General features: G+C 71.2%; 53 protein-coding genes and 1 tRNA gene (2 of these 54 running past the window's edge). 32 read left to right on the plus strand and 22 right to left on the minus strand.

Annotated features, from left to right (window positions below):
- From ACFQU3_RS18750 to ACFQU3_RS18780, 7 genes are all read right to left on the minus strand, one after another.
- Window positions 1-862, minus strand: the 5' portion of a protein-coding gene (locus ACFQU3_RS18750) for an ABC transporter substrate-binding protein (protein ID WP_385912544.1). 464 nt of this gene lie to the left of the window's left edge; only the first 862 of its 1326 coding nucleotides appear in the window; it begins with the start codon at window positions 860-862; its stop codon lies beyond the left edge, outside the window.
- A 63-nt stretch (window positions 863-925) separates the two neighbouring features.
- The gene (locus ACFQU3_RS18755; RefSeq protein ID WP_385912546.1) at window positions 926-1846 is read right to left on the minus strand and encodes an N-acetylmuramic acid 6-phosphate etherase; all 921 of its coding nucleotides are present in this window, start codon (window positions 1844-1846) and stop codon (window positions 926-928) included.
- A 390-nt stretch (window positions 1847-2236) separates the two neighbouring features.
- Window positions 2237-3136: a MurR/RpiR family transcriptional regulator gene (locus ACFQU3_RS18760; RefSeq protein WP_385912548.1), complete on the minus strand. Its 900-nt coding sequence runs from the start codon at window positions 3134-3136 to the stop codon at window positions 2237-2239.
- A 4-nt stretch (window positions 3137-3140) separates the two neighbouring features.
- The gene (locus ACFQU3_RS18765) at window positions 3141-4874 is read right to left on the minus strand and encodes a serine hydrolase (RefSeq protein ID WP_385912550.1); all 1734 of its coding nucleotides are present in this window, start codon (window positions 4872-4874) and stop codon (window positions 3141-3143) included.
- A gap of 36 nt (window positions 4875-4910) precedes the next feature.
- Window positions 4911-6233, minus strand: a complete 1323-nt coding sequence (locus tag ACFQU3_RS18770) for an exo-beta-N-acetylmuramidase NamZ domain-containing protein (RefSeq protein ID WP_385912552.1) — start codon at window positions 6231-6233, stop codon at window positions 4911-4913.
- Window positions 6234-6252: 19 nt separating this feature from the next.
- Window positions 6253-8070, minus strand: coding sequence for a glycoside hydrolase family 3 protein (locus ACFQU3_RS18775; protein WP_385912554.1), 1818 nt, complete (start codon window positions 8068-8070; stop codon window positions 6253-6255).
- 126 nt (window positions 8071-8196) lie between these two features.
- Window positions 8197-9744: an ATP-dependent DNA ligase gene (locus ACFQU3_RS18780; protein WP_385912556.1), complete on the minus strand. Its 1548-nt coding sequence runs from the start codon at window positions 9742-9744 to the stop codon at window positions 8197-8199.
- 230 nt (window positions 9745-9974) lie between these two features.
- Here ACFQU3_RS18780 and ACFQU3_RS18785 point away from each other — a divergent pair, with 230 nt between their 5' ends.
- From ACFQU3_RS18785 to ACFQU3_RS18820, 8 genes are all read left to right on the plus strand, one after another.
- Entirely contained in the window at window positions 9975-10760 is a 786-nt protein-coding gene (locus ACFQU3_RS18785; RefSeq protein WP_385912558.1) for an SDR family oxidoreductase, read from the plus strand.
- Window positions 10757-11536 carry a 3-oxoacyl-ACP reductase FabG gene (gene fabG, locus ACFQU3_RS18790; protein WP_385912560.1) on the plus strand — a complete coding sequence of 260 codons (780 nt, stop codon included), beginning with the start codon at window positions 10757-10759 and terminating at the stop codon, window positions 11534-11536. Before ACFQU3_RS18785 ends, fabG begins: the two co-directional genes overlap by 4 nt.
- 1 nt (window position 11537) lies before the next feature.
- Entirely contained in the window at window positions 11538-12581 is a 1044-nt protein-coding gene (locus tag ACFQU3_RS18795) for a phosphotransferase family protein (protein WP_385912562.1), read from the plus strand.
- Window position 12582: 1 nt separating this feature from the next.
- Entirely contained in the window at window positions 12583-13803 is a 1221-nt protein-coding gene (locus ACFQU3_RS18800) for an acyl-CoA dehydrogenase family protein (RefSeq protein ID WP_385912564.1), read from the plus strand.
- A gap of 84 nt (window positions 13804-13887) precedes the next feature.
- A complete protein-coding gene (locus ACFQU3_RS18805; protein ID WP_385912566.1) occupies window positions 13888-15057 on the plus strand; it encodes an acyl-CoA dehydrogenase family protein in 1170 nt (389 codons plus the stop codon).
- A gap of 94 nt (window positions 15058-15151) precedes the next feature.
- Entirely contained in the window at window positions 15152-15565 is a 414-nt protein-coding gene (locus ACFQU3_RS18810; protein WP_385912568.1) for a nitroreductase family deazaflavin-dependent oxidoreductase, read from the plus strand.
- A gap of 141 nt (window positions 15566-15706) precedes the next feature.
- Complete coding sequence (locus ACFQU3_RS18815) at window positions 15707-18181, plus strand: ATP-binding protein (protein WP_385912570.1); 2475 nt, start codon at window positions 15707-15709, stop codon at window positions 18179-18181.
- Window positions 18182-18225: 44 nt separating this feature from the next.
- Entirely contained in the window at window positions 18226-20034 is a 1809-nt protein-coding gene (locus tag ACFQU3_RS18820; RefSeq protein WP_385912572.1) for a sensor histidine kinase, read from the plus strand.
- Window positions 20035-20050: 16 nt separating this feature from the next.
- Here ACFQU3_RS18820 and ACFQU3_RS18825 read toward each other — a convergent pair whose 3' ends face one another.
- Window positions 20051-20827, minus strand: a complete 777-nt coding sequence (locus ACFQU3_RS18825; protein ID WP_385912574.1) for an endonuclease/exonuclease/phosphatase family protein — start codon at window positions 20825-20827, stop codon at window positions 20051-20053.
- Between the two features lie 77 nt (window positions 20828-20904).
- On the opposite strand from ACFQU3_RS18825, the gene ACFQU3_RS18830 reads away from it, so the two are divergent.
- Window positions 20905-21459, plus strand: a complete 555-nt coding sequence (locus tag ACFQU3_RS18830) for a hypothetical protein (RefSeq protein WP_385912576.1) — start codon at window positions 20905-20907, stop codon at window positions 21457-21459.
- Between the two features lie 21 nt (window positions 21460-21480).
- Here the strand turns inward: ACFQU3_RS18830 and ACFQU3_RS18835 are convergent, their stop codons facing one another.
- From ACFQU3_RS18835 to ACFQU3_RS18845, 3 genes are all read right to left on the minus strand, one after another.
- The gene (locus ACFQU3_RS18835; protein ID WP_385912578.1) at window positions 21481-21870 is read right to left on the minus strand and encodes a hypothetical protein; all 390 of its coding nucleotides are present in this window, start codon (window positions 21868-21870) and stop codon (window positions 21481-21483) included.
- Window positions 21871-21966: 96 nt separating this feature from the next.
- Window positions 21967-23616 (minus strand): CDP-alcohol phosphatidyltransferase, encoded by a 1650-nt coding sequence (locus ACFQU3_RS18840; protein ID WP_385912580.1) that lies wholly within the window; start codon window positions 23614-23616, stop codon window positions 21967-21969.
- The gene (locus tag ACFQU3_RS18845; protein WP_385912582.1) at window positions 23613-24431 is read right to left on the minus strand and encodes a CDP-alcohol phosphatidyltransferase family protein; all 819 of its coding nucleotides are present in this window, start codon (window positions 24429-24431) and stop codon (window positions 23613-23615) included. The genes ACFQU3_RS18840 and ACFQU3_RS18845 overlap by 4 nt, the downstream gene beginning before the upstream one ends.
- A gap of 66 nt (window positions 24432-24497) precedes the next feature.
- On the opposite strand from ACFQU3_RS18845, the gene ACFQU3_RS18850 reads away from it, so the two are divergent.
- From ACFQU3_RS18850 to ribA, 6 genes are all read left to right on the plus strand, one after another.
- Complete coding sequence (locus ACFQU3_RS18850) at window positions 24498-25487, plus strand: zinc-binding alcohol dehydrogenase (RefSeq protein WP_385912584.1); 990 nt, start codon at window positions 24498-24500, stop codon at window positions 25485-25487.
- 12 nt (window positions 25488-25499) lie between these two features.
- The gene (locus tag ACFQU3_RS18855; protein WP_385912586.1) at window positions 25500-25898 is read left to right on the plus strand and encodes a 6-pyruvoyl tetrahydropterin synthase family protein; all 399 of its coding nucleotides are present in this window, start codon (window positions 25500-25502) and stop codon (window positions 25896-25898) included.
- Window positions 25895-26974 carry a glycosyltransferase family 4 protein gene (locus ACFQU3_RS18860; protein ID WP_385912588.1) on the plus strand — a complete coding sequence of 360 codons (1080 nt, stop codon included), beginning with the start codon at window positions 25895-25897 and terminating at the stop codon, window positions 26972-26974. Before ACFQU3_RS18855 ends, ACFQU3_RS18860 begins: the two co-directional genes overlap by 4 nt.
- A 62-nt stretch (window positions 26975-27036) precedes the next feature.
- Window positions 27037-28065 carry a lysylphosphatidylglycerol synthase domain-containing protein gene (locus ACFQU3_RS18865; RefSeq protein ID WP_385912590.1) on the plus strand — a complete coding sequence of 343 codons (1029 nt, stop codon included), beginning with the start codon at window positions 27037-27039 and terminating at the stop codon, window positions 28063-28065.
- Window positions 28058-28756, plus strand: a complete 699-nt coding sequence (locus ACFQU3_RS18870) for a RibD family protein (RefSeq protein WP_385912592.1) — start codon at window positions 28058-28060, stop codon at window positions 28754-28756. Before ACFQU3_RS18865 ends, ACFQU3_RS18870 begins: the two co-directional genes overlap by 8 nt.
- A gap of 47 nt (window positions 28757-28803) precedes the next feature.
- Window positions 28804-29430 carry a GTP cyclohydrolase II gene (gene ribA / locus ACFQU3_RS18875; RefSeq protein ID WP_385912594.1) on the plus strand — a complete coding sequence of 209 codons (627 nt, stop codon included), beginning with the start codon at window positions 28804-28806 and terminating at the stop codon, window positions 29428-29430.
- A gap of 65 nt (window positions 29431-29495) precedes the next feature.
- Here the strand turns inward: ribA and ACFQU3_RS18880 are convergent, their stop codons facing one another.
- On the minus strand, window positions 29496-30074 hold the full coding sequence (locus ACFQU3_RS18880; protein WP_385912596.1) for a M23 family metallopeptidase: 579 nt from the start codon (window positions 30072-30074) through the stop codon (window positions 29496-29498).
- Between the two features lie 532 nt (window positions 30075-30606).
- Between ACFQU3_RS18880 and ACFQU3_RS18885 the strand changes: the two genes are divergently transcribed.
- Complete coding sequence (locus ACFQU3_RS18885; RefSeq protein ID WP_385912598.1) at window positions 30607-30822, plus strand: hypothetical protein; 216 nt, start codon at window positions 30607-30609, stop codon at window positions 30820-30822.
- A 78-nt stretch (window positions 30823-30900) separates the two neighbouring features.
- Entirely contained in the window at window positions 30901-31143 is a 243-nt protein-coding gene (locus ACFQU3_RS18890) for a hypothetical protein (protein WP_385912599.1), read from the plus strand.
- A 2-nt stretch (window positions 31144-31145) separates the two neighbouring features.
- On the opposite strand, the gene ACFQU3_RS18895 is transcribed toward ACFQU3_RS18890, so the two are convergent.
- The 3 genes from ACFQU3_RS18895 to ACFQU3_RS18905 form a co-directional block, all read right to left on the minus strand.
- Window positions 31146-31793 carry a GntR family transcriptional regulator gene (locus ACFQU3_RS18895; RefSeq protein WP_385912601.1) on the minus strand — a complete coding sequence of 216 codons (648 nt, stop codon included), beginning with the start codon at window positions 31791-31793 and terminating at the stop codon, window positions 31146-31148.
- 87 nt (window positions 31794-31880) lie between these two features.
- The gene (locus ACFQU3_RS18900; RefSeq protein WP_385912603.1) at window positions 31881-32633 is read right to left on the minus strand and encodes an aspartate/glutamate racemase family protein; all 753 of its coding nucleotides are present in this window, start codon (window positions 32631-32633) and stop codon (window positions 31881-31883) included.
- Window positions 32630-34120 (minus strand): dicarboxylate/amino acid:cation symporter, encoded by a 1491-nt coding sequence (locus ACFQU3_RS18905; RefSeq protein WP_385912605.1) that lies wholly within the window; start codon window positions 34118-34120, stop codon window positions 32630-32632. The genes ACFQU3_RS18900 and ACFQU3_RS18905 overlap by 4 nt, the downstream gene beginning before the upstream one ends.
- 135 nt (window positions 34121-34255) lie before the next feature.
- On the opposite strand from ACFQU3_RS18905, the gene ACFQU3_RS18910 reads away from it, so the two are divergent.
- Window positions 34256-35140 (plus strand): SDR family NAD(P)-dependent oxidoreductase, encoded by an 885-nt coding sequence (locus ACFQU3_RS18910; protein WP_385912607.1) that lies wholly within the window; start codon window positions 34256-34258, stop codon window positions 35138-35140.
- Between the two features lie 44 nt (window positions 35141-35184).
- Window positions 35185-36582: an NAD-dependent succinate-semialdehyde dehydrogenase gene (locus ACFQU3_RS18915; RefSeq protein ID WP_385912609.1), complete on the plus strand. Its 1398-nt coding sequence runs from the start codon at window positions 35185-35187 to the stop codon at window positions 36580-36582.
- A 58-nt stretch (window positions 36583-36640) separates the two neighbouring features.
- Here the strand turns inward: ACFQU3_RS18915 and solA are convergent, their stop codons facing one another.
- A complete protein-coding gene (gene solA / locus ACFQU3_RS18920) occupies window positions 36641-37795 on the minus strand; it encodes an N-methyl-L-tryptophan oxidase (protein ID WP_385912611.1) in 1155 nt (384 codons plus the stop codon).
- Window positions 37792-38874 (minus strand): tartrate dehydrogenase, encoded by a 1083-nt coding sequence (locus tag ACFQU3_RS18925; protein ID WP_385912613.1) that lies wholly within the window; start codon window positions 38872-38874, stop codon window positions 37792-37794. The genes solA and ACFQU3_RS18925 overlap by 4 nt, the downstream gene beginning before the upstream one ends.
- Window positions 38875-39164: 290 nt before the next feature.
- Between ACFQU3_RS18925 and ACFQU3_RS18930 the strand changes: the two genes are divergently transcribed.
- Window positions 39165-39839, plus strand: coding sequence for a haloacid dehalogenase type II (locus tag ACFQU3_RS18930; RefSeq protein ID WP_385912615.1), 675 nt, complete (start codon window positions 39165-39167; stop codon window positions 39837-39839).
- A gap of 132 nt (window positions 39840-39971) precedes the next feature.
- Window positions 39972-40334, plus strand: a complete 363-nt coding sequence (locus ACFQU3_RS18935) for a cupin domain-containing protein (protein ID WP_385912617.1) — start codon at window positions 39972-39974, stop codon at window positions 40332-40334.
- A gap of 154 nt (window positions 40335-40488) precedes the next feature.
- Here the strand turns inward: ACFQU3_RS18935 and ACFQU3_RS18940 are convergent, their stop codons facing one another.
- Window positions 40489-41022: a LysR family transcriptional regulator substrate-binding protein gene (locus ACFQU3_RS18940; protein WP_385912741.1), complete on the minus strand. Its 534-nt coding sequence runs from the start codon at window positions 41020-41022 to the stop codon at window positions 40489-40491.
- A gap of 316 nt (window positions 41023-41338) precedes the next feature.
- Window positions 41339-41412, minus strand: a tRNA-Phe gene (locus ACFQU3_RS18945).
- Between the two features lie 232 nt (window positions 41413-41644).
- Between ACFQU3_RS18945 and ACFQU3_RS18950 the strand changes: the two genes are divergently transcribed.
- From ACFQU3_RS18950 to ACFQU3_RS19000, 11 genes are all read left to right on the plus strand, one after another.
- On the plus strand, window positions 41645-42235 hold the full coding sequence (locus ACFQU3_RS18950) for a YceI family protein (protein ID WP_385912619.1): 591 nt from the start codon (window positions 41645-41647) through the stop codon (window positions 42233-42235).
- A 216-nt stretch (window positions 42236-42451) separates the two neighbouring features.
- Window positions 42452-43501 carry a LacI family DNA-binding transcriptional regulator gene (locus ACFQU3_RS18955; RefSeq protein ID WP_385912621.1) on the plus strand — a complete coding sequence of 350 codons (1050 nt, stop codon included), beginning with the start codon at window positions 42452-42454 and terminating at the stop codon, window positions 43499-43501.
- Complete coding sequence (locus tag ACFQU3_RS18960; protein WP_385912622.1) at window positions 43498-44445, plus strand: carbohydrate ABC transporter permease; 948 nt, start codon at window positions 43498-43500, stop codon at window positions 44443-44445. Before ACFQU3_RS18955 ends, ACFQU3_RS18960 begins: the two co-directional genes overlap by 4 nt.
- The gene (locus tag ACFQU3_RS18965) at window positions 44442-45278 is read left to right on the plus strand and encodes a carbohydrate ABC transporter permease (protein WP_385912624.1); all 837 of its coding nucleotides are present in this window, start codon (window positions 44442-44444) and stop codon (window positions 45276-45278) included. The genes ACFQU3_RS18960 and ACFQU3_RS18965 overlap by 4 nt, the downstream gene beginning before the upstream one ends.
- 72 nt (window positions 45279-45350) lie before the next feature.
- Window positions 45351-46652 (plus strand): ABC transporter substrate-binding protein, encoded by a 1302-nt coding sequence (locus ACFQU3_RS18970; protein WP_385912626.1) that lies wholly within the window; start codon window positions 45351-45353, stop codon window positions 46650-46652.
- 73 nt (window positions 46653-46725) lie between these two features.
- A complete protein-coding gene (locus tag ACFQU3_RS18975) occupies window positions 46726-47877 on the plus strand; it encodes an ADP-ribosylglycohydrolase family protein (RefSeq protein ID WP_385912628.1) in 1152 nt (383 codons plus the stop codon).
- Window positions 47874-49217, plus strand: coding sequence for an ADP-ribosylglycohydrolase family protein (locus tag ACFQU3_RS18980; RefSeq protein WP_385912630.1), 1344 nt, complete (start codon window positions 47874-47876; stop codon window positions 49215-49217). Before ACFQU3_RS18975 ends, ACFQU3_RS18980 begins: the two co-directional genes overlap by 4 nt.
- On the plus strand, window positions 49214-50140 hold the full coding sequence (locus ACFQU3_RS18985) for a ribokinase (protein ID WP_385912632.1): 927 nt from the start codon (window positions 49214-49216) through the stop codon (window positions 50138-50140). The genes ACFQU3_RS18980 and ACFQU3_RS18985 overlap by 4 nt, the downstream gene beginning before the upstream one ends.
- Window positions 50133-52127 (plus strand): SUMF1/EgtB/PvdO family nonheme iron enzyme, encoded by a 1995-nt coding sequence (locus ACFQU3_RS18990; protein ID WP_385912634.1) that lies wholly within the window; start codon window positions 50133-50135, stop codon window positions 52125-52127. The genes ACFQU3_RS18985 and ACFQU3_RS18990 overlap by 8 nt, the downstream gene beginning before the upstream one ends.
- Window positions 52124-53374 (plus strand): CaiB/BaiF CoA transferase family protein, encoded by a 1251-nt coding sequence (locus ACFQU3_RS18995; RefSeq protein ID WP_385912636.1) that lies wholly within the window; start codon window positions 52124-52126, stop codon window positions 53372-53374. The genes ACFQU3_RS18990 and ACFQU3_RS18995 overlap by 4 nt, the downstream gene beginning before the upstream one ends.
- Complete coding sequence (locus ACFQU3_RS19000) at window positions 53371-54228, plus strand: HpcH/HpaI aldolase/citrate lyase family protein (RefSeq protein WP_385912638.1); 858 nt, start codon at window positions 53371-53373, stop codon at window positions 54226-54228. Before ACFQU3_RS18995 ends, ACFQU3_RS19000 begins: the two co-directional genes overlap by 4 nt.
- Before the next feature lie 32 nt (window positions 54229-54260).
- Here the strand turns inward: ACFQU3_RS19000 and ACFQU3_RS19005 are convergent, their stop codons facing one another.
- The 3 genes from ACFQU3_RS19005 to ACFQU3_RS19015 form a co-directional block, all read right to left on the minus strand.
- Entirely contained in the window at window positions 54261-54782 is a 522-nt protein-coding gene (locus tag ACFQU3_RS19005) for a hypothetical protein (protein WP_385912640.1), read from the minus strand.
- Between the two features lie 180 nt (window positions 54783-54962).
- Window positions 54963-55985, minus strand: a complete 1023-nt coding sequence (locus ACFQU3_RS19010) for a M12 family metallopeptidase (RefSeq protein WP_385912641.1) — start codon at window positions 55983-55985, stop codon at window positions 54963-54965.
- 199 nt (window positions 55986-56184) lie between these two features.
- Window positions 56185-56709 carry the final stretch of an MMPL family transporter gene (locus ACFQU3_RS19015; protein ID WP_385912643.1) on the minus strand. Its footprint extends 1563 nt past the window's final position, so only the last 525 of its 2088 coding nucleotides appear in the window; its start codon lies beyond the right edge, outside the window; the stop codon is at window positions 56185-56187.

A 56709-nucleotide genomic window follows, 5' to 3' on the forward strand; every position in this document is an offset into this window, starting at 1 on the left:
ACGAGCCGCCGGGGATCATCGCGGCCTTCTCGGCCGAGAAGAGTGTCTGGGCGTCGGTCTGCGCGACCCCTGTGGCGTTCTTCGGCATGTACTTCGCGAGGTCGCCGACGACCTTGACCGATCCGACCCAGTCGGGGTCGGTGAAGGTCTTCCTGCCCGAGAGCACCTCTCCCTGGAAGGCCTTGCCGCCGAAGCGCGGTGCCGCGAGCACCTCGTGCACGATCGGCAGCGTCCAGTCGTCCTTGGCGCCCACGGCGATCGGCGTGACGCCAGCAGCCATCAGCGTGTCGTTGGCAGCGATGAACTCGGCCCACGTCGTCGGGGCCTTGAGGCCGCTCTTCTCGAAGAGGCCCTGGTTGTAGAACATCTGGACCGTCTGACGGGCGAGTGGCACGGAGTAGGTCTTGCCGTCCTCCTTGCCCTTGGCGCTCGCGACGACGTTGTCGTCCCAGCCGGAGAGGTCGACCTTGCCGTCGAGCGGCAGCAGCGACTTGCTCGCGACCGTGCCCTGGAGCTGGCCGTAGGAGCGGACCTGCGGCACGTCGGGGCCGTTCGCCCCGGCGAGGCCGGTCGCGAGGATCTTGTTGTACTCCGTCGCCTTGAACGCCTTGAAGTCGACGGTGACGTCGGGGTGGGCCTTCTCGTATGCGTCGAAGATCTTGGTGTACGCCGCCTGGTCCTCGACGCGCCATGACCACACCGTCAGGGTGACCTTGCCGTCGCCGGCTCCGCCCGAACCGGTCGAGCCCGAGGTGGAGGGCGAGCAGGCGGTCACGGCGAGGGCGCCGGAGAGGGCGGCGATCGTCAGGGCCGTGCGGCGGGCCGGCCGGGACGAGCCGGTGGGGCGGGGGGTGAACGTCATGGTCGTGCTCCTGTCGGGTTCTGTCGGTGCCGAGACGCTCGGCACGTTGCCTGCTGGGGGGGCTCAGCGTTCGGTGGCGGGACCACTGAGTGCGGCCAGGGCCTGGGCGACCGAGCCGTCGTGCTCGGCGAGGGCGCCTCGCGCCGTGGCAGCGTCGGTGCCCGCCAGCATCGCCAGCAGCGCGGGCTTGAGCTCTCCGTCGGCGTCGTCGAGGGCTCGGCGGGCCCGCTCGGCGTCGGCCCCGGTCGCCTCCTGGAGGATGCGGACCACGCGCCCGCGCAGCTTGGCGTTCGTCGCCACGACCTCGACCATGAAGTTGCTCCACGTGCGGCCGAGGCGGATCATCACGGCGGTCGAGAACGAGTTGAGGATGAGCTTCTGGGCGGTGCCCGCCTTGAGCCGCGTCGAGCCGGTCAACGCCTCGGGCCCGGTGCGCGCGGCGAGCAGGTGGTCGGCGTGGACCGCCAGCTCGGCGTCGGGGTTGGCGGTGACGAGGGCCGTCACGGCGCCGAGCTCGCGAGCGCGGGCGAGCGCGCCCGCGACGAACGGGGTGCGGCCCGAGGCGGTGAGGCCGATCGCGATGTCTCCGGCCACGAGCGCGTCGGCCTCTGACCGACCGAGCTCGGCGTCGTCCTCGACGTTCTCGACGGGCTCGACGAGCGCCGCGGGGCCACCGGCGTGGTGTGCGACGACCAGGTCGGCGGGGGCGTTGAACGTCGGTCGCAGCTCGGCTGCGTCGAGGACGGCCAGACGGCCTGACGTGCCGGCACCGAAGTAGTGGACGGTGCCGCCTGCTCGGAGCGACTCGACGGCTCGGTCGACGAGGCGGGCGAGCTCGGGGAGCACCTCGCTCACGGCCCCGGCGACCGTGGCGTCCTCGGCGTTGAGCGCCCGAAGGATGTCGAGGGAGGTCTGGGTGTCGATGGACGTCGTTCCCGGATGGCGCTTCTCGGTGGGGGCGTCCACGGTCACCTCGTTGCTCACCACTGCGAGGTTAGTTTCCTACGCACAAGCCGTCAATGCCGTAAATGAGTGACACACGCGTCACGAGCACAGACTCGCATCTCGGTGCAAAGTGCCCACTCGACCAGGGATTGGGAGCCTGCGTCTGGGTGCATAGTTCCCACTCGACCAGGGATTGGGAGCCTGCGTCTGGGTGCAAAGTGCCCACTCGACCAGGGAATGGGAGCTCGGGGGTCGGTGCAAAGTGCCCACTCGACCAGGAATGGGGTCTCGCGCCGCACGTCCAGTGGGCAGTTTCCATCCGGCCCGTCGGTGGCTTTCCGCACGTCGAGTGGGCAGTTTCCACCCGGCCCGTCGGTGGCTTCCGCACGTCGAGTGGGCAGTTTCCACCGGGCGACGTGCGGGGACGCCTCAGTCGGTGAGGTGGTGACCGGCGACGGCCTCGCGCGTGTCGACGACGGCCTTGCGCGCCTTGCGCAGGTTGCGCTGCGCGACCGCGATGTACAGGCAGTCGACGACGGTGAGAGCCGCGATGCGGCTTGCCGTCGCACCCGAGCGCAGGCTCGTCTCCCGGGCGGCCGTCGTGAGCAGGTAGTCGACACCGGACGCGAGCCGCGAGAGCGGGAAGTTCGTGATGGCAAGGGTTTTCGCCCCGGTCGAGCGGGCAGCGGCGAGCGCCTCGATCGTCTCGGTCGTCGTGCCGGAGTGGGAGATGCCGATGGCGATGTCGGCGCGGGTGAGCAGGGTGGCGCTCGTCAGGGCGAGGTGCGGGTCGTTCCAGGCGAAGGCGACGATGCCGATGCGGTGGAGCTTCTGCTGGAGGTCGGTGCCGACGACAGCGCTGGCGGCCACGCCGTAGATGTCGACGCGGCCAGCCTTCGCGATGAAGGCGGCTGCGGCCGCCAGCGCGTCGCGGTCGAGCTGCTGCGCGGTCTCCTCGACGGCGCTCGCGTCGGTGAACGCGACCTTGGCGACGATGTCGTCGATGGTGTCGCTCGCGCTGATGTCGGTGCCGCTGCGGAGCATCGTGCGCGGCTGCGCCGACTCCTCGGCCAGGGCGAGGCGCAGCTGCGGGTAGCCGGGCAGCCCGAGGCGGCGGCAGAAGCGCAGCACCGTCGTCTCGGACGTGCGCGCCGCGGTCGCGAGCTCGCTGATGGTCAGGCCGGCAGCGCGCCGCGCGTCGGCGAGCACGATGTCGGCAACGCGGTCCTCGGCCGGCGACAGCGAGGGCTTGATGCCCCGCAACCGGATGAGCAGCGACGTGCTGGCCACACCTGCGGGGGACGAGGCCCCGTCCTCGGTCCTGGGCATGGGCCTACGCTACGGCGTCTCGGCCCGCGAGCCGCCACCCATCGGCCGTGAACGCCCCAGGTGTCTTCTCGCCGTCGAGGAGGATGCCACCGGGGCCGCTGACGAGCATGTCGTCGACGGCGACGCCGCGGCCGAGGTAGCCGCCGTCGGTCGTGTGCCTCCAGCGCACCTGCTGGTCCCCAGGCTGGAGGTCGGCGCGCACCTGGACCCAGCGCCGCGTCCCGGAGCCCGCGATGACGCCGTCGGACGTCGCGGCCTGACCGCGGTCGACGACCTCGAACGGCACGGCCGTCCACGTCTTGCCCCCGTCGGTCGAGCGCTCGAGGTGCAGCAGGTCGGTCTCCTCGGTGTCGAGGAAGAGGTCGAAGCCGAGGCGGGCGCCGTCCGAGCCGACCGGGAGGGTCGGTGTCGTCAGGGTCGTCGTGGCGGCGTTCTCCGCTCCCGTGAACCAGGCAGTGTCGCCGTGACGCGGGCGGATGCCCATGGACGCGGCCAGGCCGTGGGCCCACTCGCGGCGCGCGATGTTGATGGAGCCCCAGCTGCGTGAGGGGTGCACGCGGTTGGTCAGCAGGATCGCGAACGACCGCGACGTGAAGTCGATGACGATCGAGGTGCCCGTGTAGCCGGTGTGGCCGGCCGTGCGCGGGCCGGACAGCGCATCCATGTACCACCGCTGGTCGAGCTCGAAGCCGAGGCCGTGGTCATCGCCCGGGAAGTCGCCGTTGACGTTGGTGACGAGGGCCTCGACGCTGCTGCGGCCGAGGATGCGGTGCCCCTCGTAGGTGCCGCCGTTGAGCAGCGCCTGCGACAGGACCGCGAGGTCGTCGGCCGTCGAGAAGACCCCGGCGTGCCCGGCCACGCCGCCGAGCGACCACGCGTTCTCGTCGTGCACCTCACCCCGCACCATGCCGCGCGGCGGTGTCGTCTGGTACTCCGTGGCAGCGGTCCGGCCCGTGTCGGTGGGGTTGTAGCCGGTGTCCGTCATGCCGAGCGGCGCCGTGATGCGGTCGTGGACGACGACGTCGAGCGGTGCGCCGCGCAGCCTCTCGACCAGGACCCCGAGGGTGATGAGGTTGAGGTCGCTGTAGAGATACGTGGAACCGGCCGGGTTGGTGAGCGGCTGGTCCATGACGGCCTTGATCCGCGAGGCCTTGTCGGGGTACCTGCTCCAGAGCGGCAGCCACGACGTGAAGCCGGACGTGTGGGCCAGCAGCTGGCTCACGGTGACGCCTGCCTTTCCGTTCGCCGCGAACTCCGGGAGGTATGCCGCCACCGGGCTCTCGAGCGAGACCTGGCCCTCCTCGACCAGCTGGACGACGGCGATCGACGTGAAGAGCTTGCTGACCGACGCCAGGTCGAAGATCGTGTCGGTCCGCATCGGCTCCCGCTGGTCGCGGGGCAGCTCCGTCGTCGCATCGGCGTAGCGCAGGGCCCAGCCGCTCGCGTCGCGCTCGACGACGTGGCCCTCGTGGCCCATCAGCGCGACCGCCCCCGCGAAGAGCGGGTGCCCGCCGGCGGGAGCCTCCTCGTGACCGTGGATCTGCGCGACGGACTCCGCGATCGGCGCGGGGTCGAGCCCGAGCGAGGTAGGACTCGCCTCGGTCAACACCGTGTTGGGCGGGGCGAAGCCGCGGTCGGGCTTGCTGAAGTCGTCGGCGCCCGCCGACCCGGCGGTCACAAGGCTGCCCGCCACGGCGAGACTGCAGAGGGCCGCCGGGACGAGGGTGCGCAGGCGCATGTCACTCCTTGATTGTCAGGGGGCAGGTCGGCGCGCTCAGGCCGCCGGGCCGGGATAGATGAGGTACGGCTGCCGCCGGGCGTCGAAGTCGACCAGCTCGTCGCGCCACGCGTCCACGACCTCGTCGGCGGAGGCGCCGGCTGAGATCTGCGTCCGCAGGCGCTGCGAACCGGTCAGCTTGTCGATCCAGTACGGCCGTGACGGGTCGTAGGAGTCGTAGCGCCAGGCGAAGTCGCTGTAGAGCGCGCGGGCAGCGACGAGCATCTCGACCGCGGACCGGACCGGGTCGAAGCGGGACGGGTCGGTCACGTGCAGCTGGACGCCGCCGCACACGACGCCGACGTGCTTGCTGAACGTCGGCGTGAAGTAGGCCTCCCGGAAGGCGACGCCCGGAAGGTCACGTGCCGCAAGGCGTTCAGCCCACTTGTAGTCGACGTACGGTGCGCCGATGAGCTCGAACGGGCGCGTGGTGCCCCGGCCCTCGGAGAGGTTCGTGCCCTCGAACATGCCCGTGCCCGGGTAGACGAGCGCGGTGTCGGGCGTCGGCATGTTGGGACTCGGCGTGACCCACGGCAGGCTGGTCACGGCATACGGGACATCCCGCCGCCAGCCCTTGACCTCCACGACGGAGAGCTCCCCCAGCCGCGCCCCTGCATCGGCCGCGAGGAACTCTCCGTCGAAGAAGCGGGCCAGCTCGCCGACGGTCATGCCGTGCGCCTGGACGATCTCCTTCGCGCCGACTCCGGAGGTCCACGGCGTCGTCATCATCGGGCCGATCGCCTTGCCGCCGATGGGGTTCGGCCGGTCGAGCACGACGAACCGCGCGCCCACCGCGACGGCCGCGCGCATGGCCGTGTACATCGTCCAGATGTAGGTGTAGAAGCGAGAGCCGACGTCCTGGATGTCGAAGACGACGGTCTCGACGCCGGCCGTGCGGAAGAGCGTCGTCATCCTGGTCGCGTTGGCGCCGTAGGCGTCGTAGACCGTGAGTCCGGTGCGCGGGTCGGTGTGCGTTCCCTCGGAGCCGCCGGCCTGGGCAGTTCCCCGGAAGCCGTGCTCGGGGCCGAAGACGCCGACGATGTCGACGGCGCCCGACTCGTGCATCTCGTCGACGATCGTGCGGAGGTCGGTGAGAATGCCGGTCGGGTTGGTGATGATGCCGACCTTCTGGCCCGAGAGCATCGACCAGCCCGCGGCCGCAGCGTTCTGGGCTCCGGTCGTCACCGGGTTGGTCGGGTAGCTGCTTGCGTATGCCGTCGGGCTGGCTTGCGCTGCAACGGAACCGGCCGCCGTGGCGGGGATGGCGACGGCGCCGAGCGCACCGGCGGTGAGCAGCTGCCTGCGGGTGGGGCTGGTCATTGGAGCTCTCCGATCCTGGTCAGTAGGTCAGCCCGTGCCCGAAGGGGTAGAGCACGGTTGCCGGGTCACCGGCCACCGGGATGTCGACCGGCAGCGTCGCCGTCGGTGCCACGTCTCCCGTGAGGACGCGGGCTGCCGCCCCGATGGCCACCGGGCTGAAGGAGTACGTCGCGACATAGGTCGGCGCGTCGGTGAAGTACGCGATGTCGTAGGGGTCACGCACCGCCACGACGACGACCGTCCGGCCCGTCGCGAGCAGCTGCTTCACGAGCTTCTGCTGGCCACCGCGGGGGTCGGTGACCTTGGTGTCCCACGCCTTCATGGTCGTGACGACGACGACGTCCTTGTCGGCGGCGGCAGCCACGGCCGCGGCGACCTGGGTGTCCGTCGGCGACGACCCGGTCTGGAGGTTCTGCACCGTCGCACCCTTCGCCGTCAGGGCCGTGGCGAGGGTCGCGGTCGTCGAGACGCCGTAGCCGGTGACGAGCACCGTCGTGCCGCTCGGGTCCATCGGCAGCGCCGTGGCGTCGTTCTTCACGAGAGTCGTCGTGCGGTCCGTGACGGCGTCTGCCGCGGCGAGGTGGGCGGGCACGCCCACGACCGACGAGACCCGGGCCGGGTCGGCGTAGGGCTGGGCGACGACTCCGCGGCGGTACTTGAGGCGCAGCACGCGCCGCACCTTCTCGTCGAGCTCGTGGGGTCGGATGCGGTGGCTGCGCACGGCGGCCAGCACGGCGGCATACGCCTCGTCCATGGCGGGGCTCATGAGCAGCTGGTCGACGCCGGCGAGGAGCGCGCGCACCGGCACCTCGGCGTCGCCGTACTTGTCACGCACGCCCTGCATGCCGAGGGAGTCCGTCACGATGACGCCGTCGTAGCCGAGCTCCTCGCGCAGGACCCCTGTGAGGATCGGGCGGCTCAGGGTGGCAGGGTCGCCGGAGTCGTCGAACGCCGGGAACGCGAGGTGCGCGGTCATGATCATGTCGATGCCCTCGCGGATCGCCGCCCTGAACGGCGGGGCGTCGATGCTCTCCCACTGCTCGCGGGTGTGCGTGATGACCGGGAACGCCACGTGGCTGTCGGTGGCGGTGTCACCGTGGCCGGGGAAGTGCTTCGCCGACGACGAGACGCCGCCGTCGCGCTGGTAGCCGGCGACCTGTGCCGCGACGAGCTCGGCGGCGACGTCGGGGTGAGACGAGAACGACCGCGTGCCGATGACGGGGTTGAGGGCGTTGACGTTGACGTCGCAGACGGGTGCGAAGTTCGTGTTGACGCCCATGGCGAGCAGCTCACGCCCCGTGATCGCGGCGGCGGTGCGCGCGTCGGGGGCGCTCCCGCCGGCTCCGAGGGCCATCGACCCGGGGAACTGCGTAGCCGGCGGGCCGATCCGGGTGACGACGCCCTGCTCCTGGTCGATCGCGACCTGCAGGGGGATCGGCGCATTGCTGCGCTGGCCCAGTGACGCGCGTTGCAGTCCGTTGGACAGCCGCACGATCTGGTCGGGGTCCTGGACGCTGTCGGTCCACGCGAAGTAGATGACCCCACCGAGGTGGTACTTCTGCACGACCTCGGCCGGGCTTGCCACACCGTAGAGCGGGAGGTTGCGGCTGTCGGGGGTCGTTGCGTCCCTGCCGTAGACGTTCTGGATGAAGAGCTGACCGACCTTCTCCTCCAAGGTCATCCGGCTCATCGTTGCGGTCACCCAGCCGTCCTCGCCGGCGAGGGCGGAGGGTGCCGTGGTGCCCGCTGCGCGCGCGCTGCCGGCTGCGACGCCCGCGGCAGCCGTGGCGAGCCCTCCGGCGAGCACGGACCGACGAGACAGGTCTGACCTGGACATGGCGCCTCCCTTGAATGTGAACAATTCACGCATTCTGCCGTCAGGCCGGAACTTACCTACGTACCGCGGCGTAGGCAACAGATAGCGGCGCGTCGGATCGCGACGCGCCCACCGCGGCTGCGCCGCTCACCAGCCCGCGAGCGACCTCACGGTCTGGACGGTGTCGATCTCGGACACCGGCTTGTCGTCGCGGTAGCGCAGCACCCGCGCGAACCGCAGCGCCATGCCGCCCGGGTAGCGGCTGGAGCGCTGCACGCCGTCGAACGCGATCTCGACGACCTGGTCCGGCCTCAGCGTGACGACCCAGTCACCCCGGTCGACGGCGAGCTGCTGGAACCGCTCGGTCTGCCAGGCGAGCATCTCGTCGGTCATGCCCTTGAACGTCTTGCCGAGCATGACGAGCTCGCCCGTCTCGGCGTCGCGAGCGCCGAGGTGGATGTTGGAGAGCCACCCCTTGCGCCGCCCGCTGCCCCACTCGACGGCGAGGACGACGAGGTCGAGGGTGTGCCGCGGCTTGACCTTGACCCACCCGGGGCCGCGGCGGCCGGCGGCATACGGCAGGGCGGGGTCCTTGACGACGACGCCCTCGTGGCCCGCGGCGACGAGATCGTCGAAGAACTGCTGCGCGCGCTCTGGGTCGTCGGTCAGCTCGCGTGGCACGAGCCACGCCGCCGGGACGGTCTGGGCGAGCCGCGCCCAGCGGGTCGCGGCCGGGTCGTCGAGGAGGTCCACGCCGTCGAGGTGGAGGACGTCGAAGAAGTACGGCGTGAGCGGCACCTGCTCGCGCAGCCGCTCGACGTCGGCGCTGCTCGCGGTGCGCGCTCCTGTGACCTGGAACGGCTGCGGCCGACCGCCGCGGTCGAGCGCGATGACCTCGCCGTCGAGCACGAGCGTCTCGACGTCGAGGCCCGCCAGGGCTTCCGTGATCTCGGGCATCCGGTCGGTCACCTCGTCGAGCGTGCGCGTGAAGAGACGGACGCTGCCCGGGTCGGTGCGGTTGTCGACGTGCGCCTGCAGCCGTATGCCGTCCAGCTTGGTCTCGACGACCACCTCGCCGCCCAGCGTGGTGAGCGCCGCCGCGACGTCGGGGGCCGACCCGGCGAGCATCGGCCGCAGGGGACGGCCGACCTCGAGCGTCAGGGCGTCGAGCGCCTCGGTGCCACCGGTGAGGGCGGCCCGGGAGACCGGCCCGGTGAAACCAGCGAGCATGACGGCACGCCGCACCGCGGCGTCGGGCACGCCGGCCGCCTTGGCGATGGCCTGGAGCATGACGCCGTCGCCCGCGCCCTGGCGCGTCTCGCCCGTGATGAGGCCGCGCAGCCAGACCTGCTCGTCCGACGTGGCCCGCGAGAAGAGGTCCTGCACGGCTGCAGACCGGCTCGCCCCGGAGCCGGCGCCGGAGATCGAGGCGAGGCGCGTCGCGGCGGCGTCGACCTCCTCGACCGTCAGGGTCGAGGTCTCCGCGGGCTCGGGGAGGGACTGCAGGCCCCGCCAGCTGACGCCGATGCGTCGCTGGGGGAGCACGCCGGACAGGTGCGACGTGACGACCTCGATGGTCTCCGGGCCGTCCTCCGCGGCGCGGGCGAGGCACGTCGCGAGCGCCTCGACCTTCGCCGTGCGCGAGGCGGTGGCGGCGACCGCGTGAGAGGTGGCGACGACGTCGGAGAGCTGCATGTCCCGATCCTGCCCCGCACCACCGACGCCCACCACCCACCGTCGAGTGCGCAGATGATGGCCACTCGACGGGTGGGAGGCCGCAGATCGTGGCCACTCGACGGGTGGGGGCCACAGATCGTGGCCACTCGACGGGTGAGGTGGGCGGGTGCGGCGGAACCCGTGTCACTTGACGTGGGCGGCCTGAGTCGTCAAGGTAAGCAAGCGCTTAGTCGTCCGTGAGGAGCACCATGCCCGACACCGCCGTCGTCACCGGGGCCGCCCGGGGGATCGGCCGTGCGATCGCCGCCCGCCTCGCGCGAGAGGGCTGGCAGGTCGTCGTCGCCGACCTCGACGCCGCCGGGCTCGCGGTGGTCGCCGACGAGAGCGGCGCACTCGCCGTCCCCGGCGACTCGTCGACCGACGCGGGCGTGCGGCATCTCGTCGACACGGCATACGAGCACCTGGGGCACGTCGACGTCTTCTTCGCCAACGCCGGCATCGGCACGCTCAAGGGACTCGACGCGTCCGACGCCGAGTGGGCGCGCGCCCTCGAGACGAACGTGCTCGCACACGTGCGCGCCTCCCGGCTCCTCGTGCCGCGCTGGCTCGAGGCCGGCGGCGGCCGCCTCGTCGTCACCGCCTCGGCCGCCGGGTTGCTCACGATGCTCGGAGACGCGCCCTACTCCGTGAGCAAGCACAGCGCGATCGCCTTCGCCGAGTGGCTGAGCGCCACCTACCGGCACCGCGGGATCGTCGTGCAGGCGATCTGCCCGCAGGGCGTGCAGACCCGGATGCTCGAGGAGTCCGGGCCGCTTCGCGACCTGCTGACCCGTGACGCCACCGTCAGTGCCGACGACGTCGCCGACGCGGCCTGGGAGGCGCTGGCCGGCGACGACTTCCTCGTGCTGCCGCACCCGGAGGTGCGCGACTACTACGCCGAGCGAGCCGCGCACCCCGACGCCTGGCTCGCGGGCATGAACCGCCTCCAGCAGAAGCTCGACCACCGCACCGCCGACCAGCAGGAGAACGCATGACCGACCAGCCCAGCCGCGACACGACCGCCCAGCGCACCGCCATCGTCACCGGGGCCGCGCGCGGGATCGGCGCCGCAGTGGCCCGGCGCCTCGCCGCAGACGGGTTTGCCGTCGCCGTGCTCGACCTCGACGAGTCCGCGTGCGCCGCAGTTGTCTCCGAGATCGAGGCGGCCGGCGGCAGGGGTCTCGCCGTGGCAGTCGACGTCTCCGACGAGGCCGGCGTGCAGGCCGCCGTCGACCGCGTCGCGGCCGATCTGGGCGCACCGACCGTGCTCGTCAACAACGCCGGCATCATCCGCGACAACATGCTCTTCAAGATGACGGCCGACGACTGGGACGCCGTCATGAACGTCCACCTGCGCGGCTCGTTCCTGATGACCCGCGCGACGCAGAAGCACATGATCGACGCGACGTGGGGCCGCATCGTCAACCTCAGCTCGACGTCGGCGCTCGGCAACCGCGGCCAGGCCAACTACTCCGCGGCCAAGGCCGGCCTGCAGGGCTTCACGAAGACCCTCGCCATCGAGCTGGGCAAGTTCGGCGTCACGGCCAACGCCATCGCGCCCGGCTTCATCGCGACCGACATGACGCGCCAGACGGCGGAGCGCATGGGCATCACGTTCGAGCAGTTCCTCGAAGGCGCCGCCAAGGAGATTCCCGTCGCCCGTGTGGGCCAGCCCGAGGACATCGCCGCGACGGCGTCGTTCCTCGTGCGCGACGAGGCCGGCTTCGTGTCGGGCCAGGTCATCTACGTCGCCGGCGGCCCGAAGGACTGACGTGACCGACGCCGTCCGCACCACTGACTACGACCCGCCCGGTCTCCCGCTCGACCGGCTCGGCGCCTTCATCGACGCCGCTGTGCCGGGTCTGCTCACCGGGCCGCTGAGGGCGCGGGTCGTCGCGGGAGGCAAGTCCAACCTCACGTACGAGGTCGGCGACGGCGCACGCACGGTCATCGTGCGCCGGCCCCCGCTCGGCCACGTGCTCGCGACCGCACACGACATGGCCCGCGAGCACCGCGTCATCACCGCCCTGCGCGACACGGTCGTGCCGGTGCCCCACACGTATGCCGTGTGCGAGGACCCCGACGTCGTCGGCGCGCCGTTCTACGTCATGGAGCGGGTCGAGGGCACGCCGTACCGCTTCGCGGTGCAGCTCGAACCCTTGGGCGCCCGGCGCGTCCGTGCGATCAGCGAGCGGATGGTCGACACGCTGGTGGCGCTCCACTCGGTCGACCCGTCGGCCGTCGGCCTCAGCGACTTCGGCCGTCCCGAGGGCTTCCTCGAGCGGCAGGTCCGCCGCTGGAAGCAGCAGCTCGACGCGTCCCGCAGCCGCGACCTGTCCGGCATCGACGAGCTGCACGAGCGCCTCGCGGGCTCGGTTCCGGCGCAATGCGATCCGACGATCGTCCACGGGGACTTCCGCCTCGACAACCTGCTCGTCACGAGCGACGACGAGGTCTCGGCCGTCCTCGACTGGGAGATGGCAACCCTCGGCGACCCGCTCACCGACGTCGCCCTCCTCGAGGCGTACCAGACGCTCCCGCTCATGATGGACAGCGTCGCGGTCTCCGACGTCTCTCGGACGCCCGGCTTCATCAGCGGCCCCGAGCTGCGCCAGCGGTATGCCGCGGCGAGCGGGCGCGACCTGGGCCACCTGTCGTTCCACCTCGGTCTCGCCTACTTCAAGCTCGCGGTGATCCTCGAGGGGATCCACTACCGGTACACGCAGGGCCAGACCGTGGGTCAGGGTTTCTCGACGATCGGCGAGGCCACGGGCCCCCTCGTCGCCGCGGGCCTCGCTGCCGTGAAGGAGAGCTGACATGGACTTCCGTTTCGACACCCGCAGCGAGGAGCTGCGTCAGGAGCTGCTCGGCTTCATGGACGAACGCATCACCCCCTCGCTGCCCGTCTTCGACGAGCAGGTCGCCGCCCTCGACGACCGCTGGGCGTGGAGCACCGTGCCGGTACTGCAGGACCTGCGCCGCGAGGCCCGGGACCTCGATCTCTGGAACGTCTTCCTCCCGGGCGAGCACGGGCCCGGCCTGACCAACCTGCAGTACGCACCGCTCGCCGAGATCACCGGCCGCTGCATCCGGCTCGCCCCCGCAGCGCTCAACTGCGCCGCCCCCGACACCGGCAACATGGAGGTGCTGGCACAGTTCGGCACCGACGCGCAGCAGGCGGAATGGCTGCGACCCTTGCTGCGCGGGGAGATCCGGTCCGCCTTCGCGATGACCGAGCCCGACGTGGCCAGCAGCGACGCGACGAACATCGAGCTCAGCATCCGTCGTGACGGCGACGACTACGTCATCAACGGCCGCAAGTGGTGGATCACGGGCGCGATGAACCCCGAGTGCCGCATCTTCATCGTCATGGGCAAGACCGACCCGTCGGCCGACCGGCACCGGCAGCAGTCCATGGTCCTCGTCCCGCGCGACACCCCGGGCCTGGAGGTCGTGCGCGGCATGGAGGTCTTCGGCTACGACGACCACGACCACGGCGGTCACGCCGAGCTGCGCTTCACCGACGTCCGTGTCCCCGTCACGAACCTCATCGGCGAGGAGGGCGGCGGCTTCGCGGTTGCCCAGGCCCGCCTCGGCCCGGGACGGATCCATCACTGCATGCGCTCGATCGGCCTCGCCGAGGTCGCCGTCGAGGCGATGTGCCGCCGCGCGTCCGAGCGGGTCGCCTTCGGCAGACCCATCGCCGATCAGGGCGTCGTACGCGACTGGATCGCCGAGTCGCGCGTGCGCATCGAGCAGCTGCGCCTGCTCGTCCTCAAGACCGCGTGGCTCATGGACACCGCCGGCAACAAGGGCGCCCACACCGAGATCCAGGCCATCAAGATCGCCACTCCGAAGACCGTCGAGTGGGTCCTCGACAAGGCCATCCAGGTGCACGGCGCCGCAGGCCTCAGCCAGGACACCGAGCTCGCCGCCGCCTTCGCCGGCATTCGTACCCTGCGCTTCGCCGACGGACCCGACGAGGTGCACAAGAACGCCCTCGCCAAGGCCGAGCTGCAGAGGTATGCCGCCCGCTGAGACCCCGGCACGAGCGGTCCACCGCGCGCCCCGCACACCAACAGCCACCCACCGCGCAGCCACCGCACGACGAAGGGACCGACGATGGACTTCGACCTCAGCGCCGAGGAGCGCGAGATCCGCGACTGGGTGCGCACCTTCGTGCGCCGGGAGGTCATGCCGCTCGAGCAGCAGGCTCTCGAGAGGGAGCGCCGGCACGAGCGCGGCATCACCCCGGACGAGCTGAAGGCCTTGCAGGACAAGGCGAGGACGGCCGGCTTCTTCGGCATCCAGACGCCCGAGAGCCACGGCGGCATGGGACAGGGTGCCGTCGTCGCAGCGCTCATCGAGATCGAGCTCGGGCGCTCGTTCGTGCCGTTCCGGTTCGCCGGCGAAGCCGACAACATCCTCTTCAGCGCCAACGAGGAGCAGCAGGAGCGCTACCTCGTGCCGACGATCGAGGGCACGCGCAGGTCCTGCTTCGCGATCACCGAGCCCGGTGCGGGCTCCGACGCGCGCGCCATCCGCACGAGCGCGCGGCGCGAGGGCGACGAGTGGGTCATCAACGGCGAGAAGACGTTCATCACCGGCGGCAACGAGGCCGACTTCGTGATGGTCTTCGCCGTCACGGACAAGGAGAAGGGCGCCGACGGGGGCGTCACGTGCTTCCTCGTCGACCGCGACCGCGGATGGCGCAGCGAGCCCATCGACACGATGGGCGAGTGGGGTCCGGCCGCGCTCGTCTTCGAGGACGTCCGCGTGCCGCACTCGGCGATCCTCGGCGAGGAGGGGAGGGGCTTCGAGCTCGCGATGCGCTGGATCGGGAAGGGCCGCTACATGCTCCCCGCGCGAGCGCTCGGTTCGTGCGAGCGGCTCGTGGAGATGGGCATGGAGCACGCGCGCAACCGCGTGACCTTCGGTCAGGCCATCGCCGAGCGCCAGGCGATCCAGTGGATGGTCGCCGACTCCGCCGTCGAGATCGAGGCACTGCGCTGGCTCGTCCTCACCGCGGCCTGGCAGGTCGACCGTGGCCTCGACTCACGTCAGTCGCAGTCGATCGCGAAGCTCTACGGAGGCATCAAGGCCAACGAGATCGTCGACCGCGTGCTGCAGATCCACGGCGGAATGGGTTACACGAGAGAGCTGCCCGTCGAGCGGTGGTACCGCGAGCTGCGCCTGCTGCGGATCTACGAGGGCACCGACGAGATCCAGCGCCGCACCATCGCGCGCAACCTGCTCAGGGGGCACGCCTCCGTCCGGGGGCACCTAGGCTGACCCGGCAGCGCGACCGGTGACACGGCATACAGCGGCATGTCGTCACGGTCGCGGGGTGCTTCACACCGCAGCAGACCGGGGGCATGCTGAGGGGATGGCTGGGCCTCCCGCATCCGCGAAGCAGTTCAACAAGGTCGCCGTCCGGCTCGCCGGGCACCGCGCCCTCCCACTGTGGGCGGTGCTGCGGCACACGGGTCGGTCGAGCGGCAAGGAGTACGCGACGCCGGTCGCCGTCATCCCGACGCCGACGTCGTTCCTCATCGCGCTGCCGTGGGGTCGGGGCACCGACTGGGTGCGCAACGTGAGGCGAGCGGGTGTGTGCACGATGCGGTGGAAGGGGCGTGACTTCACGTGCACCGAGCCCACCTTCGTCGAGAAGGACGTGGCGCTCGCGGCCGCCCGAGGGATCGTGCGCCGCGGCATCGAGCGGAGCGAGCCGCCGGGCGGGTTCCTCCAGCTGACCCGGACACCGGCGCCCGAGCGATCGGCGATGCAGTCCGGCTGGTGACGACACGCGCGAGTCGAACGCACCTTTTGCCCGATTGAGCGCATAACTGCGCCATCATGAGCCAATGAGGTCTGCGCAGGGGTTCGCAGCCGACGCCGCGCGTCGCCCGGTGGGGTGCCGCGCGCCGAGTGGTGCCACCCGGTGAGCCTGCCTCTGTTCGGTCGGACCCGCTGGTGGGTGGGGGCGCTCGTGGCGCTCGTGGGGATCTTCGTGCTGGGCGCGACCGCGGTGCGGTTCGCGCCGCCGGGATCGACGGTGGCCGTCTGGTGGCCGGCCGCGGGCCTCGCGGTCTCGTTCCTCCTCGCGACGGCTCGGGGGTGGCGGGCGTGGCTGTTCGTCCTCGGCGTGGTGGTCTTCAGCGGGGCCGCGAACGTCTACGGCGGGCGGCCGCCGCTCATCGGCCTGTGCTTCGGCATCTCCAACGCCTCCGAGGCCGCGGTCGTCTTCTGGCTGCTGACCCGCGGGGGCCGTCGCCCGCGGCTCGCCTCGATGGAGGACCTGTGGCGTCTGCTCGCCGCGACGCTCGCGGGCGCGCTGGTCTTCGGCCTGCTCGCCGGTCTCACGGTGCGCTACGGCCTCGGCGGCCCCTTCCTCGCCACGGTCACGGCGGTCACGGCCTCACACATCGCCGCGGTCCTCGTCATCGCGCCGCTCGGCATCGCGGCCGGCATCCGGCGCACGCGGCGGCCGGGTGTCGAGGACCTCGTCCAGTGGGCCGTCCTCGTCTGCCTCACGACGTGGGTCTTCAACACGGACCAGGTCCTGCCGCTCGCGTTCCTGCCCATCCCGGTGCTCGTCTGGGGCGCGCTGCGCCTGGGCCTGCGCACCGTCTCCGTGCAGCTGCTGGTCGTCGGCGCCCTGGCCGTCGCGCTGACGAGCCTCGGCGGCGGGCCCTTCACGGCGGCGGCGCAGGGCGGCGGCATCCGACCGGAGACCGTCGGCGCGCTCACCCAGGCCTTCCTCGTCACGTGCGCCGTCACCGCGCTGTCGCTGTCGGTGGCCGCGACCCAGCGTCGCGCGGCCCTTGCCGACCTCCGCAGCGAGGTGGAGCTGTCGGGGGTCGTCCTCGACACCGCCGCCAGCGCCATCGTCGTCGTCGACTCCTCCGGCGTCATCGCGCGGCTCAACGCGACGGCAGCCCGGCTGCTGGGCGGCCCCGAGGACGAGTTCGTGGGCCGGCTCGCCGCAGACGTCTTCCCCGTGGACGACCGCGAGCACGTCGCCACGCACGTGGCCGGCATCGCCGACGGCGCCGTGCCGCTCCATGAGGAGCAGGACTGGCGCGTCGAGGGGCTCGGCGTGCGGCACATCGTGTGGACCAACGCCTACCTCACCGACGACGACGGCAAGCGCACGCACCTCGTGAGGACGGGCGTCGACGTGACCGACGAGCGGGCTGCCCGGACCTTCGTCGAGGCGGTCCTCGAGGCGGCGACGGCGACCGTCATCGTCGGCACCGACCTCGAGGGCGTCATCACCCTCTTCAACCGCGGCGCCGAGAACGTCCTCGGCTGGCGCGCCTCCGAAGTCGTGAGCCGACGCGACTGGTCGCTTCTGCACGACTCCGGCGAGATCGCCCGCAGGGCAAGGGAGCTCGGGGTGCAGCCAGGTTTCGACGTCCTCGTGCACCGGGTCCGTGCCGGCGCGAGCACCGAGACTCGCGACTGGACCTACGTCCGCAAGGACGGCACGCGTCGCACGGTGTCGCTCACGATGAGCGGGATCCGCGACGAGGGGGGCCACCTGACCGGCTACCTCGGCGTCGCCGAGGACGTCACGCGGCGGCGCCAGGCGGAGGTCGCCCTCCAGGTGGCCCTCGACCGCGAGCGCCAGGCCGTCGACGAGCTGACCCAGATCGACCGCACGAAGTCCGAGTTCGCCTCGTCGGTCAGCCACGAGCTGCGGACGCCCCTCGCGAGCGTCCTCGGCTACACGGAGATGCTCGAGGACGGCGCGGCGGGCCCCCTCACCGACCGGCAGCTCGAGCTCGTCGCCCGCGTCGACCGCAACGGGCGTCGGCTGCTCTCGCTCATCGAGGACCTGCTCCTCAACTCGCGCATCGAGGCCGGGCGGCTCGAGCTGCACCCCCGCCGCTGCGACCTGTCCGACGTCGTCGCTAGTGCGTGGACGACGGTCGAGACCGTCACGGCGCAGCGTGACCTCGTGCGCGAGGTCGACGTGTCGCCGCGGCCGCTGTGGATCGAGGGCGACCCGGCGGCGCTGGAGCGCATGGTCACCAACCTCCTGTCGAACGCCGTGAAGTTCACTCCCGACGGCGGCCGCGTCAGTCTGGCCGTGCACCCGGAGGAGGACGACCCGCGTGCGGTGCGACTCGTCGTGTCCGACTCGGGCATGGGCATCCCGGAGGCCGACCACGAGAAGGTCTTCGCCCGCTTCTTCCGGACGAGCGCGGCCAACGAGCGAGCCATCCAGGGCTCCGGGCTCGGACTGTCCATCGTGCGCGCCATCGTCGAGGGGCATGGCGGCACGGTGTCGGTCGACTCCGCTCCCGAGGAGGGGACGACCTTCGTCGTGAGACTTCCCGTGTCAGGTTCTGACGGACCGGCACTTGCGCGGGCAGGTCGGACATATCGTGACTCTGCGGACGATTCATAGCGAAGTCGTCGTGCTTCCGATGGGTCGTAGGTAAGGGGTCAGGCGTGCGCGAGGGCGCGATGTGGGAGGTGCTCGCCGTTCGTCGGCTCACCGAGCTGATGAACCGGGTCAGTGCCCAGCACGACCTCGCGAGCCTGTTCGACATGGTCGTGGAGGGCGCGGCCGACGTCGTCGGCTTCAAGGTCGCGGCGATCAGCCTCGTGGTCCCCTCGGGCGACGTCGAGGTCGTGGCCGTGGCGGGCGACGACGACGCGCGTGCCGAGCTGCTCGGCCGGCGGATGCCCCGGATCAACCTCGAGGCAGAGTTCGCCGTCGCCGAGCAGTGGGGGAGCCTGCGGTTCGTCCCCGCCGGCGGGCTGCCCGAGGGTGCGGCCGACGGCTGGGTGTCGTCGGACTGGTCGCCGCTGACGCCCGACGACGACCCTGAGGCCTGGAACGCGGAGGACACCCTCCTCGCGCCCTTCTTCGACGCCGTGGGCAACCTCCTCGGCATCCTGTCGGTCGACCTGCCGCTCAGTGGCCGCCGACCCGACCTGACGCAGCGCGCCGTGCTGGAGCTGTACGCGAACCAGACGGGCATCGCGATCTCCGCCGCTCGGCAGCGCCATGCCCTCTCCGAGCGGGTCCGGCTCGGTCAGGCGGTGCAGACCGTCGCGCGGATCTCGCAGGAGGACCTCGACCCGGCAAAGGTGCTCGACGTCGCGTCGGTGCCCATCGCGGCGGGCCTCGCGACATCGGGACTGTGGCTGCGGGCGTTCGCCGGCGAGGACGACGACGAGCGCGAGAGCGTGTCGGCGCGCAGCGGCGGCCCGGTCCGTACGCCGGTGTCGCTCGTCGAGGTCGCGCAGGGTCTCGCGACACGATGCTGGAAGACCGGTGTCGTCGCGGTCGTCGACGAGAGCCGCGCCGAGCCGGCGCGAGTGTGGAGCACCCGCGACGCCAGGCAGGTGACGGAGTTCCTCCGCGACGCCGGGGCCCGCTCGCTCCTCGTCGCGCCGATCGGCTCCGGATCCGTCTGCTTCGGCTACATCGCGGGCACGCGCGGACCGGCCGACCCCGATTGGACCGACGCCGAGGCGCAGGCCGCCCTCGAGATGGGCCGTGACCTCGGGCGGGCCATCCGCAACGCTCGGCTGTATGCCGTCGAGAGGCGGGTCGCGGCCGAGCTGCGGGAGGCCGACCGCAGCAAGACGCAGCTGTTCTCGACGGTCTCGCGCGAGCTGAAGAACCCGCTCGCCTCGATCGTCGGGCACATCGAGCTGCTGCGTCAGGAGCCCGAGGCCAACCCCGACTGGTCGCTCGGCGTCATCGAACGCAACACCCAGCGGCTGCAGAGCCTCGTCGACGACCTGCTGACACTCTCGCGGGTCAGCGACCCCGACCGAGTCCTGCCCCAGGCCGACGTCGACCTCGGCGTGGTGTCGCGCGACGTCGTCGACATGTTCCGGCCGCGCGCCGAGCATCAGCAGGTCAGGCTCACCTTCGAGCTGGAGCACGAGCTGCCGCTCGTGCGCGGCAGCGCGGGCGAGCTCGAACGGGTCGTGCAGAACCTTGTCAGCAATGCCGTGAAGTTCACGCCGGCCGGCGGCCGGGTGACCGTGTCGGTGGGGAGCCGGCGCGACCGGGTCGTGCTCGAGTGCGTCGACGACGGCGTCGGCATCTCGCGGGACGACCAGGCGAGCCTGTTCACCGAGTTCTTCCGCGGGACCAACCCGAAGGCGCTCCAGGTGCCGGGCACCGGGCTCGGCCTCAGCATCGCGCAGCGGGTGGTCACGCGCCACGGCGGCCGTATCGACGTCGAGTCCGAGCTCGGCCGCGGCACGAGCGTCACGCTGCTCCTACCCGCCCGCTGAGCGCCGGCACGGCTGGTCAGGCCGCGTCCGACGTCCGGACGAGGTCGACTCCCAGGGCCCGGTGGTCCGAGACGGGCAGGCGGACGGCCTCGCCGTTGCTGCCGCGGACGCCACCGCGCAGGAGGACGTGGTCGAGCTGCTGTGTCGGCGCGTCGGCGGGGAACGTCGCCAGCTGCACCGCAGGTCGCATGCCGGTGATCCGGCCGGCCCGCTCGGGCCCCATGTTCAGGTCGCCCATGAGCACGACGGGACCGGTGTCGTCCGCCACGTCGGCCATGAGCTGGCGCAGCTGCCGGCCGTTCCACCAGTCGATGAACGACAGGTGCGTGTTGGCGACGGTCACCGGGCCCTCCGGGGACTCGATGTCGGCGACGACCGCGACGCGTGGCTCGTCGCGCACGAGCTCGGGCCAGCGCCGACCCGAGAAGCGCATCGGCACCGGCGTCGGCACGGGAGCGAGTCGGACCACGCGCCACCCGTGCACGGGGAACCGGGAGAGCAGGGCGATGCCGTAGGCGGCGGAGTCCGGCTGCTCCTCGCCGGTGGCGGCGACCCACGTCGCGCCGTGGCTGCCGGTCAGCGCGGCGACGAAGCGGTGCTCGGGAGCATCCATGGCCTCGGCGGCGATCGCGGTGAGGTCGGCGTGGTCGGAGCGGTGCTGGTTGTGGTCCACCTCCTGCATCGCCAGGATGTCCGCGTCGAGGCGCCGGATCGCGGTCCGGAAGCCGTCGAGGTCGACGTGCTGGTCGGTCGGTACACGCCCGTTGAGGATGTTGAACGTCGCGACTCTCATAGGGAGGCCCTACCCTCGCGCGCCCGCCTGCTCACGCAGCCCGCCGGCATACGCCCTCAGGTGGGTACACCAAGGACATGGGAGTCGACGACGCGCCAGACCTGCGGGAGGCGCTCAAGACGGTGGCCGTGGCGCTCAAGCAGTCCGGCGTGCCGTTCGCCCTCATGGGCGGGTATGCCGCCTGGGCGCGGGGTGGGCCCGAACCCGAGCACGACGTGGACTTCCTCATCGCCGACGAGGACGCCGACCACGTCGCGCAGTTCCTCGCCGGCCAGGACCTCGACGTCGTGCAACCGCCCGAGGACTGGCTCTTCAAGGTCTTCGCGAACGGTGCGATGGTCGACATCATCCACGGCCCCGTGGGCGGCGCCGTGCACCGTGCGGAGGTCGAGCGCGCCACGACGATGGAGGTCCTGTCGGTCAAGATGCCCGTGCTCGAGGCCACCCAGCTCATCGTGCACAAGCTCGGCGCGCTCGACGAGCACTACTGCGACCTCGCGAAGGTGATGCCGGTGCTGCGGGCCCTGCGCGAGCAGGTGGACTGGGCCAGGGTCGAGCGTGAGACGGCCGACAACGACTTCGCGGTCGCCGTGCTCTTCCTGGGGCGCCGGCTGGGCATCATCGAGGACTGACGCGCGCCCCTCGTCGCAGCGTCACGACGCGTGGCGGCCGTGGGTGGGGGTCATTCCCGGCGACACCGAGCGGTTGGCGAGCAGCAACGTCAGGCCCACGACGATGCAGACGATCTCGGCCGCGGCGGCCGTGAAGACGGACACCCCTGCCCACTCGGTGTGGACACCGAGCAGCCCCACCGTGGAGGAGATGACGAACGCCCCGAGCGTCGCGGCTCCGAACCCGAACGTGAGGAAGGCCGGCACCCAGTGCTCCCACCGCAGGAGCATCACGGCGATCACCACGCCGGCCACGACGTTGACGAGGAACAGAGGTCCGACGGTCTGGTTCCGCACCCCGTCGAACCACAGGTAGAGGTGCACTGCAGCGGAGACGACCAGCGCCACTGCACCAAGGGCTCGGAGTCTCATCTTGACGCTCCTGTCGTCCGGGCCACGCCACGACGCCCGGATGCGTCGTGGTGTTGGACTCGCTGCTGACGAAGACGACCCGTGGGCGTGGGCGGTTCACCCGCCTCCTGCGCGCGGGCTGAAGGCCGTGAGGAAGCGGTCGCGGAAGCGGTCCATCGGCCACACGGGCGCGTCCGTGCCGGGCCTCAGCCCTTCCTGCCAGCGCCAGGTGTGGATGCGGTCGAGCACTGTGGGGTCGCGCGCGATGACGCTGACCGGCACGTCGTGGCTCGCGTTCGGCCCCGAGACGACGCTGGCCGGCTGGTGGTCGCCGAGGACGATGACGACGAGGTCGTCGTCGTGGGTCCCGCGCAGGAACGACACCATGCTGTCGAGCGAGTAGGCGACGGACTGGCCGTAGGCCGTGCGGACGCCGGAGGTGCTGCGCCAGACGACGTCGCGAGGGGTGGCCTTGCCGGCCTGCGACATGAACACGGAGCCGTCGCCGATGGTCGCCCAGTCGACGAGCCGGGGCAGCGGTGCCCACGGCACGTGGCTCGTGACGAGGTCGACCTCGGCCATGACCGGCGGCCGGTCGCGCCGCGCGAGCTCGAGCCGGTCGAACGCGGAGAGCGTGTACTGGTCGGGCATCGGCGCATAGCCGAAGCCCGGCCCGGCGTAGCCCAGCGTGCGCGCGTCGTACACCTCCTCGTGGCCGTAGAACGCCGTACCCTCGGGCCAGTCGCGGCGGTTGGCCGGGACCACGGCGACGGTGCGCCAGCCGGCCTGCCCGAAGGCCCGGCTGAGGGTGAGCCGGCGCGTGTCGAGGAGCTGGTCGTAACGCTGCTGGCTGCTCACCCACAGGCCCGACTGGAGGGTCGAGTGCGCCAGCCAGCTGATGCCGCCGAACGTCGGGGACGTGAGCCACGCGCTGCGGCTCGAGTAGCCGGCCGCCCGCAGGGCCCCCGCCCCCGAGTCCAGCGCCGCCGCCACCTCCGGCGACTGCTCGACCCCCACCCGGCCGTAGCTCTCGACGAAGACGAGCACGACGTCCTTGCCGCGGAGCGCCGTGAGCAGGTCCGGTGCCGGGGTGTCGCGGAAGGGGTCGACGGGGATCTCGGCGGCGAAGACGTCGCGGTCGCGCAGGTTGGCCTGCACCGAGCCGACCTCGTGGACGGCGAGGGCGGCCGTGCTCGACGACGCGACCGGCACCCCCGGCGCGACGCTGACTCCGAGAGTGGCGCAGGCGAGCCAGGCGGCTGCCAAGGCGGCGCCGGTGCGAGCCGCGCCGTCCCGGTGCCGGTCGACGAGCGCCCCGGTCCTCCGCACCGCCAGCGGCCCGGCGACGACGAGGGCCACGACGAGCAGGCCCGCGGCGGCGACGGCGAGCAGGGCCGTCACCGGTCCCGCCGCGTCGGCGACGAGGTCCTTCGCCGACCCGACATGGCGCCAGTCGGTGAGCGGGTTGAAGGGCCGGTAGAGCGTCGCGAGGAAGGCCGCGTCGAAGACGCGGACGAGCAGGAGGGCTCCCAGAAGGATCCCGAGGAGGATCTCCAGCCAGCGCCGCACCGCTCCGTGGAGGGCCAGCATCGCCACGACGAGCACGAGCCCCTCGACCGGGATCCGGACGAGGGCGAGGAGCGATGCCGACCATCCCGGAACGGGTGCCGGTGCGACGAGTGCGACCCACACGAGAAGGACGGCCAGCACCGTGACGGCGTGGCCGCCCACGCGGCGCGCGGATCCACGCCGGTCCGTGTCCGTCACGTCAGGGACCGGACCTCGGCCTCGCCCAGTGGCCCGACCGGCCACGCAACGGGCGTCGCGACCACGACAGCCTTCTGGCGGGCCCGCCGTCGGAGCGTCGCGACCTCTGTGCCGAAGGAGACCAGGAGCAGCACGAGCCCGGCGGCGACCGCGACCGTGGCGGCAGCGGCCGGCAGGACCTCAGCCGTGGCGACGGTGAGCGCGATGCCCTGGTGGGCGGCGACGGCCTTCCGCCAGCGTCGCGGCGGGACCTGGCCGCGCAGCCACGGCATCCAGCGGCTGGCGACGCGGACCAGCAGCAGCAGGTAGCGCGCAGCGCCGATGCCGAGGACCCACCAGCCGAGGTCGCGGGCGACGTGGATGCTCAGCACGAGGATGAGGAACGCGTCGGTCTCCATGTCGAAGCGAGCGCCGAGCGGGCTCACGGTCCCGGTGCGGCGGGCGACCTGACCGTCGACGGCGTCGAGCACGAGCGCCACCGCACACAGCGTGACGAGGACTCGGCCGGAACCGGACCCGGCGGTGGGTGCGGCGTCGGCGGTGAGCCCGGCGTCGGCGGTGAGCCCGGCGACGCCGCACACGAGCACGGCGCGGGTCAGGGTCACGCGGTCGGCCGGCAGGAGGACGTACCGCCGCGCGGCGACGAGCCCGCACGCCAACAGGACGGCCAGGGCCACACCGCAGCCGATCCCGACGGTCCAGCCGCGCACGTCGAGCCCGACGCTGCTGTGCAGCGACGCGAGCAGCGCCAGCACGCCGACGAGCCCGGTCGCCGGACCGGACGGGAACACCTGCCGCACAGCATCTCCACTCACCGAAGGCTTTTGTACCAAGGACGACGGCGTCGCCGCTGACGTTCACTGTCCGTTTAGTCTGGTCGCGTGTCCACCGCCGCGCGCGCGTTCTGGTTGGTCGAGCCCGGCAAGGGCGAGATCCGGCCCGTCGCGCTGCCCGCCCCGCAGCCGGGCGAGGTGCTCGTGCGCGCGCTCCATTCCGGGGTGAGCCGAGGCACCGAGGCCATCGTCTTCCGCGGGGCCGTCCCCGTCGACCAGTACGCCACCATGCGGGCCCCGCACCAGGAGGGCGACTTCCCCGCACCCCTCAAGTACGGCTACCTCAGCGTCGGCGTCGTCGAGCAGGGGCCGGACGGGCTCGTGGGGCGGACGGTCTTCGCGCTCCATCCGCACCAGACGGCATACGTCGTGCCGGCGGAGGCAGTGGTTGTCGTGCCGGACGACGTTCCCGCCCGTCGCGCGGTGCTCGCGGGAACCGTGGAGACGGCCGTCAACGCACTCTGGGACGCGGCCCCGCTGCTCGGTGACCGTGTCGCGGTCGTCGGGGCCGGCATGGTCGGGTGCTGCGTCGCGCGCCTGCTGTCGCGTTTCCCCGGAACGCGCGTGACCCTGGTCGACCAGGACCCGACGCGGGCCGAGGTGGCGAGCCGACTGGGCGTCGACTTCGCCCAGCCCGGCGACCTCGACCGCACCGCCCGCCACGCCCCGGACCGTGACCTGGTCGTCCACACGAGCGCGACGGGCTCGGGCCTGCAGCTCTCACTCGACCTGCTCGCCCCGGAGGGCACGGTCCTCGACCTCAGCTGGTACGGCGACTCCCGGGTCGAGCTGGCGCTCGGTGGGTCGTTCCATTCCGGACGTCTTGGCATCCGCGCGAGCCAGGTGGGTTCCGTTGCAGCCGTGCGCCGCTCGCGCTACACGCATGCGCAGCGGCTCGCACTTGCCGTCGACCTCCTCCGCGACCCGGCCTTCGACGCCCTGCTCACGGGGGAGTCCCCGTTCGAGGAGCTGCCCGCAGTCATGCCGCGTCTCGTCGACGGCACGCTGCCGGCCATCTGCCACACCATCACCTACTGATCGGGGAGCTCGATGTACAGCGTGACCGTCCGGGACCACATGATGGTCGCCCACAGCTTCCGGGGCGAGGTGTTCGGACCGGCGCAGCGGCTGCACGGCGCGACCTTCGTGGTCGACGTGACCTTCCGCGGGCCCGAGCTCGACGGCGACGCCATCCTCGTGGACATCGGGCTGGCCACGCAGAGGGTCCACGAGGTCGTCGGCGACCTGAGCTACCGCAACCTCGACGACGAGCCGGCCTTCGCCGGCACGAACACCTCGACCGAGGTGCTGGCCCGCACCGTCGCGGACCGGGTGGCAGAGCGGGTGCACGCCGGCGACCTGGGCGGAGCGGCGGGGCAGGTGACCGGGCTCGTCGTCACGCTCCACGAGTCGCACGTCGCGTGGGCGTCCTACGAACGCACCCTGTGACCGACCTGCATGTCGTCGTCCCCGCCGGGATCCACGACCCGTCGCGCCCGAGCGGGGGCAACACCTACGACAGGCGTCTCGTGGCCGGCCTGAATGACCTGGGCTGGCACGTGCACGAGCACGAGGTGGTGGGAGCGTGGCCGCATCCGGACGCAGCGGCGCTCGCAGGCGTGGCGGCCCTCCTGGCGGACGTGCCCCCGGGCGCCCTCGTGCTCGTCGACGGCCTCGTGGCGTGCTGCGCCGACGCCGTGCTGGGGCCCGAAGGCGATCGGCTGCGTCTCGTCGTCCTCGTCCACATGCCACTCGGGCCGGCGGATCCCGCCGCGGCGGCGGGTGAGCGCCGCGTCCTCTCGGCGGCCTCCGCGGTCGTCACGCCGAGCCGGTGGACGCGCGACCTGCTCCTCGAGACGTACGCCCTCGACCCGGCGCTGGTGCACGTGGCCCGACCGGGCGTGGACGCGAGCCCCGTGGCGCCGGGCACCGCGCACGGGGGCGAGCTGCTCTGCGTCGCGGCGGTCACCCCGCACAAGGGTCACACCGATCTCGCCGACGCCCTGACGCTTGTCGCCGACCTGCCCTGGCGCTGTGTCTGCGCGGGGTCGCTGGCCCTGGACCCGGCCCGCGTCGCTGACGTCCGCGACCGGCTGACGCGCGCCGGACTCGCCGAACGGGTGAGCTTTCCCGGCCCGCTCACCGGTGTCGCCCTGGACCAGGCGTATGCCGCCGCCGACCTGCTCGTGCTGCCGTCGCTCGCGGAGACCTACGGCATGGTCGTGACCGAGGCGTTGGCGCGTGGGATCCCGGTGCTCGCCACGTCGGTCGGCGGCCTGCCGGAGGCCCTCGGCCCTGACGCCGACGGCCCCGACGGTGACGGCTCTGATCCAGGCATTCCGGGCTTGCTCGTGCCCGCAGGTCGGCCCGACAGACTCGCCGCCGCCCTCCGCTCGTGGCTCCGCCACGACGACCTGCGTGCCCGGCTGCGACACCGTGCGCTCGAGCGCCGACGGACCCTGACCCCGTGGTCGCGCACCGCCGAGGAGGTGTCGGGGGTCCTCGAGCGGGTATGGGGCGTTTGAACCCGTTGGCCCCTGCGGACGTCGTCCCCAGCGGGGACCTCGTAGAAAGGGGCGGAGGAGCTATGCGTCGCTACCGGTCGTTGCTGCGTCCGCTCGCGGGTGTCGTGATCCTCGGCATCCTCCTCCGGCAGCTGGGTGCGGGGCCCTTCGTGGACGCCCTGCTCGGTATCGACGCGCGGTCCTTGGCGGCAGCGACCCTGCTCGCTGCGCTCACGACGGTGTGTGGCGCGTGGCGGTGGGTCCTCGTGGCCCGCGGTCTCGGCGGCGAGCTGTCGCTGCGCTCGGCCGTGGCCGAGTGCTACCGCTCCCAGTTCCTCAACGTGACGCTCCCCGGCGGCGTGATGGGCGACGTGAACCGCGGCGTGCGGCACGGTCGCGACGGCGGTGACCTCGGCCGGGGCCTGCGCTCCGTCGTCTGGGAACGCTCGGCAGGACAGGTCGTACTCGTAGCCCTCACGCTCGGTGCCCTCCTGCTGCTGCCGTCACCGCTGCACCCCACGTCCCCGGGCGCCGAACCCAGCGCCGCGGCAGGGACGTCCGTTTCGTCCTCTGTTGTGGTCGCCCTCGTCGGCGTCACCGTCGTCGTGCTCGTCGTCGTGCTCGTCGCAGTGGTCGTGGGACGAGCCGAGCGCGGCTGCGACCGGAGTCTTGCCGGGCGGGCGGTACGGACTGCGGTCGCCGACGTACGCGCGGGCGTGCTGGGACGGCATACCTGGCCGGGTGTGGTGGCGTCGTCCGCCGTCGTGGTGGCCGGTCATGTGGGCACCTTCGTCGTCGCAGCGCGCAGTGCCGGCGTGACCGCGCCCCTGCTGGGTCTGGCGCCCCTCGCGCTGGTCGTCCTCGTCGCGATGGGCCTGCCGCTCAACGTCGCCGGTTGGGGACCGCGCGAGGGAGCGGCCGCCTGGGCTTTCGGAACGGCCGGACTCGGCGCCTCGGCCGGGGTGGGCACCGCTGTCGTCTATGGGGTCTTGGTTCTCGTGGCGAGCCTGCCCGGGGCGGTGCTGCTGGTCGTCGCCGGGCGAGCCGGTCCGGCACGCGCCGACGCCCTCAACGCACACACCCTCGTGGTGGAAGGGAGCGCCCGTGGCTGACCGCCCGTACACCCTGCTCAGCTGCGGCATGTCGATCGACGGCTTCCTCAGCACCCGCGCCACCACCCGGCTGATGCTGTCCAACGACGCCGACTTCGACCGCGTCGACGGTGAGCGGGCCGCCAGCGACGCCATCCTCGTGGGGGCCGGCACCATCCGCAAGGACAACCCCCGCCTGCTCGTGCGGTCCGCAGAACGACGTGCCGCCAGGGTGGACCGGGGCCTCCCACCGTCGCCGACGAAGGTCACGGTGACGCGAAGAGCCGAACTCGACTGTGCCGCAAGCTTCTTCGCCCCAGACGACACGGACAAGCTCGTCTACTGCTCGACGGACGCCGTGGACGCTGCCCGCGACCGTCTCGGTTCCGCCGCCGACGTCGTCGACGCCGGGCACGACATCTCCCTGCGTCGCGTCTGCGAGGACCTTGGTGACCGCGGCGTGCGGCGCCTCATGGTCGAGGGAGGGGGCACCGTGCACACACAGCTGCTCACCGAGGACCTTGCGGACGAGCTGCAGCTCGTGGTGGCGCCGTTCTTCGTCGGCGACTCGGGTGCCTGCCGTTTCGTCGGGGACGGCGCCTATCCCTGGAACCCCGACCGGCGCGCGACGCTGGCCGAGGTGCGGCAGATCGATGACGTCGTGCTCCTCCGGTATGCCTTGTCCCCGCGGTTCGGGACGGACGCACCGTGAGCCGGGCGCCGGAGGCACCTGCCGCTGCACGGATCCGGACGCAGGTCATGGTGCCACTGGCATTCTCCGACGGGTTCGAGACGTCGGCCCGCGCCTTCACGTTCGACGGTCTGGTCGACGGCCTCGAGCACGTCGCTCTCGGCCTCGGCGACCGTGCCCGGCCTCTCGACCAGGGCTCCCACAGCGCCGTGCCGACCCTGACGCGGCTGCACAGTGAGTGCCTCACCGGCGACGTCTTCGGCAGCCAGCGCTGCGACTGCGGGCCGCAGCTGCGCGAGGCCGTCGAACGCCTCGACGCCGCGGGCGGGTTCCTGCTCTACCTGCGCCAGGAGGGACGCGGCATCGGCCTCTACGCCAAGCTCGACGCCTACGTGCTGCAGGACGGCGGGCTCGACACGTATGAGGCCAACCAGGCCCTCGGCTACGCCGCGGACGAACGGGACTACACCGTGGCGGCCCAGATGCTCGGTGCCCTGGGCGTGGAGCGCGTGTCGCTGCTCAGCAACAACCCCGACAAGGCCGACCAGCTGCACCGGCTCGGGATCACGGTGGCGCGGCGTGTGCCCACCGGGGTGCACCTGTCCGACGCGAACGCGCAGTACCTCGCCACCAAGGCGGTGCGAGGCGCCCACGCGCTCGACCTGACCATCGACGGCCGGCGCGGCACGGCATGACGATCAGCCCGGGGAGGGCACCGGGACGCACGGGGCGAGGTGCCCCGTGCGTCCCCCTCGGCGCCTCAGGCGTAGTAGTTCGAGCTGCGCGGCCAGGAACCGGTCGGCGGCACCCAGCCCTCCATCGTCGACGGAAGTGACTGCCGGGTGTTGCAGTTGATCACCGAGTAGTGCAGGTGCGGGGCCGTGGCGGCGCCGGTGCTCCCGGACCAGCCGATGATGCGGCCCTGCGGCACCCAGTTCCCGGGCTCGTAGAACGAGCGGTTGAGGTGCGCGTACTGGGTGCACTGACCATTGGGGTGACGGATGATCACCTCGATGCCGTTCTGCCAGTACGGCGACCAGTTCGAGATGACGATCCAGCCTCCCTGCGTCGCCGAGACCTCGTAGTTGGCCGGCAGTCCGAGGTCCCACGCGTACCGGTTGTAGTAGTCCTGGTGCGAATAGGCACCGCCGTTGCCCTGGGTGACCTGGTAGCTCTCACCAGCGGGGTAGGGCGCCTTGTAGTAGCCGTCCGCAGACGCGGCCGACGCTCCGCTGAGCGCCGTCGAGGCGGCCAGGGCGAGGGTACCGACGAAGATGCCGAGCCTGCGGGACAGCGAGGTCCTGCGGCCCCTGGTTCCGAGGCGCTTCATTCCGAGCATGAGTGGTTCCTTCCGGTGATGGGGTGTCGTGAGCTACCGCGTGGAGTGGCCGTGGTGCTGGGTGGTCCGTTGCAGGGGTGGGGGGCCCAGTCCAAGCGAGGCGACCTGCGGTGGGCAATCCTTCAAGTGGTCGGCTTCATCGACCCTGCTCACGCCCCGCCCCACGGAACTTCACGACACTGGGCACGACGGGCTGGACGCCCCGTCCGCTTCCGCTGTGAGCGCGAGGCATCGCGCCGAATCGTGACGAACCCCCCTCTATGGGTACGAAACAGGCGCCACCGCCTGGGCTCCAGCAGCGTGGCACAGGCGGTGGCGCTCACCGTCCCACTACGAGGCCGGACTACACAAGGGGTCGTCGATCGGCCGGCGGGACGTGCTCCTGCCCCTTTGGGAGGCGTCGTGTCGCCGCAGTTCCCGGGACGGATGGCGGGCATGTCCTTACCCTGAGAGGGCAGGGGGTTTTGGTCTCGGGGGCTGGCCTGCTGTGAGGCTCAGCCGGCCTCTCTGAGCACGGAGAGCTGTGCAACCCATGGGTGCTGAGCGGGAAGAGCTGCCGCAGCCGCGTAGTGGCGACTTGATCGACGAACGGCTGCGCGAGGAGATCGAGCTGCTCACGCGCGTCATCGACCTGGTCGCCGACTACCCGAACCACCTGACCGCGTGGCAGATCGATGCGCTCCTGGACGTCGGTCGGCCCCATGAGCTGACCGGCCGGCGCCGTCGCCGCCGTCGGCCGGATGCGTGAGCCGTCGACATTGCGGGTAAGGGGACGGTCCCATTGGGTCCTGACCGGCGCACAATGGAGCCTTCAGGAGGTTGCGTGATGTCTGCAGAGCTGCACCCGCTCGACGGCGAGGCTCCCGCCCTGGAGTCGATGACGATCGATGAGCTGGTCGCGGAGCTCTCCAGGCTCCAGGACCGAATGCATGGGGACGCGGCCTCGAGCGGGTACCGGCCCCATGCGGGGTACATGCACCGGCGGGCCGAGCTCGAACGTCGCGAGCGACGCATCATGCGCGAGCTCGAACGCAGGTACGCCGCCGCGCCACCCGCGGAAGGTGCCTAGCCTCAGGCGCTGTGGCCGATCTCGTCGGTGTCGAACAGCTCAGCGATGAGCCCGCCGAGGTGTCGGCGATGCTCGGCCGTGACCCGTGCCGCGTTGTCGACGTCCTTGGCGCTGCAGAGCTCGATGAGCTGGCTGTGGTGCTCGATGGTGTCCTGCCCGCCGAGCAGCGTGGAGAACTTGCGGTAGTAGATGCGGTGGAGCGGACCTTCGGCCTGGGTGATGAGCCGTTTGAGGAGCGGGTTGCGTGCCGCGTCGATGATGACGCCGTGCAGGGTGTCGTCGGCGGCGAGGGCCGCCTGGGTGTCGTTCTTCTTGACGGCGGCCGCGAAGCGGGCGTTCGCCCGTCTCATGGTGGCGATGTCTTCGGCGGTGAGGTGTGGGACGGCGGTGCGTACGGCGAGCTGGTCGAGAACCTCGACGACGGACAGGGTCGCCTCGACGTCGGCACGGTCGAGCGTGGTGACCATGGTGTAGACCCCCGGCTTGGCCTCGACCAGGCCGGTGTCGGCGAGCCGAGCGAGCGCTTCGCGGACAGGGGTGCGGCTCAGGCCGAGCCGCTCGGCCAGGTCGCTGTCCTTGATCTTGCTGCCGGGCTCGAGCTCGCCCGTGACGATGGCCTGCCGGATGCGTTCATAGGCCACGTCGCTCATGCGCGGACGTTGCACCGACCAGTCCTGTGACATATTGGACACAATACTCTGCGGTCCGGCGTCCTTGGGCACGTGTCCCGAGGCCGCTCACACTGCGACCGCGGTGAGGTGCCCGTCCGTGGCGCGCGGCTCCGTCGGCTCCACCCGGTCCAGGAGCGCTTGCGCGAGCACCGTCGCGGGGTCGATCACCGGGCAGGGCGCCTGCCGGAGCGGCAGGCCCAGCGGAATCTCCGTGCAGCCGGCCACGATCACCTGGGCGCCGCGCTCGAACAGATGATGGGCCGCCGTCGTCAGCTGCTGGGCGACCGTCTCGTCCCGACGGCCGGCCTTGACGGCCCGGATGGCGGGCATCACGTGGCTCGACTGCACCGGCTCACCAGGGGTGACCACGGAGATCCCCGCTTCGCCCAGCCACTGCTGGTAGAGCTGCGCGCGGATCGTGCCGCTGGTGGCCAGCAACCCGACCGTGCGCACCTGGGGCCGCGCGGTCACGATGTGCTTGGCCACCTCGTCGACCATGTGCACCACCGGCAGTCCGAGCTGGCTCGACACGGCGGGCAGGAACGCGTGGGCGGTGTTGCAGGGGATGGCGAGCATGGTGGCGCCGGCGCTGCGCAGGATCGTCGCTCCGTGCAGCAGCCACGGGGTCGGGTCAGGCCCGCCCTCGGTCAGGGCCAGGGTCCGGTCCGGGATGGTGGGGTCGGCCCAGATGACGACCTTGGGGTGGTCCTGGTCGGTCGCGACGGGGGTGAGCGCGACCAGCTTGGTGTAGAAGTCTGCGGTGGCGGCCGGACCCATACCACCGAGGATGCCGATGACGGCGTCGGGGTGAGTGGTCATGGCCGGTCGCTGTGCTCACGCGAGTGGCCGTTGGAAGTCCCGGCGAAGGTCGTGACGGCGTCGGCGCTGCCCTCGTGCGCGCTCGTCGGCGCGCCGGTGGGGGCCGCCGTGGAGTCCCCGGTGGGGTCTGCGGTGGAGTCCGCGGTGGAGTCCGCGGTGGAGTCCGCGGTGGAGTCCTGGGCTGTGGTGGCGGTGTTGCCGGCCTTGCCATGGGCCTTGGCGATTGACTTCAGCTCGGAACGGTCGATCACGGCTGCGGCGAGGGAGTTGCCGACGACGTTGACGCCCGTCCGCGCCATGTCGACGATGAAGTCCACGCCGAGGAGCAGTGCCACGCCCTCGGGGGGAAGGCCGATCGTGGCACCGGCGGCGAGCAGGACGACGATCGATGCGGAGGCGACCCCCGCCATGCCCTTGGACAGGATGACCAGCACCCCGACCATGAGCATCAGCGCGGGGATCGACGTGTCGAGCCCGTAGGCGTTGGCCAGGAAGACCAGGGCGACGGCCTGGTAGAGCACGGAACCGTCGGTGTTGAACGAGTACCCGAGGGGCACGACGAACGAGGTGGTCGAGCGGCTGATGCCGAACTTCTCGAGCCGCAGCAGCAGCGGGGCGAGGACGGCTTCTGAGCTGCGGGTGACGAAGGCGAGCCCGGCCAGGTCACCGATGCTCCTGAGCAGCGGGACGTACCGGACGCCGAAGATCGCGGCGATGACCGGGAAGATGACGCCGAGCACGATGACCAGGCCGAGGTAGACGACCCCGATGAAGCCCAGCAGGCTGGTGAGGTTGCCGAAGCCGTAGTGGGCCACGTCGTAGGCGATGAAGCCGAGCACGCCGAGCGGGGCCAGCCGGATGACGTAGCCGACGATCTTGAACATGGCGGTGGCAAGTGAGTCGAGCACCGTGGTCAGCGGCTTGCCCGGCTCGCCGACCGCAGCGAGCGCGACACCGAGGAAGGTGGCGAACAGGATGACCGCCAGCAGGTTGCCCTCGGAGAAGGCAGCGAACACGTTCTTCGGGATGGCGTGCAGCAACAGCTCGGCGAAGTCGATCCCCTTGTCGAGCTGCTCGACCGCTGAGGGATCCGCGGCTGTCACCGGCGCGTCGGCGCCGATGTCGAACAGCTTCGCCAGCGTCACGGCCAGGACCAGGATGAGCGTGGTGACGACCTCGAAGTAGAGGATCGCCTTGCCTGCCATCCGGCCGACCTTCTTCACCGACTCCATGCGGGCGATGCCCAGCACGATCAACGGGAACACCAAGGGCACGACGACCATCTGGACGAGGTTCAGGAACGCCGTGCCGACCAGCTTGAGGCCTTCGCCGACTCCCGGTGCGAGCAGGCCGACGAGCGCACCCACCCCGACCCCGATCAGGGACTGCACCCCGATGGGGAGCTTCCACACCTGCCACCACTTCCGCTTGGGCGTCTGGCCTCCGACGCGGGAGCGGGACGTGTTCGCGACGCCGTGCTCTGTCATGCAAGCCTCCAATATACTGGATCCACTATGTCTGCATGTCAGAGTGGCGGCCCCGTGCGGTTCTGTCAAGACCTCCGGGCACGGCGAACGTGATGCGCGCGACCGGGCCTGGACATCCCCGGCGCAATCTCGGCCTTGCGACACGATCCGTTCACGCAGGATGCCGTCACGGACGAAATCGTCCGACAAACGGCTGGCTCTGTGGATCCGCCTGTGTGCGCCGCCGTAGCGTTCCAGGACCAGCCTCGACGGGCCGATACGTCACAGATTGGAGAGACCGTGCTTCCCAAGGACGCCAAAGTGGTGATCACCGGTGCGACCAGTGGGATCGGGCGGGCAGTGTGCAGCTCATTCAGGAACGAAGGCGCGCGGCTGCTCCTCACCGGTCGACGTCCCACCCTCGACGGTGTCGGTCCTGACGACATCTACAAGCCCGGCGACCTCAACGATGAGGCGTTCGTGTCGGACCTTGCGGCCACCGCGGCGCAGGAGCTCGGCTCCGTCGATGCCTTGGTGATCGGGCACGGACTGCAGCTGAGCGCACCACTGGTCGAGACGAGCGCGGCGCAGGCCGAAGCGGTGCTCACCAGCAACGTGCTCAGCGCCTTTCTCGTCATGAAGCACTTCATCCCGTTGATGTCCACGCAGGAGCCGGGCGGGTCGATCGTCTGCGTCAGCTCGCGCCTCGGCATGGTCGGGATGGCCGGCCAGGTGCTGTACTCAGCGGCCAAGGGCGGACTCATCATGCTCGCCCGCGGAGCAGCCATCGAACTGGCCGATCAGGGCATCCGCGTCAACGTGGTCGCACCAGGGCTCACGGCCACGGACGCCATCGAGTCCGCGTTTCAACGTCGCCCCGATCCTGAGGCATACCGGCGTAGTCGTGAGTCGTCGATCCCGCTCCGCCGCCTGGCGACGCCCGAGGAGATTGCCGACGCAGTGCTCTTCCTCGCCTCGAACCGCTCCAGCTACGTCACCGGCGCAGTGCTGCCGGTCGACGGCGGCTACACCGCCTTCTGAGCCCACCGACCATGCTCCACACGACACGACCACCGGAGAAGGACATGACCGAGACCCCGCCGTACCAGGTGACCGACCCGTTCACCGGACAGGTGACCCAGACCTTTCCGTACGCCGGCGACGCCGAGATCGAGGCGGCGCTCGCCAGCTCGGCGGCGGCGTTCGAGGCCTGGCGGGCACGGCCGGTTGCGGAGCGGGCGGCGATCGTGAAGCGGGTCGGGGTGCTGTTCGCGGAGCGCGCTGCCGAGCTCGGTGCGCTGGTCACCAGCGAGATGGGCAAGCGGCCGTCGTCGGCGAGCGGCGAGGCCGCGTACTGCTCCACGATCTTCGAGTACTTCGCCGACCAGGGGCCGACGCTGCTGGCCGACCACCCGCTGCCCGGGCACGACGGCGCCCGCATCGAGCACCTCCCCATCGGCCCGCTGCTGGGCGTCATGCCGTGGAACTACCCGTACTCGCAGGTCGCCCGGTTCGCCGCCCCGAACCTCGTCGCCGGCAACACGATCGTGGTCAAGCATGCCGAGAACTGCCCCACCTCGGCGCTGGCCATCGCCGAGCTGATGCGGGACGCCGGTGTCCCGGACGGGGTCTACCTCAACCTCTTCGCGACCCACGGGCAGGTGGCCACGATGATCGCCGACCCGCGCGTCCGCGGCATCTCGCTGACCGGCTCCGAGCGTGCCGGTGCCGCGGTCGCCGAGGCCGCCGGTCGGCACCTGAAGAAGGTGGTCCTGGAGCTCGGCGGCTCCGATCCCTACATCGTGCTGGACACCGACGACGTCGTTGCTGCCGCTGAGCTCGCGTGGGCCACCCGGACGGCGAACGTCGGACAGGCGTGCAACTCCAACAAGAGGATGATCGTGATGGCCGACATCTACGACGACTTCGTGGCCATCCTCGTCAAGCAGGCCTCGGCGATGACACCACGCACGCCGGGTGACGACTCGGACACCGCATACTCCCCGATGGTGTCCCGCCGGGCGGCCGAGAGCCTGCTCGCCCAGGTTCAGGACGCGGTCGCCAAGGGCGCCACGCTGCACATCGGCGGCGAGCTCGTCTCGGACGACGGTGCCTACTTCGCGCCGGCGGTGCTGACCGGCGTCACGCCGAAGATGCGGGCCTACCACGAGGAGCTCTTCGGTCCGGTCGCCGTGGTCTACAAGGTCAGCAGCGATGACGAGGCGGTCAGGTTGGCCAACGCCGTGGACTTCGGTCTCGGCGGCGCGGTCTGGAGCACCGACGAGCAGCGCGCCACCAAGGTCGCCTCGCAGCTCGAGCTCGGCATGGCCGCGGTCAACACCCCAGCCGTATGGGGACCCGACCTGCCCTTCGGCGGCATCAAACGCTCCGGTTTCGGCCGCGAGCTCGGCCCCCTCGGCATCCTCGAGTTCGTCAACAAGCGCCTGTTCTACGTCCAACCGAACCGCACTGGGTCTGACTGACGCAGGCTGTGACCGGCCGTGCCTCCACCGAGGAGACTCGCAGACGACCGGATCCCGGTCATCTGCTCGTCGCGGGCTCCAGCAGCTGCCGGTCGGGAGCCATGAACGAGACGTCCCGGCCGGTCGAGCCATCGATGGCGAAGTCGGCGGCGATCTCGCCCATGATGGTGGCGAACTTGAAGCCGGAGCCCGAGAAGCCACAGGCCACCACGAGCCGAGAGTCGGAGGGGGCGGGACCGAGCAGCGGCCTGCCGTCGGGGCTGAACCCCTCGATCCCTGTCTGGAGGCTGACCGGATCCGGGTGCAGGCCGGGGAGGAACTCGCGGACCGAAGTCGCCACCCGGGACGCGAACGCCGGGTCGACGAACCGGTCGACGTGGGCGAGATCGCGGACCTCCGGATGAGTCTCGAACGTGATGCCGACCTTGACCGTGGCGCCGTCGAGCGTGGGGAACCCGTACGCCGCGACGTCGCCCACGCGTTCGAAGACGCCGAACACGTCCGGGTGGTAGTCGCGCGGGGTCCGGGCGAGGTACCAGGCCTGCACGATGCGTCGGGGAACGACGGCCTGACGCGCCCCGGGCACGAGCTCGCCCGCCCACGGGCCCGGGGCGAGCACGACGCGCCCGTAGGTCTGTTCGCCGTCCCGGGTCACGACCGCGACGCCGGTCTTCCGCGGCTCGACGGCGATCACCTCGGTGTACGGGCTCACAGCGGCACCGAGGACGGCCGCGCGTTCCACGGCGGTGGCGACGCTCGCCTCGGGCCGGAGGTAACCCGCCAGGGGGTCGGTCACGCCGACGTCACCGGCCCGTACAACGTGCTGCGGGAAGCGCGCGCCGAGGTCGGCGGCCTCGAGCACCTCGTGAGGAAGCCCGTTGTCCCTGGCGGACGCGATCGCAGAGAGGATCTCCGGAGTACTGTCCGGCCCGAGGATCACACCGCCGGTCTGCCGGAACAGCTCGGGCTCGGTGTGCTCCTCCAGCTCGCGCCACAAGCCGAGCGCCTCCACGGCCAGCGGTGTGTCGCGAGGCTCACGCTGGCTCTGTACCGAGAAGCGGCGAGTCTGACCCGCCGAGGCGCCGCGGTCGTGCCCGATGCCGAAGCGCTCGTAGCCGTGGACGCTCACTCCTCGTTCGGCCAGCCGCCAGAGGGCCATGGACCCGATCGCCCCCAGACCGATCACGGCAACGTCGGCTCGACTCGTGCTCATCTGCTCGTCCCCGGTGCTAGCAGTGCGATGACGAAGTCGGTCACCTCGCGGGTCGATGCAGTGCCGCCCAGGTCGGCGGTGCGCGTGTGCGGCTCGCGCAGCGAGGCCTCGAGGGCGGCCATGAGTGCCGCCGCGGGCTCCGAGAGCCGCAGATGGTCCAGCATCATCGCCACGGACCAGAGCATGCCGACCGGGTTGGCGAGCCCCTTGCCCGAGATGTCGGGCGCGGAACCGTGCACGGGCTCGAACATCGAGGGTCCGCCGTCGGGGGCGAGGTTCGCCGAGGGGGCGATGCCGATGCTGCCGCAGACCGCGGCCGCCAGGTCCGAGAGGATGTCACCGAAGAGGTTCGAGGCCACGACCACGTCGAAGTCCGAAGGACGCATCACCATCCGAGCCGCCATGGCGTCGATGTGCTCACGCTGCACCGTCACCCCGGGGTGACGCGAAGCCACCTCGTCGACCACCTCGTCCCACAGCGTCATCGTGTGGATGATGCCGTTGGACTTGGTGGCGGAGTGCACGCGGCCTCGGCGTCCCTCGGCCTGCTTCATGGCGTACTCGGTGATCCGCTCCACACCGGTGCGGGAGAAGATGCTCTCCTGCAGTGCAAGCTCGGACGGGCCGCGTCCGATCCGACCGCCGACCTCGCTGTACTCGCCCTCGGAGTTCTCCCGGACGACCAGGAAGTCGACGCCTGCCGCCAGCTCCGGGCGCACGGGCGTCGGCACGCCTTCGAAGACCCGCATGGGGCGCAGGTTGACGTACTGTCCGAAGGCTCTGCGGATCGGGATGAGCAGGCCCCAGAGTGAGACGTGGTCCGGTACGCCGGGCCATCCCACGGCACCGAGGAGGATGGCGTCGTGCCGGCTCAGCACCTCCAAGCCGTCGGGAGGCATCATGTCGCCCTCGCGGTGGTAGCGCTCGCACGACCAGTCCAGCTCGGTCGTCGCGAACTCGGCGCCGTACGCCTTCTCCACGGCGCGGAGAACCTCCTTGGCCGACTCCATGACCTCGACGCCGATCCCGTCGCCGGGGATGAGCGCAAGCCGGATCACGGGTGCGGGCCCGCCGCTCACAGGAGGAAGCTGGGCCGGGCGAGGTTCGTGAGCTGCCCGTACTCCTGAACGCCCTCGGGCCCGTCCAGCCTCTGCGCTCATCGTCCCGTCCCTTCCTGCCGCGGCGGTTCCGCGTCGCATGTACCGGCTGTGCCTGCGGGTGAGCCTCCGGGCGCCGGTCGCGGCGGGCGTCCGAAGCAATGTACGAGGCATGGTGATTGATTGTCAACAATGAGGTGATCGACTGTAGACAATCGACGAGCGAGGCCGTACGGTACTTTCAGCAACCCCGTGACGGAGAGGACCCTTTGATGAGCAATCCGACCTTCAGGCCGAAGTACGTCTCGTTCGACTGCTACGGCACCTTGATCAGCTGGCCAATGACGCCCATCACCAAGGAGCTGGTCGGGGACCAGGTTCCCGCGGAGCAGTGGGACCAGTTCGTGGCGGAGTTCCGCGGCTACCGCTACGACCAGGTGTGCGGTGAGTACTACCCGTACGAGCAGGTGCTGCAGGACTCCTTCGAGCGGGTCTGCCGCAAGTGGGGGATCGAGGCGGACCCGAACGCCGGCAAGCGTTTCGCCGAAGGCGTCAGGAGCTGGGGGCCGCACCCCGATGTGGTCGAGCCGCTGAAGAAGATGGGCGAGCACTACAAGCTGGTGATCCTCTCCAACGCCGACGACTCCTTCCTCGCCGAGAGCGTGCCGCGGCTGGAAGCGGACTTCCACGCCGTCTACACCGCCGAGCAGGCCGGCTACTACAAGCCCCGGTACGGCGCCTTCGAGTACATGCTCGAGAAGCTCGACGCCAAGCCGGAGGACTTCGTGCACGTGTCGTCGCACAGCCGCTATGACCCTCTGCCGATGCACGACATGGGCTTTCGCAACCTCGTGATGCTGGATCGCGGCTACGACCCGGTGCCGCCGGGCTACGGGATCGTGACGGTCAAGTCCCTGGACGAGCTCAACACGATGCTTGGCATCTGACCCGACGCTCTTCCGGTCGCGACCATGAGACGGGCGATCGGCGGTCCCTGTACTCCGTTGAGGCACGCTGGGACACCCGACAGTGCCGATAGACTATTGTTGACAATCTGCAATCCACGAGAGGTATGGCACATGTCTTACATCCACCAACCCGCGGCCGCCGTGACCGGTCCTCTGGAGCCGAGGGGCCAGCGGGCGGGCGCGGACACCGGCGACCCGCAGATCTCCTGGAGCGACGTGGACGCCCGGGACGATGTGCGGGTCGGTGTGTGGGAGGCCCAGCCGGGCGGGTGGCCGGTGGTGAACCGTCCGGACACCGAGACCTGCTACATCGTGAGCGGGCGTGCCACGATCACCGACGATGCCAGCGGCGAGAAGCAGGAGATCTCTGCGGGTGACGTGATCGTGTTTCCGAAGGGATGGTCCGGTCGCTGGGACGTCACCGAGACGATCCGGAAGGTCTACAGCATCGTGGTCCCGGCCACCGTCGGCTGAGCGGTCCTCTCAGGCTGCAACCGCGTGACACAGGTTCCGGAGCACTCGGACGCCCGCGGTGACCGTGGCGCCGTCAACCTCGTCGCTCCCGCCCTGGCCCGCGTACGCCGGACGTGCGCGGGCCGGGGCGTCCTCCTCCTTGGCGGCCCACCCGTCACTCCCCAGCAAAGGGCGTCCGCTCTTCGGCCACCCCCACGAACGCCGCGGCCGCCGGGCTGAGCCTGTGGGTCTGCCACACCAGCGCGACGTCAAACTGGTCCTCCACCGCCAGGCGCCGTACCTGCAGGCCCACGGCATCGGCGAGTGGGCGCCATGAGTCGGCGACCACGGCCTCCCCTACACCACTCAGCACGAGGGGCAGCAGGCCCTCGCGATGCTCGATCTCCACCACGATCCGACAGTCGGTGGCAGCAACGATCGCGTCGGCGACTCGCCGCATCCCTGTGCCCGGCTGACCGGCCACCAACGGCAGGCGCCGCAGGTCACTCATCTCGAGATCCTCGATGCCGCCCGGCAGCATCGCGTCATCGCGTGCGACCAGGACGAACGACTGGGTCTCCAGGGGCAGCCGCTCGAGGTCGGTCAAGGCTTCCGTCTGACCACGGGTTGCGACGACACCGACCTCGGCGACCCCCCGCCGCAAGGCCTCGCGCACGTCGTCGGGGCTGGGTGCGGCGCATCCGTCCACGGCGCCCAAGGGCCGGTCTGTGTTTCCGGCGCCAACCTCAACTCCGGGCAGCCCACGGAACTGGTGTTCCCTGCTCGAGATCAGACGGGCAGAACTCCTGCCGCCAACCACGACCACCGCAAGCACGGGGCTGGAATCCCGGCGTCAAGCTGTCGTGCAACATCTCGTGCAACATCTCGTGCAACGTCGCGCGGCGACTTGGGGTCGACGGGGGTCTGCCACGGTCAATCGCCGCCGCTTCGCGCCAGTCGTCCTTGATCGCCTGGGAACGACAGAACCGCAGGTCAGACGTGGTCTGACCTGCGGTTCCTTGTTGTGGCCAGGGGCGGGGTCGAACCGCCGACCTTCCGATTTTCAGTCGGACGCTCGTACCAACTGAGCTACCTGGCCGGGACAACGTCAGGAACTATAGCCGACCCCTCGGGCCATCTCACAAACCGCCCGTGGGTGGCGCCACGGACGGTTGTGCGAGATCGTGTCGACGTACGACGGGGTCGGCCGTTCGGGGGCCAGGGCTCGCATCCAGGCACCGACTCGCCAACCATCTGTCGACCGTGAAGGACTCGATGCCCTGCGTCGTGAGAGGATGCCGCGACCCAATCATCGATCCGCAGGAGAGCCCATGACCGACAAGGGATCTGAGCTGAGCGGGGACTGGGACTTCGACCCGGCCCACACCCGGATCGGGTTCTCGGCCAGGCACGCGATGGTCACGACCGTCCGCGGTTCGTTCAACGACCTGACAGGCCGGTTCTACGCCGACGTCGACGACATGTCGAAGTCGTACGCAGAGGTCACCCTCAAGACGGCGAGCGTCGACACGCGCAACCAGCAGCGTGACGATCACCTGCGCAGCGCCGACTTCTTCGACGCCGAGAAGTGGCCCGACATCCGCTTCGAGAGCACGCAGATCGAGGAGGTCGAGGAGAACGCCTACATGGTCTCCGGCAACCTCACGATCCGCGACGTCACCAAGCCCGTGACGATCCCGCTCGAGCTCATGGGGGTTCAGGCCGACGCGTTCGGGGCCCTGCGTGCCGGCTTCGAGGGCTCGCGCCGCATCAACCGCCGCGACTTCGGGCTGGAGTGGAACATGCCCCTCGACTCCGGCGGCGTCCTCGTGTCGGAGAAGATCTCGCTCGAGTTCGAGATCTCCGCGGTCAAGCGGGGGAGCGACCAGCCGGACCAGCAGAACGACGGCGAACAGGGCTGACGCCCGCCCTCCGGCGATTCCAGGTATGCCGTCGCGCCGGATCGCGACGCAGCACCTCGACCCCGCGCGCCGGAGGATGCCGAAGGCTCGAAATCCGCTGACCTGACAGGCCGGCCCGCGCACTGCGCGGGCCGGCCTTCGTCGTCGTCGCGAGCTGAAGGGCTTGACAAGTGTGACCGGCGGCGGGCACAGTTCTGAACTGTAAACGTTTACAGTTTGAAGGAGGCGAGGATGTCGCGTCGCGTGACCGTGACCGAGGTGGCCCAGCGGGCGGGGGTCTCCGTGGCCTCCGTGTCCCGCGTCCTCAACGGCATCGCGGCCCGCCCCGACACCGAGGACCGCGTGCGCCGTGCCGCCGAGGAGCTCGGCTACGTCCCCGACGCCGCGGCGAAGGCACTCAAGCTCGGCCGCCCGCTCCAGCTGGCGATCGCCGTCGACGACATCGCGAACCCCGTCTACGCCCTCATGATGCACGGCGTGGAGGCCGGCCTCCTCGGCTCCGGGTCCCGCCTGCTCGTGTCGTCGACCGGCCGCCGGCCAGCGGACCTGCTCGAGCTCGTCGAGGGGATGTCGCGCGGCTACGCCGACGGACTCATCATCAGCCCGCTGCGCCGCACGCCCGAGCTCATCGACGCGTTGGCGCAGGCGCCGGTCCCCGTCGTCGTCATCGGTGACATCGGCGACGACGAGCGGCTCGACCAGGTCCGCACGGACTCGGGCCTCGGCGTCTCCCTGGCCTACGACCACCTCGTCGAGTCCGGTCGCTCACGCATCGCCTTCGTCAACGGTCCTCGAGACACCACGCCGGGCCGGTCCCGATCAGCCGGGTTCGTCGGGGCTGCGGAGCGGCACCGCCGCGAGGTGCTCGTCGTCGAGGCCGAGGACTTCACGGTCGAGGCGGGCGAGGCCGCCTGGCCAGAGGTCGCGGGCACCTCCGGTCGGCGCGTCGACGCCGTCATCGCGGCCAACGACCTTGTCGCCCTGGGGCTCGCACGTGCCGCCCTCGACGCGGGACGGTCCATCCCACGGGCCCTCGCTGTCGTCGGGGTCGACGACATCGGCATGGCCTCGATCTTCCGGCCGAGTCTCACGAGCGTGTCGCTGGGCGCCCACGAGCGCGGCCGGCTCGCCGCCGAGCTGCTGCTGCGGCGAATGGAGCACCCGGGCGCGCCCGTCGAGACGCGCTTCGTCTCCCCGCAGCTCGTCGTCCGGGAGTCCACGGCGACTCCCTCCACCCCGTCCACCACGACGAAAGGCGACGCATGACCATCACGTCCGCAGTCGCACCCTCTCCCACGACGCAGGACCGCCGGCCCCGCCGTGGTCGCCAGGACCGCTCGAGCCAGCAGCGTCGCGAGGCGATCGCGCTCGTCTTCCCGTCGCTCGTGCCCATCGTCATCTTCAGCGTCCTGCCGCTGCTCCAGGGAGTCTGGTACGCGTTCACCGACGCGACCCTGCGACGCAACGACACCGCCGACTTCGTCGGCGTCGACAACTTCACGCGTCTCGCGGGGGACTCCTTCTTCTGGAGCTCCTTCCGCATCGGCCTCATCTGGGCGGTGTCCGTCACGCTCCTGCAGCTCGTGGCCTCTCTGGGGCTGGCCCTGCTGCTCAACTCGGACCTTCGGTTTCGTTCTCTCACAAGGCTTCTGGCACTCATTCCGTGGGCCATGCCGCCTGTCGTCGTCGCAATCATGTGGACGATGATCTACACGCCCAACGGTGGGCCACTCAACGCGGCCCTGGGCGCGGTGGGACTGCCGAGCGGCATCAACTGGCTCGGTGACTTCAACACCGCCCTGCCGGCCGTCATCGTCGTCGGGGTCTGGATCGGTATGCCGCAGACCACCGTGACGCTCCTCGCCGGGCTCCAGCAGATCCCCACCGAGCTGAGCGAGGCCGCCGCCGTCGACGGCGCCTCCGCCTGGCAGCGCTTCCGCAACGTGACGCTGCCGAGCCTGCGCCCCATCGTCGTGTCGATCACGTCGCTGAACTTCATCTGGAACTTCAACAGCTTCGGCCTCGTGTACGTCATGACCGAGGGCGGTCCCGGAGGCAAGACGATGCTGCCGATGCTCTTCACCTACCTCGAGGCGTTCAAGAACCGCAACATCGGCTACGCCGCGGCGATGGGTGTCGTGCTCGTCATCGTGGTCGTGCTCATCCTGGCCGGCTTCCTGCGGACGCAGTTCCGGAAGGAGACCGCATGAACCGCACCTCGACCCCCGTCAAGACGCTCCAGTACCTCGCCCTGGCGGCATACATCCTCTTCCTCGGATTCCCGCTGCTGTGGCTCGTCTCGGCCTCCATCAAGTCGTCGCAGGAGCTGGCCGCGCTCGACATGAGCCTGCTGCCGAAGCAGCTCCACTGGGACAACTACGCCGTCGCGCTGCAGAAGCAGGGGCTGACGCGGTCCGCTGTCAACAGCCTCGTCGTGTCGCTGCTGTCGATGGTGTTCGTCGTGCTGCTCTCGATGCCGGCGGCGTACGCGCTCGCCCGCTTCAAGGGGCGGCTGCGCGCCGTGGGGGTCGGCTGGATCCTCGTGAGCCAGGTCTTCCCGGTCATCCTCATCATCATCCCGCTCTTCATCATCCTGAGGGACGTCCGCCTCGTCGACACCCTCATGGGGCTCGTGCTGGTCTACACGACCTTCACGATGCCGTTCGCGCTGTGGATGCTGCAGGGGTTCGTCGCGGCGATCCCGACCGACCTGGAGGAGGCCGCCGCCATCGACGGCGCGAGCCGCTTCCAGACCTTGCGCCGCATCGTCTTCCCGCTGCTCATGCCGGGCATCGTCGCGACCGCCATGTTCGCCTTCGTCGCGGCGTGGAACGAGTTCTTCTTCGCCCTGGTGCTCATCCAGTCGCCCGAGAACTACACCCTCCCGGTCGCGCTCAAGATGTTCGTCGGCGGCGAGGGAAAGGTGGCCCTCGGACCGCTGGCCGCCGGCGCCGTCCTTGCGACCATCCCCAGCCTCGTCGTCTTCTCCATCCTCCAGCGCCGCCTCACCGGTGGCCTGCTCGCAGGCTCCGTCAAGGGCTGACCCGCCTCACCACCTCGCCGTCTCTCGTCACCACCCACCCCGCACCACGTCCCACACGCAAAGGAGCACACCATGGGAACCCGTCGTCTCGCACTCGCAGGAGCGGCCCTCACCGCCGCCCTGCTCGCCGCCTGCTCGCAAGGATCCGCCACCAACCCCGACGCGGGGTCCGGCGGAACCGGTGGGGGCGCCTCCGTCACCCTGAAGTTCCAGTCGCTGCAGGACCAGCCCGCAGCCGTCGAGGCCGTCAAGGGCATCGTCGACTCGTGGAACAGCGCCCACCCCGAGGCCAAGGTCGAGCTGATCCAGGCCGGCTGGGACGGCATCTACGACAAGCTCGTCACGCAGTTCAATGGCAACGCGGCGCCGGACATCATCCACTACGAGGCCGCGAGCATCGTCCCGTTCGCCCGCGACGGCTACCTCGCCGATCTCACCTCCAAGGTCCCGGCCGACCTCAAGAGCGACATCTCCGACGGCATCTGGAAGTCGGTCACGGTCGACAACAAGGTCATCGCCATGCCGACCGAGCTGCAGACGTACGTCGTGTTCGCCAACAAGAAGCTCCTCGAGGCCTCCGGCGCCACGATCCCGACCGGCGACTCCATGACGCTCGAGCAGTTCCGCGCGCTCGCCAAGGCCACGACCAAGGACGGCCAGTTCGGCCTCGCGTGGGGCCTCAAGAGCCCGACGGCCACCTTCATGAGCCTCGCTCTCACCTCCGGCGGCACCTTCTTCACGGGCACCGGCAAGGAGGCCAAGATCAACGTCGGCGCAGGCGAGCTCGCGGTGCCGAAGCTCGTCAAGGACATGGCCTACACCGACAAGAGCATCGACCCGGTCTCCCTGACGCAGTCCGGGTCGCAGGCCCTCGCGTCCTTCTACGCCGGCAAGGCCGCAATGACCGTCCAGGGCTCGTTCCAGGCCGCCAACATCAAGAAGGACGCACCCGCAGGCCTCGACTGGGTCGAGCTGCCGCCGCTCGCGGGCTCGCAGGGGACCGCCCAGGCCGCGAACCCGCAGACGCTGTCGGTCAACGCCGACTCGCCGAACGCCGACAAGGCCGCGGAGTTCGTCGCCTACTTCGCGAACGCCGAGAACACCGCCAAGCTCAACCAGGCGGACGCCCTCATCCCCGCCTCGAAGAAGGCCCAGGACCTGATCCTCTCCTCGACCGGGGGCAAGGACGGCTGGGACATGACGATGAAGTCGGCACAGGGCCTGACCGGCGCACCCTTCCTCGCCGTGGACGCGTACACGCAGTGGAAGGACACCATCGCCACGCCGAGCTTCCAGAAGTACCTCGCCAACCAGATCGACGACGCGGGGCTCACGCAGGCGCTGACCGAGGGCTTCACCCAGGTGAACCGCTGAACCGCTGATCCGTGGGGCGGCGGCGAGCCGGCGCCCCACGGCACGGAACCGCTACGACACGAAGGACATTCACGTGAACGACTTGAGGCGGCGCATCCACGGCGTCATCACCGGCGCGGCCGTCGGCGACGCGCTCGGCGGTGCGACGGAGGGCTACACGCCGGAGCAGATCCAGGAGCGGCACGGCGGCCGGGTCACCGGTATCGTGCCGCCCTGGGCGGCGGAGGAGTGGGCCACGGCACGGCCGATCGCGCCGTACCACAAGGGCGACGGCCACATCACCGACGACACCCTCATGACGAGGGCGCTCATCGACACGTATGCCGCCCGCCCACGTCACCTCGACGCGTACGCCGTCGCCGAGGAGTTCGTGCCGCGACTCATCAACGAGCCGACGTGGATCCCGGAGCTCGAGCGCGAGGCGATCCTCCTCCAACGGATCTTCCTCGCCGAGAAGTGGATCGTGGCCCGGCTGCACTACGGGCACGTGGACCCGCGCGAGGCCGGCGTCGGCAACATCGTCAACTGCGGGGCCGCGATGTACATGGCGCCGGTCGGGGTCGTCAACGCCGGCGACCCGAGGGGCGCGTATGCCGAGGCGATCGACCTCGCCGCACCGCACCAGTCGAGCTACGGACGCGAGGCGGCTGGGGTGTTCGCGGCCGCTGTCGCGGCCTCCCTGGCTCCCGGCGCCGATGCGGCGGGCGTCGTGGAGGCCTGCCTGGACGTGGCCCACGACGGCACCCGTTCGGCCATCGAGGCGGTGGTCAAGGCGGCCGGCTCGGTGCCTGCGGACGACCCCGACGTGCTGGCAACCGCGCTGCGGGCCGCTGTCGAGCCGTATGACACGGTCGGTGCCGACTACCGGCAGCCGGCAGCCGACGCCCGGCGTCCCTCGCGGACGAAGTCCATCGAGGAGCTGCCCGTGGCGATCGGCTTCGTCGTGGCCCACGACGGCGACTTCTCAGCAGCGGTCCTCGGGGCGGTCAACTACGGACGCGACTCCGACTCGATCGCGACGATGGCGGGAGCGGTCTGTGGCGGCCTCGGTGGCGCGGACGTCGTACCCGCGGACTGGCTGACCACCGTCGAGACCAACAGCCGCATGGACGTCCGGGCCTCGGCGGACCGTCTCGCTGACGTGGCCGAGCGCGTGCTCGCCGCCGACCGCGAGAGGCTCCTGGCCCGCGCCGGCCAGATCGACGGCCTGCTGGGCACCGCATGAGGCTCACCTGGGTGCAGCCCGAGGACCTGCTGCTCCACGCGTTCGTGCAGGCTCGTGCCGAGGGGGCCGACGTCGATGACCTCGAACGACGGTGGACCGGCGCCGGTGGTTCGCTCACCGTCCCGGTCAGTGGCGCGGCCGACCAGCCGGCGACACCAGAGCTGCGGGCACTCGCGGCCGAGCTCCTCGGGGCCGTCGACGAGGCTGCGCCGCCGGCGCCCTTCCATCTCGCGGCTGCGCTCGACCGGGCCGGACGCGCCGACCGTCGCGATCGCCGTGACGGCGCCGTCCTGGCCGACAAGGTGCACGGCGGCTGGCTCGGGCGGTCGGCGGGCTGCCTCCTCGGCAAGCCCGTCGAGAAGATCCCGCGCGCCGGCATCGAGGAGATCCTGCGCGACACGGGTCGGTGGCCGCTCGACGACTGGTTCACGGCGCAGGGCCTGGGCGCCGACGTCGCTGCCCGGTGGCCGTGGAACCGTCGCAGCGCCCCGACGAGCCTCGCAGAGAACATCGAGGGCATGCCGGAGGACGACGACCTCAACTTCGCCGTCCTCGCGCTCCGCCTCCTGGAGGCGCACGGCGACGAACTCACGACGGACGACGTCGCGCAGGCCTGGCTCGACAACCTCCCCGGAGGCCGCGTCTTCACGGCCGAACGCGTCGCCTACCGCAACCTGCTCGAGGGCGTCGCCCCCGACCGGGCAGCCCTCGTGCGCAACCCTTTCCGCGAGTGGATCGGGGCGCTCATCCGCGCCGACGTCCACGGCTGGGCCCATCCCGGTGACGTGTCGGGGGCGATCCGCTCGATGTGGACCGACGCTCGCCTGAGCCACACCGGCGCGGGCGTCGAGGGTGCCCTGTGGGCGGCCGTTCTGGCGTCGCTGGCCGTGGCCGGTGACGACGTCCAGGCCGTGCTCGACGACGCATCCACCGTGCTGGAGCCCGGTGGCGTGCTCCAGGTGGCCGTTCACCGCGGCACCGACCTCGGCCGATCCGAGCTCACCGACGACGAGGCGCTCGACGCGCTGCACGCGGACTTCGGCCACCTCCACTGGGTGCACGTGGCCAACAACGCCGCGACCATCGCCTTCGCCCTCGCGCGCGGGGACGGGGACCTCGGCCGCAGCATCTGCCTCGCCGTGACGGCCGGTTGGGACACCGACTCGGCCGGCGCGACCGTCGGAGGCGTCGTCGGTGCCGTCCTGGGCGCCGATGCCCTTCCGAAGCGGTGGATCTCGCCGCTCCAAGACAAGCTCTCGACGAGCCTCCCCGGTCCGGCCGAGCTCTCCCTGTCCGCGCTGGCGACAGCCACCGTCAAGCTGTCTGAGGGTGCCCGATGAGCGGCTCCGTCGTCGTTGTCGGGAGCGTCAACCTCGACGTATCGGTGACCGTCGACCGACTGCCGGCACCCGGCGAGACTCTCCTCGGTGGCACCGTGCGGCGCAGTGGCGGGGGCAAGGGTGCCAACCAGGCCGTTGCCGCGGCTCGTGCCGGCAGCGCCCGCACCGCCATGGTCGGAGCCGTGGGTGACGACCCCGAGGGCGCCGCGCTCCGAGCTTCGCTCGAGTCGGACGGCATCGACTGCTCCTGCCTGAGGACCTCGGCGGCGCCCACCGGGACCGCCCTCATCACCGTCGACCGGTCGGGCGAGAACACCATCGTCGTCGCAGCCGGTGCGAACGACGACGTGCGTCTGGACGAGGCGTCCACGGCGCTCGTGCGGTCCGCCGACGTCGTGCTGGCGCAGCTCGAGATCCCGCAGCAGACCGTCCTGGCCGCAGCTCGTGCCCGACGAGCCGGCGCGATCCTCGTGCTCAACGCGGCGCCGTATGCCGCCGTCGACCCCGAGCTGCTCGCCGCGGTCGACCTGCTCGTCGTCAACGAGCACGAGGCCCTCGGGCTGAGTGCCGCGTCGACCGTCGACGAGGCAGTGCCGGCCCTGCTCGCGTCGGTCCCCGCTGTCCTCGTGACGCTCGGGGCTGCAGGTGCCCGACTCGACCGGCGAGGTGGTGCGACGACCGTTGTCCCCGCGCCCCGGGTCGAGGCCGTCGACACGACCGGCGCGGGCGACACCTTCTGCGGTGTCCTCGGAGCCGCCATCGCTCGCGGCGACGACGACCTGACGGCACTGCGCCACGCAGCGGCTGCGGCCTCGGTCGCCGTCGAGGGCAAGGGCGCTCAGGACGCCGTGCCGAGCGCCGCGCAGGCCCGCGAGCGCGCCCTGGCGGCATACGGACTCGGAGAGGCGGACCTCCGTGGATGACGCGCTCGACCCGCTCGTCCCCAGACCGCTCGACCGTCCGCGCGCTGTGCCGCTCGACGGCGACGCCGACCTGTCCGTCCTCGACACCGGCAAGATCCTCGCGGCGCCGGACGACCCCGCAGACTGGCCACGGTGGCGCGAGCAGCTGACGCGCTGGCGCACGGAGGCACGGGCGAGGCTCGACCACGACGACAGGCTCTACCGTCGCGACGACCTGCGTTGGGCCAGAGGGTGTTTCGTCGTGTCGCAGGTGTGGCTGTGGGACGAGCTGCTCTATGACTTCCAGACCCACACGTTCACGCCCGAGCGCCTCCTGGCCGACGCGCGTGAGAGGTTCGGCGGGTTCGACGGCATCGTGCTGTGGCACGCCTACCCCGTCATCGGCATCGACGAGCGCAACCAGTGGGACTTCTACCGGTCCGTCCCGGGCCTCGACCGTCTCGTCGCCGACCTGCACTCGGCGGGCGTCCGCGTCTTCGTCGACTACAACCCGTGGGACGTCGGGACGCGCCGGTCGGGTGACGACGCCAGCGAGCTCGCCTCGCTCGTGGCTGATCTCGACATCGACGGGGTCTTCCTCGACACGCTCAAGGAGGGTGGCGGCGAGCTGCTCGCGCGCCTCGACGCCGCCCGCCGGGGGGTCGCCGTCGAGGGGGAGTCGACGCTCGCCCTGGGCAGGCTCGTCGACCACCCGCTCTCGTGGGCTCAGTGGTTCGCCGACTCACCCGCGCCTGGAGTGATCCGGTCGCGATGGTTCGAGCAGCGCCACCAGATGCACCACGTGCGCCGGTGGAACCGCGACCATGCCGAGGAGCTCCAGTCCGCGTGGCTCAACGGGGTCGGCGTCATGGTGTGGGAGGTCGTGTTCGGCGTCTGGGTGGGGTGGAACCCCCGCGACGCCGAGACCCTGCGCCGGATGACGCGCACCCAGCGAGCCCTCGTCGACGTGTTGACGGAAGGGGAGTGGACCCCACTCGTCGACCTCGGCGAATCTGCTGCAGCCGCAGGTGTCTTCGCAGCCCGCTACGACCACGGCTCCGGCACGTTCCTGCCTCTCGTCAACCGCAGCGAGGCGGACGCCACCGTGTCGCTCACGGGAGCGGAGGGCCTCGTCGCCCACGACGTGTGGTCGGGTGTCCGCTTGGGCACCGGCGACGTCCGGGTGCGCGTGCCGGCCCGCGGAGTCGGTGGGGTGTGGTGGGCCGCCGACGGCGCCGACACCTCGTGGCTGCCGACCGACGAGCCGGCCGAGCCGCCCGCGCGGTTCGGCCACCGGCTCTCGCGACGGGTCGTGCCGGCCACGCGGAGCCGCGCCACGCCACCGGCGGACGTCCCTGTCGCGATCGTCGACCCGGGTCGCCATGTCGTCACGGTGCGTTACCGGTGTCGCGAGACGGGACTGTACGACGAGGCGCCCTTCGTCGACGAGTGGAAGCCGCTCCCTCCGCGCCTGCACGACCTGCGCACGGTCGACCGCGTCGTCGACCTGCCGGCGCCCGTCGCCGTCGCGCGCGCCGAGGTGTCGGAGCGCGAGTACGCGGACTTCGTCGCGGCGACCGGTCATGCGCCTGCCGTGCCGGGCGGGCGGCCGCCGGCGTGGGCACGACGCCCCGCGGCAGAGAGCGACCCACGCCGTCCCGTGACCGAGGTCGACCTCGCCGACGCGAGGGCGTATGCCGCGTGGCTGGGAGCGCGCCTGCCCACCGAGGACGAGTGGCAGCTCGCCGGCGAGGGCCAGGGGCTGGACCGGCTCGGTCCCGAGGTCTGGAACCTCACGGAGAGCGAACGCAGCGACGGCCGTACCCGATACGCCATCCTCAAGGGAGGATCGGACCACGAGTCCCACGGCTCCGACTGGTACTTCGACGGAGGCGTCCGCGCACCGGACTTCTCGGCGAAGTACCTTCTCCCCGGCCTCGGGGGCGGGCGCTCGACGAGCGTCGGCTTCCGGGTGGCGTGGGACCTGACCGAGGAAGGCACCCCATGACCGAGCCACGTGCCGAGCCGGTGCCAGGCACCGAGCCGGCTGCCGGCGCACTGGCCGACCTGCGCGTCGTCGACGCCTCGACACTCTTCGCCGGCCCGATGACGGCCATGCACCTGGGCGACCTGGGCGCGGAGGTCGTCAAGGTGGAGCACCCACGCCGGCCGGACCCGGCGCGGGGCCACGGTCCGGAGAAGGATGGTCACAACCTCTGGTTCAAGACGCTCGGACGCAACAAGCGGATGGTCCAGCTGGACCTCTCGTCCGAGGGCGGCGCGGCTGCGTTCCGACGCCTCGCCGCCACGGCCGACGTCGTCGTCGAGAACTTCCGGCCCGACACGCTCGAACGCTGGGGCCTCGGCTACGGCGAGCTGTCCGCCGAGAACCCCGGCCTCGTCCTCGCCCGGGTCACCGGCTTCGGACAGGTCGGGCCCTACCGGCGCCGCCCGGGGTTCGGCACGCTCGCCGAGGCGATGAGCGGCTTCGCGGCGTCGAGTGGCGAGCCCGGGGGGCCGCCGATGCTGCCTCCGTTCGGCCTGGCCGACGGGATCGCCTCGCTGGCAACCGCTTTCGCTGTCATGAGTGCCCTGCACCAGCGCGAGACGACCGGCCGCGGTCAGGTCGTCGACGTCGCCATCGTCGAGCCGATCATGGCCATGCTCGGGCCACAGATCTCGCGCTGGGACCAGCTGGGCACCGTCCAACCCCGTCAGGGCAACCGGTCGAGCAACAACGCGCCGCGCAACATCTACGAGACGAGTGACGGCCACTGGGTCGCGGTCTCGACGAGCGCCCAGACCATCGCGGAACGGGTGGTCCGGCTCGTGGGACGTGCTGACCTCGTCGCCGCGCCGTGGTTCGGCTCGGGCCGCTCGCGCGCCGAGCACGCCGACGAGCTGGACGCCGCGGTCGGGGGCTGGATCGCACGACACACCCGTGACGAGGTCGTGGAGCAGTTCGAGCGCGCCGAGGCGGCCGTCGCACCGATCTACACGGCGGAGGACATCGTCGCCGACCCGCAGCTCGAGGCGATCGGCACCATCCGCCGCGTGCCCGACCCCGAGCTCGGTGAGCTCGCGATGCAGGGTGCGCTCTTCCGCATGTCGGAGGGGGACGCGCCGACGCGCTGGACCGGACGGGCTGCCGGCGCGGACACGGCCGCAGTGCTGGCCGAGCTCGGATACGACGCCGAGGAGATCGCCCGCCTGGGCGCGTCCGGTGCCGCCGCCGGCCCGGGGGTGGACTCGTGACGCCACCCGTCCCGGCCGCAGGGCCTTCGCTGCGCTCGCCACTCACGTGGCTCTACGTGCCCGGCGACCGGGAGGACCGCATCCCCAAGGCCTTCGCGTCCGGGGCCGACGTCGTCGTCATCGACCTCGAAGACGCCGTGGCACCGGGCGGCAAGGACGCCGCCCGCCGTGCTGCCGAACATGCGGCTGCCGGCTCGAGCACGCCGTGCCAGGTCCGGGTCAACGCGTTCGGCAGCCCATGGGCCGAGGCGGACCTCGCCATGGTCGCCGGTCTCCCTCGGCACGTCGGGGTCCGGGTGCCCAAGTGCGAGCAGCCCGCGGACGTCGTTCGCGTCGCCGAGGCGGTCGGTCCGCGACCGCTGCACCTGCTCGTCGAGTCGGCCCGCGGTGTCGAGGCGGCCCACGAGCTGGCGTGCGCACACGAACAGGTGGCCACGATCGGGCTCGGTGAGGCGGACCTCCGCGCCGACCTCGGCGTCACCGACGAACGCGGTCTCCTCTTCGCTCGGTCCAGGGTCGTCGTCGCGGCGGCCGCGGCCGGCCTGGAGCCGCCTTCGATGTCGGTCTTCACGGACGTGCGCGACCTCGATGCGTTGCGCCAGTCGTGCATCGAGGGTCGCCTGCTCGGGCTCGTCGGCCGAGCCGCGATCCATCCGGTCCAGCTCACGGTCATCGAGGACGTCTTCGTGCCGAGCCCTGCCGAGATCGCGCGGGCCCGCGAGGTCGTCGAGGCCGCGGCCGCGGGCGCGGCGACGGGGCGCGGTGCGGTCGCGCTCGCGGACGGGCGGTTCGTCGACGAGGCGGTCGTCCGGCAGGCCCGTCGGCTCCTCGCCCGGGCCGGCATCAGCTCCTGACAGCCGATCGCCCCGCCGACTGGTCGCAGTCGTCAGGCCGCAGGGCCCTTGGTGCGGACGTCCGCGACGTGCGACATGGCCTCGCGCAGCTCGCCGAGCCAGTCGCTCTCGTGCTGCGCGACGAGCTTGACGCACCACGCGAGGGCCTCGGCGCGAGACCGGGCGACGCCGGCGTCGACGAGCGTGTCGAGGACGAGTCGCTCGGGCTGGCGCAGGCGCGTCATGGCCGGCGCCGCGACGTGGGTGAACAGCTCCGTGCGGTCCCCGACGCGCACGGCCCACGAGACCTTGCGCTCGAACCGGTGCTCGGCCTCGCGCGCGATCTCGATGCGCCGACCGCGCGTGTCCTCTCGGAACGCCTTCGTGCGCCCGGCGCGCGCTTCGTCGCGTTCGGCGTCGCTGGACCCGTCGGGCAGGTCGACGTCGGCGATCGTGAGGACGACGGTGATCTCCTCGCGGTCGACGGTGATCTCGGGTGCGGTGGTGCGCCATTCCTCGGGCAGGCGGCCGACGAACCAGCCACGCACCCGCTCCAGGTTCCCGTTCGTAATCATGTAATCATTATTACTGGATTACTCAGCGAGGTCAATGCCGTACGCCCACGGCGGAACAGCACGAGGGCGGATGCCGTCGGGTGGTGAGCGGACGGCATCCGTCCTCGGGTGGAGGGTGGTCCTGGGTTGTCGCCCGAGAGGGCGGCGGTGAAGCGTCGCCCGCCCGGTGCGCAGCCGGGCTCAGCGCCGGCGCGCCCGGATCGAGTAGCTGCCCGTGCCGCTCGGCCGGAAGTGTCGGACCTGGGCAACGTAACGCCCGGGGAGCAGGGCCGTGCGGATCCTGGGGTTGAGCCCGTAGCCGCTGTCGTCGTCCTCACCGACGAGGTCGGTCTCGCTGTCGGGCCCGAAGAGCGACAGGAAGACGTCCGTCGAGCCGCGCGTCGTCACCTCGTAGAGGCCCTCGCTCGAGACGTCGAACGCGTAGAGGTCCTCCTCGCCCTCGTCCCCGATCGAGGCCTCGACCTTCGGGCCGTCCACCTCGAGCGCGGTCGCGTCGCTGACGACGGGCGCCGCCTTCGGGTACATCGCGGCGCCGGCGACGAACGCCCTGTCGAGTGCGGACAGCGCCTCGTTCTCGTGCGTCGCCACACCGTTGAGCGTCCACGCCGCGGGGAACGCGTAGAGCATGATCGAGTCGGGGTCGAACTGCGTCCCCTTCACCTGGTCGAGGGCGTACTTCCGGAAGACGTTGTGCCGCACCTTCGCCTCGTCCCAGAAGTTCGGTGGCCCGGCCAGCGCCGCGATGACGACAGGCTCGTTCCACTGGATGCCGCCCTGTGGGTTCGAGTGCTCGTGCGCCAGGCCGATCGCGTGCCCGAACTCGTGCGCCGCGGTGCCGCCGTCGAGGAATCCGAGGTTCATCGTCGCCTCGTCGGCCGGGATGCTCTTGTTGTCCGTGCCGACGTAGGACCACGCCCCGTCGCCGGGGTCGAAGGTGATCCGGATGTCGGCGTTCAGGTGGTTGCCGAAGTCGAAGCGCAGGTTGCACGCCTCCTGCCACCAGCCGGCCTGCTCGCGTGCCGTGGACTGCTGGGCCGGCGTGCCCTCGAGGAAACGCACCTTGAGAGTCGTGCCGTTCATCCACGCCTTGCCGACCGGCGAGATCGCGCGATCCGCGCCGTCGGGTCCTCGCTCGCGCCGGTGAGGGCGCATCAGGTCCTTGGGAAGGATCCGGTCGAAGCACACGTGCGGTGCGTCCGTCATGGTGTTCCCCCAATCGGTCGGGGGCGCGGGCCGCGCCCACCCCCATAGTCCTCGCGTCGGCGCCGCGCCACAGCCAAACGACGTATGCCGTCCGGTCGGGGCCGGACGGCATTCCGGAGTGAGGTGTCATGCCCTCGCAGGCTCGGGAGTGACGCCTCCCCGGCTCCAGTCGTCGGGGGACGTGGCGGAGGGGACGAGCTCAGGTGGTGCGCGCCAGCTCGGGCTCCTCCGCGCGACCGGAGGCGCCGGCCCGCTCGCTCAACGCCCGGTCGTCGCGCGCGAGTCGACCGGGCCACCACATCCGCCCGCCGATGTCGAGGCTGAGCGCGGTGACGAGGACGAGGCGGACGACGAGCGTGTCGAGGAGGACACCGAGCGCGACCGCGAACCCGATCTCGGCGAACGCGACGACCGGCATCGTCGCGAGCACCGCGAACGTGCCGGCGAGCACGAGCCCTGCCGAGGTGATGACCCCGCCCGTGGCGGCGAGCCCGACGAGGGCGCCGCGTCGCGTGCCGACCTGCTTCGCCTCCTCGTGGACCCTGGTCATGAGGAAGATGTTGTAGTCGATCCCCAGGGCGACGAGGAACACGAACACGAAGAGCGGGAGCGACGAGTCGGCCCCGGCGAACCCGAACACGTGGCGGAAGATCAAGGCTGACAGGCCGATTGCGGCTGCGAACGACAGCACGACCGTTGCGATGAGGACGAGTGGCGCGGTGAC

Source organism: Terrabacter sp. GCM10028922, assembly GCF_042666095.1.
Classification (GTDB): domain Bacteria; phylum Actinomycetota; class Actinomycetes; order Actinomycetales; family Dermatophilaceae; genus Terrabacter.

Excerpts from the sequence above, each read along its gene's own strand:
- ACFQU3_RS18765 (WP_385912550.1), bottom strand. The coding sequence starts at position 4,874 with ATGCGCCTGCGCACCCTCGTCCCGGCGGCCCTCTGCAGTCTCGCCGTG.
- ACFQU3_RS18905 (WP_385912605.1), bottom strand. The coding sequence starts at position 34,120 with ATGACAGAGCACGGCGTCGCGAACACGTCCCGCTCCCGCGTCGGAGGC.
- ACFQU3_RS18785 (WP_385912558.1), top strand. The coding sequence starts at position 9,975 with ATGCCCGACACCGCCGTCGTCACCGGGGCCGCCCGGGGGATCGGCCGT.
- ACFQU3_RS18760 (WP_385912548.1), bottom strand. The coding sequence starts at position 3,136 with ATGCCCAGGACCGAGGACGGGGCCTCGTCCCCCGCAGGTGTGGCCAGC.
- ACFQU3_RS18895 (WP_385912601.1), bottom strand. The coding sequence starts at position 31,793 with ATGAGCGACGTGGCCTATGAACGCATCCGGCAGGCCATCGTCACGGGC.
- ACFQU3_RS18900 (WP_385912603.1), bottom strand. The coding sequence starts at position 32,633 with ATGACCACTCACCCCGACGCCGTCATCGGCATCCTCGGTGGTATGGGT.
- ACFQU3_RS18800 (WP_385912564.1), top strand. The coding sequence starts at position 12,583 with ATGGACTTCCGTTTCGACACCCGCAGCGAGGAGCTGCGTCAGGAGCTG.
- ribA (WP_385912594.1), top strand. The coding sequence starts at position 28,804 with ATGGTGCCACTGGCATTCTCCGACGGGTTCGAGACGTCGGCCCGCGCC.
- ACFQU3_RS18980 (WP_385912630.1), top strand. The coding sequence starts at position 47,874 with ATGAGGCTCACCTGGGTGCAGCCCGAGGACCTGCTGCTCCACGCGTTC.
- ACFQU3_RS18770 (WP_385912552.1), bottom strand. The coding sequence starts at position 6,233 with ATGACCAGCCCCACCCGCAGGCAGCTGCTCACCGCCGGTGCGCTCGGC.
- ACFQU3_RS18995 (WP_385912636.1), top strand. The coding sequence starts at position 52,124 with ATGACCGAGCCACGTGCCGAGCCGGTGCCAGGCACCGAGCCGGCTGCC.
- ACFQU3_RS18885 (WP_385912598.1), top strand. The coding sequence starts at position 30,607 with ATGGGTGCTGAGCGGGAAGAGCTGCCGCAGCCGCGTAGTGGCGACTTG.
- ACFQU3_RS18780 (WP_385912556.1), bottom strand. The coding sequence starts at position 9,744 with ATGCAGCTCTCCGACGTCGTCGCCACCTCTCACGCGGTCGCCGCCACC.
- ACFQU3_RS18915 (WP_385912609.1), top strand. The coding sequence starts at position 35,185 with ATGACCGAGACCCCGCCGTACCAGGTGACCGACCCGTTCACCGGACAG.
- ACFQU3_RS18830 (WP_385912576.1), top strand. The coding sequence starts at position 20,905 with ATGGGAGTCGACGACGCGCCAGACCTGCGGGAGGCGCTCAAGACGGTG.
- solA (WP_385912611.1), bottom strand. The coding sequence starts at position 37,795 with ATGAGCACGAGTCGAGCCGACGTTGCCGTGATCGGTCTGGGGGCGATC.
- ACFQU3_RS18930 (WP_385912615.1), top strand. The coding sequence starts at position 39,165 with ATGAGCAATCCGACCTTCAGGCCGAAGTACGTCTCGTTCGACTGCTAC.
- ACFQU3_RS18865 (WP_385912590.1), top strand. The coding sequence starts at position 27,037 with ATGCGTCGCTACCGGTCGTTGCTGCGTCCGCTCGCGGGTGTCGTGATC.
- ACFQU3_RS18985 (WP_385912632.1), top strand. The coding sequence starts at position 49,214 with ATGAGCGGCTCCGTCGTCGTTGTCGGGAGCGTCAACCTCGACGTATCG.
- ACFQU3_RS18890 (WP_385912599.1), top strand. The coding sequence starts at position 30,901 with ATGTCTGCAGAGCTGCACCCGCTCGACGGCGAGGCTCCCGCCCTGGAG.
- ACFQU3_RS18825 (WP_385912574.1), bottom strand. The coding sequence starts at position 20,827 with ATGAGAGTCGCGACGTTCAACATCCTCAACGGGCGTGTACCGACCGAC.
- ACFQU3_RS18855 (WP_385912586.1), top strand. The coding sequence starts at position 25,500 with ATGTACAGCGTGACCGTCCGGGACCACATGATGGTCGCCCACAGCTTC.
- ACFQU3_RS19005 (WP_385912640.1), bottom strand. The coding sequence starts at position 54,782 with ATGATTACGAACGGGAACCTGGAGCGGGTGCGTGGCTGGTTCGTCGGC.
- ACFQU3_RS18935 (WP_385912617.1), top strand. The coding sequence starts at position 39,972 with ATGTCTTACATCCACCAACCCGCGGCCGCCGTGACCGGTCCTCTGGAG.
- ACFQU3_RS18965 (WP_385912624.1), top strand. The coding sequence starts at position 44,442 with ATGAACCGCACCTCGACCCCCGTCAAGACGCTCCAGTACCTCGCCCTG.
- ACFQU3_RS18835 (WP_385912578.1), bottom strand. The coding sequence starts at position 21,870 with ATGAGACTCCGAGCCCTTGGTGCAGTGGCGCTGGTCGTCTCCGCTGCA.
- ACFQU3_RS18960 (WP_385912622.1), top strand. The coding sequence starts at position 43,498 with ATGACCATCACGTCCGCAGTCGCACCCTCTCCCACGACGCAGGACCGC.
- ACFQU3_RS18810 (WP_385912568.1), top strand. The coding sequence starts at position 15,152 with ATGGCTGGGCCTCCCGCATCCGCGAAGCAGTTCAACAAGGTCGCCGTC.
- ACFQU3_RS19010 (WP_385912641.1), bottom strand. The coding sequence starts at position 55,985 with ATGACGGACGCACCGCACGTGTGCTTCGACCGGATCCTTCCCAAGGAC.
- ACFQU3_RS18970 (WP_385912626.1), top strand. The coding sequence starts at position 45,351 with ATGGGAACCCGTCGTCTCGCACTCGCAGGAGCGGCCCTCACCGCCGCC.
- ACFQU3_RS18950 (WP_385912619.1), top strand. The coding sequence starts at position 41,645 with ATGACCGACAAGGGATCTGAGCTGAGCGGGGACTGGGACTTCGACCCG.
- ACFQU3_RS18805 (WP_385912566.1), top strand. The coding sequence starts at position 13,888 with ATGGACTTCGACCTCAGCGCCGAGGAGCGCGAGATCCGCGACTGGGTG.
- fabG (WP_385912560.1), top strand. The coding sequence starts at position 10,757 with ATGACCGACCAGCCCAGCCGCGACACGACCGCCCAGCGCACCGCCATC.
- ACFQU3_RS18775 (WP_385912554.1), bottom strand. The coding sequence starts at position 8,070 with ATGTCCAGGTCAGACCTGTCTCGTCGGTCCGTGCTCGCCGGAGGGCTC.
- ACFQU3_RS18880 (WP_385912596.1), bottom strand. The coding sequence starts at position 30,074 with ATGCTCGGAATGAAGCGCCTCGGAACCAGGGGCCGCAGGACCTCGCTG.